The following is a 57,671-nucleotide window of genomic DNA, read 5'->3' as shown; positions in this document are numbered from 1 at the left end:
GTACTTTTGCATGGGGAAGCGATGTTTTTCGGGCACAGAATAACGAAAGACATCAGAGTAGGCAATTTTTAGCATAAAAATTCTAGCTTCATATTGAGGGTTGTTGTAGATAGGGTGGTTATTTTAGATAGATAAGCACAAAGACAGAGGCGAGCTATCGCTAATTATCGCTTGATAAACAACCAGTTTGCTGAAAAAACTGGCTTACTGAATAAACCGAGTTATTGAACAAACTGGGTCGGCAAGAAGAATGTACGCGCATCTGACTGCTGACGTAGCTCGATAAGCAACGTTTGCATATCTTCAGCAGGATCTTGATTGTTGATTAGATTATCAAACAGCTCATTGGCAACGGTAGTCATCGCGACCACGCTTTGCAGCAAGTGCTCAATGATATCATTATCAATACCGACGGCTTCAACGTCGATAGCGTTTTTGTAGCGTATCTCTCCATCATTGATATCCATCTCTAAATTACCGATCAGCATGTCATAATTGATCTGGGTAATGAGTAGTAGTGCCGCATTTTGGTGACTCTCTGGTATCAAAAATGGCAAGATACCATAAACAGCCAGCAGCTTATTTTTTTCTTGTACACGAAACAGATAACCACAGTTGACCTGTTTGTGGCGCATTCTCAAGGATAAGTGATGTGATTGCTGGCTATCATTCGTCTTGGGTCGATAATGCGTATAGTGCCATTGCTTATCGCTGAAATATTGTTTTAAGCAGTCGACAATGGGCGTGTCACTGGGGCGCTGTGTTTCTGCTACTGAATGATCAGGCTTTAGACGAGAGGAGTTTATTTGCTCACGGACTTGGCTGGCATCTGGTTCAGAGGTAGCGGCAGAGGAGTTATTATCAGTAGTCTCAGAACTACGGTCAATGACATTAGTGGATATACCAGTTTTATCGTTAGCAGTGTTAGCATGGTGGTCAGCGTTACTATCAGCGAGTGATAAATCTGCTTGCTCACCTGTACCATCGATGACCGACTGCGGCGCGGATGCAGTCAGTAACCGTTTGATTTTTTGCCACAGGCTGAGTTTGTTGCGTTGACTCATAATAGTATGCTGACAAGTAAGTGAAGTTAAAATAGCAAACAAGCAAAAGGACAGCTTAATCTTGGTTCAGCGCGAGTCCTTCTTTAATAGTAGGCTGCGCATAAAATGCTTCTAGCATGTCACGTAGATGAGCGGTAAACCAAGGCGCATCAATAGCATCGTTGACGATAGGCAGTAGCGAAGCACTACATTGACGCATCGCATCGTCATCAATGTGCAGACCCGCAGCGATAGTTGCCATCGTGTCAGACTGATGATTGGCATACCATGTGTCGATACTTGCTGACACCAAGCTGTGCAAATACGGTGATACTCTGAGACGGTTGTAGCTTTGCTGAATACTGGCTTCGATATGATCAATACTACTATCGCCAGGCTCATCGCTTAGATAGGTTTGCAGCTCGCTGATCGGTTGATCTTTGATACGATCCCAGCCCATGACCATCAGACGCGCCACTTCTTTATTTGATAAGTGTTCTTGTGCATTAACTTCGGCTTTTCGTGTCAAATCTTTAATATTACGATGCAAGTACGTTTGCAGTTTTTCATCGAGGTTTCTATTGGTTGCCTTCTCAAAAGAGCTGCGTCCAAGCTTCATTAATTTACCGACGCCGCCTGCTTTATCAAGTGTGGTATCCATAAAGTCATTGATAGCATGATAGAGCGTTTGGGTCAGTAGGTCTGCAAAGGTTTCGTTGCCGACTAGCGTATGAATCAATACGTTACGCTGCTGTTCATGGCTACCGATGTAATTAGCAAGGGTTTCAACCTGTACATCATCGACCAATTCAGACAAAGGCACATTGTCATTGACTGGGTGATAAATGAAGGTGTGCAAAATATCACGTATATCTTTGCGCATTACCTCAGTCATCGGCTGATTTAATAAACAGTCCTTCATCACATGCTGTAAATGCTCGCATTTAATATATTTGCTCAAGGGCTGCGCCCCAAACCATTGCCACGCCTCCATCGCTAGAGGTTCAGCCTGCTGATGCAGCCATTGCTGTATAAAATCAATCTGAGCATCAATCAAGCTATCTACTGTTAAACGGCTGGTTGATGAGGCAGTAGTCGTTTCGTTTTGGCTATCTGGTAAAGTCTGCATAGGTTTCAAGGTCATATTTTGAGATCGTATTTTTTGAGGTTGTACTTTTTAAAGTCAGAGTAATCGACAATTTGTTATACTGTGTGTTTGTGGTGGTCATAGGGTATTATGCCACGAACATTACCTTTGTTTGTGAGGAATGTTGCCTGCTACTTGATAAATAACCAGAGGTTTTGATGACGGTTTTGGATACGCCTTTACTTACACTTGACGAGCTGACGGTTCAGCGCGGTGAGATACCGCTGTGTGAAGGGGTCTCATTGTATCTATCTACCGGTAGTATCTGTCATCTTATTGGGGCAAATGGTACGGGAAAAACAACGTTGCTCATGCAGTTAGCAGGATTGTTGCCAGTTCTGGTAGGTGGAGTTGCTTATCAGAATCAATCGAGCTTGCCTATCCAGCCTCTTTATGTCTCGCATCAGTTGGGTATTCATCCTAATCTAACCGTCGCGCAAAATCTGACGTTCTTACTGAACTTGTATGGTATCAGCCCAAGCGCATCCGATATTGATGATGCGCTCACTTGGGTAGGTCTACAAGGGTTTGAGACGATCAGCTCAAGTCATCTGTCTGCGGGACAAACGCGGCGTATCACGCTGGCACGCTTATATTTATTAACCCCTGATGTGACGCCATTATGGCTGCTTGATGAGCCTTTTACAGCGCTGGATGTGGATATGGTGGCGGGAATGGAGGCGCGGCTATGTGACTTTGCACAGGCTGGCGGGTCGATACTCATGACCAGTCATCAGACGGTCGGTGTGGCCAATCAGGTACTCGATTTGTCAGATTATATGGTCTAAATGGGACTGCTAGCAGTACTATCAGTATAGGTAAAAGGACGAATAATGACAGACAGTCCAACGCAAGCAAACTCAGCTGCAGTGGCAAGCAAAAAACCAGTGAGTATCGCCACCACACCGCGTGGGATTGGGTTTGGTCAGCTGTGGCGCCGTGAATGGCAAGTCAAGCAGCAAGGGGCGGTGCAATGGTTGTATCCGCTAGTTCTGTTTTTAGTGATTATAACTTTATTTCCGTTAGCGGTGGGTAGTGAGCCTGCGCTGTTACAGCGCCTTGGTGTATCGGCAGTCTGGATCGCAGCGTTATTGTCATTGGTCATGGGTGTTGATGGCTTGTTTAAGCCTGCGCTTGATAATGGTACGCTTGCGCAATTGGTCGTCGCCAAAGCGTCACTACCGTTATGGGTGCTGATACGTCTGGTTATTCACTGGATATTTAGTAGTGGTATTGTGGCGGTGCTGAGTTTGCTTGCGGTGCCTTTGTTTCAGCTGAGCTGGTTTGAGGCATGGGTGTTGATGGCTTCCATCGTGACAGGCAGTCCGATGCTGTTGATGCTATCAGCGGTCGCCAGTAGCCTGACACTATCACTAAAGAATGGCGCAGTGTTGGTGCCTTTGATTGCGTTGCCTATGCAGTTACCCGTATTAATTTTTGCGACAGGCGCGGTCGACTTATTTGCCACGGGACTTAACGGTTTGCCCATATTAGCACTACTATTGGCAGGGAGTATTGTCTCAGTTTTGGTTATGCCTTGGGTGATTGCAACAACCCTCAAAATGTCATGGCTCAATTAACTAGAATGTCCAAAACCCCGCAGTCCAAATCCAGCATATTAACATCGTGTTGAAAACGGGCAGTTTTGCTATAATAGTCTATTGAATACGTACACAGATCTTTGTAGATTCTATCCAGTGTTTAACGCCAGCAGGTGAGCCAATAGGAGTGCTTTTTTGCACTATATCGGTCAAAACCAGTAAGCTGTGTAATAGGTTTATTCTCATGCCCAACCTGAATAACGTTTCATCCCCTAGCTTGTGGCAGCGCATTTGGCAGGGTTTCTTGACCACTGTAGGCACCAAGCAGTTTTTTCGTATTTTTGGCCCTTGGGTCAAATGGCTTGCGATATTAGCCAGTATCTGTTTGCTCATTGGTAGTGTATGGGGCCTTGCTTTTGCGCCGCCTGATTATCTTCAGGGTAATAGCTACCGCATTATCTTTATCCATGTACCAGCGGCCAGTCTTGCTATCTCTATTTATTTTTCTCTTGCAGTTCTAGGAGTGATTTATTTGGTATGGAAGATTAAGACTGCCAGCTTAGTCGCGCAGGCGCTTGCTCCAATGGGGTTTTTGCTATGCGTTATTAGCTTACTCACAGGTTCCATTTGGGCAAAGCCGACATGGGGCACCTATTGGGTATGGGATGCGCGCCTCACGTCAATGCTCATATTAGCGTTTCTATACGCGGGCGTCATGGCGCTGTTTGCTGCTTTTGAACATACCGCCAATCGTGGTAAAGCAGCCGCAATACTATCCATCGTAGGCGCAGTGAATCTGCCTATTATCAAGTACTCAGTAGAGTGGTGGAACACCTTACATCAAGGAGCGACCTTTAGTTTGACGGCAGCACCTAAAATGTCGGCAGATATGTGGATGCCGCTACTACTAATGATTATAGGCAGCTATTTGCTGGTCGCGACATTAGCGATTTATCGTACCAATACGCTGATTTTAAACCGTGATCAAGGCAAGGCATGGGTCAAAGAATACATTCGTAGTCAACACAAGTAACGGTTAGGAATATACTATGCAGCCCTACTTTTATAGCATATCTGAGTTCATTGCCATGGGTAAGCATGGGGTTTTTGTATGGACATGCTGGGCGATTACCGTCGGTGTAATATTGGCTTTTATCATCTACAGTCGTAGACAACGCCAAGCGCTCATCAAACAGCTCACTATCCAACAAGCACGCCAGGCACAACGTACTACCAAAACACAAACACCTGCTACCAAAAATTTTGAATAAAAGAGTTCTGAATAAAAAGGACTCTGAATAAAAAATTATTTTAATATCATGGTTTTATCGTAAGATGCCGTATCCTTACACTGACAAAAATATGACTTTATAGGCAATGATGAGGCTTATTGATTTGTCTGAAAAATGCTACCATATAGCGATTAGAAGAGTACGATTAGAAAGACATTTTCAGAACGTTTTTCTAATGGTAGTTTCTTCAAATTTTTCTGTTTGATAGACGGATTATGGTTTATAAAACAGTGACTCGTTAATGGGGTAGTGGTATGAATGCAGTTCGTCGGAAAAAACTGACATGGGTTATGTTTACGCTGGCAGGTGCGGCCGTAGCAGTTATGTTGGTTATCTATGCTATCGGGCAGCAAACTGACTACTACTTTGATGCGACCGCTATTGCTCAAGGTGAAGCGCCTCAAGACAAACGTATTCGTGCTGGTGGTATGGTGGTTGCAGGTAGTGTGCAGCGCGCAGCGGATAATCCTCTAAATGTCGAGTTTGCGATCACTGATTTTCAATCGACAGTACCCGTGACTTATCAAGGTATTTTGCCAGATTTGTTTGCTGAAAACTCAGGCGTGGTCGCCACTGGCAAAATGCAAGGCGAAACCTTTGTGGCAGGGGAAGTATTGGCTAAGCATGACGAAAACTACATGCCACCAGAAGTTGCCAAGTCTATGAAAGAAAACAATCGTAGCGGGGCAGTGCCTTCTTCTGAGCAATACAATCCTGCTGTAAAAATTCACGAGACTGACACGCTACAACAGTAGTGGCTGTATGCATTCAAGCTATAGAGTATTTAAAATATAAAAAAAGCCACCGATGATCGGTGGCTTTTTTGTTCTACATTTAACCAATTAACGTATTACTCGCTGTATTAGTCATCCCATACAGGAGTATAATCAGGATGCTCAATTTTGCGACCGTCAGAGCTTGCAAGCTTACCAATTTTTTCTAGCTCGTCTGCACTCAGCTCTACCTTGGTAGCATCTAAATTACCTTGTAAGTGATCAGGATTCGAGGTTTTTGGGATAGCAACGCGGTGCTTGTCTGATAGTATCCATGCCAACGATATTTGCGCTGGTGTTACATCGTGGTTGTCAGCAATCTCTTTGATAATATCGTTGTCAAACACATCGCCACGCGCTAATGGTGAGTAGGCTTCTAGCAAGATATGGTGATTATTCAAAAAGGTTTGTAGTGTGTTTTGCTTAATGAACGGATGAAACTCTACTTGGTTCACTACGATAGGCACATCAGCATGTTTTTTGGCTTCAATAATATTGGCAATATTAAAGTTCGAGACACCGATGTGACGTGTCAAACCCTGCTTTTGTAACTCGCACAACGCAGGAATAGTTTCAGACAATGGTACGCGGTCGTCAGGCCAGTGTAGTAGCAATAGATCGACATAGTCTACGCCCAGATTTTCTAATGATTTTTGCGCAGCAGCCTTTAGCTTCTCTGGCTCAAACTTCATATCGTCAGGAAAAATCTTGGTAGTCAAAAAGAATTTATCGCGAGCCACCCCTGATTGTTTGATACCTTCACCTACTTCTTTTTCATTGTTGTAAGCTTGGGCGGTATCGATATGCTCGTAACCCATCTGTAGGCCTTTTTTGACCACATCGATACAGTCTTGTCCTGTTGACTGCCACGTGCCCAATCCTAGAACGGGAATGTTTGCTTGTCCAGCGGTACGAATATTATAGCTTTTAGCACTCATATTATTATCCTTGTTCTATTTGTAGTTTCTATTGTTATTGATTAATTTCGATATAATGACTGATAGTAAGGCAATCGGTATTATTTGATAGGCTTAGTTAAAGCGATAAAAAGTTTGTTCGATCATCATTTCTAAAAGGTCGATATTTACTTGTCGATGCCTCACTAATCAGTCTCGTCTACTATAAGAAAAACGCGCACAAAGTGGAAGGTCGAGTGACGCAACCCTACAAAGGGCAAACAGGCTGTAACGTGACTTTTAACAATCAGATGTGTCCATACAAGTTATACAATAGTAAAAAAGCTTAATAGTTATTGTCATAAAAAAACGTCCATCACTATCAAGTGACGGACGTTCATAATCATAAATATACTTAAGCACTTAAAGCTCAGGTACTCAAAGCCTAAATACTTACGATTTGGATATGCAGTCTAAGTCTTACTGAGCAGCAGCTTCTGGAGCATCAGCGCTTTCAGTTTCGGCAGTGCCCATATGCGCGCTGTGGTCAGTACCCCAGATTTTTGGGTACTTGTAGCCAGGGAACGTTTCGTGAGCGTACTTTTTGAAAGCTTCTGAGTTATAAGCATTGGTAACATCCTCAACCCATTTCTTGCCAGTATCAGCAGATTTGATTGCTGACCAGTTGACATAAGCAAAGCTTGGCTCTTGGAATAGTGCTTCAGTCAACTCGATACCAGAGTCAGTAGCATAGTTGCCGTTGATTACTGCAAAGTCTACTTCGTCACGTGCACGTGGCAGCTGGGCTGCTTCTAGCTCAACGATTTCGATATCGTATTTGCTGTTGTCAGCGATATCTGCTTTTGATGCAGTCAGCGGATCGATATCATCTTTGAGTGTAATCCAGCCAAGATCATCCATCATGACCAACGCACGAGCAAAGTTACTTGGATCGTTAGGCGCAGAAACACTCATGCCTTTGAATGCAGCATCAAGGCTATCTTTTTTACCAGAGTAGATGCCAAGTGGTGCAGTTGGAACTTGGAACACTTCGACAAGATCAAGATTGTTCTCTGTCTTGAAAGTATCAAGGTATGGCTTGTGCTGGAAGATGTTGATATCCAAATCGCCTTCAGCCAATGCAAGGTTAGGACGCACATAGTCAGTAAATGCAATTAGCTCAACTTCATAACCTTGTGCTTCAAGTGTACCTTTCACTTGGTTACGAACCATATCAGCAAAATCGCCTTCAGTGGTACCGATAACGATTTTGGTATGTTCAGGATCAATATCGCTAGCGGCAGTTTCAGCAGTTGACCCTTCGGTAACTGGTTCTTTGGTCGCTTCTGGCGCTGATGAATTGCTGCAACCAACCAAGACCAAACCTGATACACCAACAGCGGCAAATGCGCTGGCCAACTGACGGCTGATATCTGTTAATTTCATAATACGTCCTTAATAATGAATGGGATTAAATAAAATGTTTATTGTCTAAACATTAAAAAAGCAACATTATAAATAGTAATGCTGCTTTTTATGAGCGCTGAGATAGGATTGAGTGTTGCCAAAAATAAACCTAGTCGCTCGTAATGTCAAGTATTCTCTAAAGCGGTTTAACGTTTGTCCAAACGATTGGCAAGCCAGTTACCAGAGGCTTGAATTGATATGACCATGATCGATAGTACAATCACAATAAAAATCATGACTTCGGTTTGATAGCGATAATAGCCATAACGAATGGCCAAGTCACCCAAACCACCGCCGCCGATCATACCTGCCGCCGCCGAATAAGACAGCAAGCTGATACAAAGAATAGTCACTGACAGTACCAAGCCTGAGCGTGCTTCATTGAGCAATACTTTGATAATAGTAAAAGGCCTGGCGCCCATCGACTCAGTGGCTTCAATGATACCGCGCGGCACTTCACGTAGGTTTTGCTCGACCAAGCGCGCAAAATAAAACGATCCTGCAATTGCCAGTACCAATGATGCCGCAATAGGACCAATACCTGTGCCAACGATAGCCTTGGTAAACGGACTCATCGCAATCATCAAAATTACAAATGGGAAGGCACGCATAAAGTTGGTGATACCACCAAGTACACCGTACAGTGTCTTGTTTTGCAAAAACTGTCGATCACTAGACAAAAACAAGAATACGCCAAACAGTCCACCGATGATAATGGCTACCGTGGTCGAGATACCAAGCATGATAAAGGTATCAACGAACGCGCTCATAATCTCTTTGCGTAGAACAAGCAACTTGTCTATAGAGGCGGATAATTCAGTATCAGTTAACATATCTATTTCTCCTGCCTCATTAGTCCTCAACGACTAAACCTTTGCCAATTGGGGTGGTTGCCTGAATCAGACCATCTTGTACATCGGCTACTTCTAACAACTGACCTTGATGCAATAATGCGGCACGATCGCAAAGTCGGCGTATCACACTCATCTCATGAGTTACGATAACGATAGTCACACCAAGTTGCTCATTGATATCGCGCAAACAGGTGAGTAGACTGCGAGTCGTTGCAGGATCTAGTGCACTGGTTGGCTCATCGGCCAATAGTACTTTTGGGCTTGGGGCAATTGCACGGGCAATACCGACACGTTGTTTTTGTCCACCTGATAGTTGAGCGGGGTAATGACCTGCTCGATCAGTCAAATCTACGATTTCAAGACAGTCCATAACGCGCTTGTGAATATCACGGCTAGGATAGCCTGACACTCTCAAATTAAATGCGACATTGTCAAAGACAGTATGATTAGACATCAAATTGAACTGCTGAAAAATCATACCAATATTATGACGGGCGATACGCAGTTCACTAGCAGATAGCGTGGTTAGGTCAGTACCGTCTATCACGACTTGACCTGAGTCTGGACGTTCAAGCATATTGATGAGACGCAATAAGGTCGATTTGCCTGCACCTGAATAACCCATTAGACCAAAGATTTCGCCTTGCTTGATCGTTAGAGACGTCGGCTCAACAGCAGTAAACCAATGTGGTTTGCCGTCTTTGTCTTTGATTGATCGGTCGCTTAAAAAACTTTTGGTCACATCGTTTAAGACAATCATGTCGTTCATGGAGGGCTCAAAATTTAATAAATTTTTTGTGATTATTATGCGTCGTTATGGCTCTATCGATATGCGAGGAGCCTAACTAAAACAACGACAGTCAATAACCGTATAATAAGGGGCGGTAATATAGCATATTATCTGGCACTTTGGATATGCACATCCGCGTCCAGCTTATGATGAATAGCTATTAAGGATAGGGCGTTTGGAAGGTAGAAGGGGCGGTAATACAACGAAAGTCGTTATACTCTTAATATAAGTGATCAATCATGCTGATGATAATGAGGATCGTGTTTGACAGGTATAGCAACCAAGAACCGAGTATGACCATTTAGCGTATCGGTAGTGATGCGACCTTGATGTGCGGTGACAATTTGTGAAACCAGCGATAAACCTAAGCCAGAACCTTTGTTCTTCTGCTGTAAGCGTACGAATGGGCTAAACACTTCTTCGCGTTTCTCTTCAGGGATACCTGTCCCTTCATCAATCACTGCCAGTACTGCATATTTAGGTTTCGGGCGTACAGGTTCAGCCTTTGCCTTTTTCATATGCTTGGCAAAAAGTCCTTCTTTGCGCGGCGGCGCTGATATGTCATTGCTGTTTTTAGTATTAGTTTTAGCGCTGTCTTTACTGGCGTTTTTAGTGTTAGCTGTTTCATTGAGCATATTTTCAGTGTTCTGCTGACGGTGACTCTCGAGAGTGTCTTTGCTAATGAATGTTTTGTTATCTGTAGACTGGACTGTACCATTAGGAATAGGGTGGTCAGTATTTTTAGTAGTTGCTTCGGAGTCAGAGTCAGGAACAGCTTTCCACATTACTTTTTTGACTCTATCAGTCAACTCATTGGTGAAGCTATGGTAGTTCGCAAGTAATGACGAGTCATTAGCCGATTTTGGCATACCTAAATGGTTTACTGAGCCTCTACTAGTATCAGTATTATCTTCTGTCAGAGTAGTATCTGTACTATCGCTAGTCGTTGTATTGGTGTCTATATGAGTATCTATGTCTTCACTAACGGGCACATTTTCACCGTTCATATATATCGGCGGTGCTGGTAACTTATCTATGAGGTCGACTGATTCAGGTTTATCAGTATCGTTTCGCTCATAATTATCATAGCCATCATGTTCACTTGGATTATTTTGATGGTTCGCAGTGACATCAGTCTGATTGTCATAAGAATCAAATTCCAAGCTATTATAATCAGTGAAACTGTTGGCGAGTACCGTTTGCAACAGATAATCAGGGACTACTCCAGCGTCTTCGATAGTTTGAACCCCATAAAGAAGCACAGTGACAGGCGGCTTGCCATGCAGCATAGCATTGGTCAATAGATTACGGATGAGGTGAGTCAACATTGATGATTGACCATCAATCATAATGTGCTCACCAATCAAGGTCGCTTCAGGATAGTGTTGACGCTCTTGATTGACAAGGTCATATAAGTCTAAATCTTCAATCTGTTGCAAGGCATGGCCCGCATCTAGACGACTGACCAATAAGATACTCTCTACCAAGTCATTGAGCCCCGATAAGTCTCGAGTGATGGCATGAGCGCGCTTATCAAATTTGGCTTTGGTATCAGTTGGCAACGCACCAGCTAACATGTCCATCATTTCGATCTGTAAGCGAATACGCGTGATGGGTGTACGTAACTCATGGGAGGCATGTGCCAGTAACAAGTTATTGGCATCGACAAGATGCTCAATTTTTTGCGCTGCTTGGTTGAAGCCTCGTGCGAGTGAAGCGATTTCATCATTACCCCGAGCATTCACGCGAACCGTAAAATCGCCATCACCCAGTTGAGTCATCTGCTGGCTCAACTGATCGATGCGCCAGGTCATGGTACGGGCTATGAGCCAGAGAACACCTGCCATAATGATGAGCAGCAATAGAGTACCAGTAAACAGATTTAGTGCAGCAGACAACACAGGTTTTTTGGGTGGCAAACGTGATTCATACAGTAGCGTATAGCCCGTACTACTATATACTTGCGCCTGTTTGGTAGGCGGAGTATCTGCGAACGAAGGGAAAACACGTGAAAACAAAGAAGGCGTAGGCGGTAATTCTAGTGGTAAGTCACTGTTGTCAGTCTGCATGAGCATCCGACCTTCACTGTCGTACAAGCCCATTTTTGCTTGAAGAGACTCATCAAAAATATCAAAGCTTTTTTTGACAACAGCGAGCATGAACCGCGACTGTAGACGGTTGTCTTTACTAATAGAGATATTTAATTCATGTAAAAATGGATCGATTTGTCCTAAGATCTGCGTCGCTAATATCTCCGACCGTATACCTGCATCTTTGTCATGGACCAATTGGGTCAACAACACCATCGCTACGGCAAACAAAGTAAGTGCCAGCATGACGCTGGCAAATAACTTGGCAAATACGGAACGAAAACCCAATTGCTGCATTAAACAATCTCTACTATCGGACGCTGATGTGGACTGGTACGTCTGAGCTTAACAAGTTGCTGATTGATCCACTGTATTAGATTAAACTTGATCAGTAGCAAATTGATAGCCAACGCCGCGTACCGTGATGATGCGTTTTGGTTGACGCGGATTGTCTTCAATCAGAGCGCGCAGACGCGAGATATGAACGTCAATAGCACGGTCGATATTGTCTGAGCTGTCATCATTTGGCATTGCCTGCCATAGCTGCTCGCGATTTAATACCTTGCCAGAGTGAGTGGAAAAATAATGCAGCAGTTGGAACTGATGCGTTGTCAGACGTACAGGCTCATCATCGATAGTCACTTCATGGCTATCAGGGAACACACTTAAACGACCAAAAGTTAGGCTATCTGACTGGCTGTCTGCCTGATTTGGCTGTTCGTGACGACGAATGACAGCACGAATACGAGCGAGAAGCTCGCGTGGCTCAAAAGGCTTGGCGATATAATCATCAGCACCCATCTCCAGACCTAGTACACGGTCAGTGGTATCACCTTTCGCAGTTAGCATGATGATAGGTACTTTGTTGGTCATATTGTTTTTGTTGCCACGGATTTTTTGGCACACTTGCATACCATCCATATCAGGCAGCATCAAGTCCAGTACGACCAAATCAATATCACGCTCTTTGGTATCTAATAGATCGAGACCTTCTTGACCAAGACCAGCATGATGTACGTCATAGTAGTTCATGGTCAAATAGTCACTGATCAGCTCTGCTAAATCTGGATCGTCTTCAATCAATAAAATCTGCTTGCTCATGGGATATCCTCTAGTTGTTGTTATGATCTGCTAAAACTCTAATATGCGCTAATTGCTTAATTATAGTAATTGCTCTAATGACTTTTGCTTTAAAGTAGTTAAATCATCAATACAATTAAACAGACAAAATAATTAAACAGGCGAGCCTCTAAGTTTTCAAATGTCTAAAAGACTGAGCCATCATGTAAAGGCTATCTAAAATTAAAGGCTATCTAAAATACTCGGTTAACGCTATATAAGGTACGTCATAGTGCCTAATTATGCTGTTACAAAACAAGAGAGGCTTTGTTAATGTTTCTACATAATGTAACTGACGCGATAAGCTGCTACGACACGATAACTCTTTTCCCTTCAGAATCAACAGGTAAATCAGCCAAACAAATTAAACTATCGTTACTCACCCCAGCGATCAAATACTGCTGAGTGGTCGGATCGTACTCAACAACTTCGATAGGCTGACGTGTCAAGCGCTGATCTTGCCCAATAACCCAAACATTAGCAGCCAATGGTCTAAGTGGCATATATGGCGGTTTCTGTAACTCTGTTAAGTCAACATCATGCAACGCGCGCTTGGGTACGATTGTACCGACATCTATTTGTCCGTAGTTGACTCGCCCAGTGACTTTCATCTCTGGCAGTAGCTTGTCACGGCTGGCTTCATTGTCAATGACATTGACATAAACCAAGAGTTTTTTTGGTTGGCTGGTTGGAACCAGTTTACTGACTTGTCCTGTAAATTTATCAGTCATACTCTCGACCGTAAAATTAACGGTTTGACCCACTGAAAGCTGTGGCTCTGCTTGGATAGGTAGGGTCGCTACAAAATACAGTTTGGTTTCATCACTAAGTTGCAATAACGAGGCGCGCGCTATCATTTTTTGACCAGCTTTAGCATTTAGGTTTTCTACGCGACCTGAAAAACTAGCATGTATGGTAATCAGGTTGTATTGTCCACTTGGTGTTGCGGCGCTATCGTCTACGCTGTTGCTATCGGATACATTGTTGGTAGATCCGCTGTTGTTAGCATTATTGCTGTCAGCGTCATTGCTATTAGCGATATCGTCAGCCTTTGCTGTTATTGAGTCTGTCGCTGGTGACTTTACGTTATTGGTGGTTTCTTTTGCGACCGCAATATCTTTGTCTTTAGTTGGCTGTACAGCTTTGGTATTTGAGTTAGTATTTACCTGCTGTTTGTCTGCTAGCGTTGGGTCTTTGATTGCATTGGCTGCCGTATCGTTGTCTGTAGATGCTACATCGTTAGCAGTACCTACACGTCTAAAAACAAGCAGCGGTGCCCCTTTCTCTACCCATTGTCCTTCACTGACCAAGGTCTTTTCGATGGTTATAGGATGTACTGCTACAAACGAGGTCTGTTTAATAGGCTCGATATTGCCTTGCAGACCAAGACTTGGCTGATATCGTGAAGGTTTTACACTGAGTATATGATCTGGTGTCATGGTGACGCTATCACTGGTAATGACAAGCGGCGTATCTATATCGGCTTCGTTTTCAGCAACGGCTGACTCACTATTGGATGGTGACGGCTGGCAGGCAGCGAGCAATAAAGCACCAAGCAAGTACAGGCTTTTTTTCGAATGTTTATAGGCTGTCATAGCAGTTACCATTATAGTCGTTACCTTAATTATATAGTGAATTGTCACGCGGTGGAATGAGTACAACCTATTTGCCAAACTTAAGTAGGTTAGGCCCTGTCGCCAGATTAGCAACAGAAGTCATTGATTTGTCAGATAAGAACAGTCGTTTTTGATACTCAACAGTTTGAATATTAATTCGTGAATAACTGGAAAAGGGTCAATAACTGTGCTAAAACAAACATAATAAAATATACTGATACATTTTTATCACAAACGCAAATTATTCAGCAATGTGGCTATTGATTCTATATAATGCAAAAGTATCGTAAATTTGTTTACCACATTGATTTGATTACTTTGCTTTGGCGATGATTGATTTTAAAATATGCCTAAAAACATGCCCAAGTGTCTTCAGCGCTCACATGAGTTTGATTGATATCCACAAACAAGAGTAGGGTGACAAGCCCAATATACTAAGAATAACGCTCGATTTTGTGAGCTTATTAATTGCAAAGTGCGTATAGTAACCAATGTTGACGCTGTGTTTGATGGGCAGACACTGATAAAAGATAGTCACTGTCAAAATAAGTTTTGATAAATGCTTAATCTTCTATATCGTTTTAATGCTGACTGTCGTTACGGTTTGAGATTAATAGTTAAGACTTTATATAGACAGAAGGGCGTTACGTACAAATAGTCGTTCATAGGATAATGATAATGGAAAATAATTTTGATGGTCTAAAAGTAATGGTAATTGATGACTCAAAAACCATTCGCCGTACCGCAGAAACCTTGCTACAAAAGGCAGGCTGTGAAGTAGTAACCGCTATAGATGGTTTCGATGCTTTAGCAAAAATTGTTGATAACAATCCAGACATTATTTTCGTTGATATTATGATGCCTCGTTTGGATGGTTATCAGACTTGCGCATTGATAAAAAACAACCCAGATTACGCCAATAAGCCTGTAATTATGTTGTCGTCTAAAGATGGTTTGTTTGATAAAGCACGTGGTCGTATTGTCGGGTCTGACGAGTATTTGACCAAGCCATTTAGTAAAGATGAGCTTTTTGATGCTATCAATCAGTACCGCTAGTCAGGTATAGCTAGACTTAACCGTAATGATTGTTAAGATTGGAAGTGATTGCTCAATTTTTGAGTAATTATGATAAAAAATATACTACCAATAAATTTTGGGTATTGTTTTCAATCGTTTACTTCAACAATATATCCTCATGGATATCTTAGAAATAAAGGAAATCCCTATGGCTACAGTTTTAGTCATTGACGACTCGCCATCAGAAATGGCGAAATTTCGCGACATGCTTGCCAAAAATAATTTTCAAGTACTAGAAGCTTCAAACGGCGAGCAAGGCTGTCAAATGGCCGCTGATCATTTGCCAGATGTTATTTTGATGGATGTGGTTATGCCTGAGATGAACGGCTTTCAAGCCACGCGAAAGATTACTCGTGGCAAAACAACTGCGCATATTCCTGTCATTATGATCAGTACCAAAAATCAGGAAACCGATAGGGTTTGGGGCAAACGCCAAGGCGCTAAAGAGTATATGAGTAAACCAGTTGACGAAAATGGATTGGTCAATATGATTCGCAAAGTGATGGAGTAACTTGTGGCTTCTAGAGGATTTATTGAGCTTCTGCGTCTAGCAGATTTGGCACGTGCGCGTAAAAGTGGTCGCCGCGGTGGTCAAGCGTTTGATTGGCAGGGTGTGGTATTTGAAATTGGTGGGCAACGCTTGGTTGCCCCTATGGGTCAGGTATCAGAGGTGTTGTCCATGCCAGAATACACAAGCTTACCTCTAGTAAAGCCTTGGATGCTAGGTATTGCCAATATCCGTGGACGCTTGTTACCGCTCACGGATTTGTCACATTTTTTGCAAGTTCCGAGTCGACTGTCTCAGTTAAGCCAGCGAAAAGTTATGGTTATTGACCATGATAATAGTTTTTCAGGACTACTGGTCGATCAAGTGCTCGGTATTGAGCAGTTTACTCAGGATCAGTACCGCCCAGAAGCGATTGATCCTAATTCACCATTTGCACCTTATAACCATGGTAAGTTTTTGAAAGAAGAGCAAGAGTGGTATGTCTTCATGCCAAGCTTGCTTGCACAGGATCTACAATATTCAGATGCTGCAATATAGTAATCGACAATAGAATACCTGTCTGTGAAGTAATGGCAGATTAATAGCGACTGACACGATTTAGTGAAATGTCAGCATTTATACAGGCTTTGCTAATCATTGTTTTGATAACAATAAGATTGTCAAAGTCAGTCACGATAAGACTTTGACGATTGTTTGAAAGGAATATGCAAGATGAGTGATGTTATAAGAAAACCTGTAGCTGGTATGAGTAATACAACAGCGGACGGTAAAGATGCTAATAATACATGGAAGCTGTTATTAGGGTTTTTCGTTTTATTGAGCATAGCCTGTCTGATCTGGCTGATCAATTCGCTATCATCAGTGAGTCAGTATTTTGGCAGTTTTAATCAGTCTGTTATCTTACCAGCCGTGATATTTGCGGTTGGTGCCCTAGGTATTATGTTTGCCTCGTATCAGTTGCTTAAGCAGCGCGGTGGTTCAGAGCGTTTGCTTATTGAAAAAGAGACGTTACGTCGTCGTCAAGAAGCAGAAGCAGAGTCTGAACGCGCTCGTCAGATTCAAGAAGAAAACGAACGTAACCAGATCGCTATTCTACGTCTACTCGATGAATTGGGTGACTTAGCAGAGGGTGATTTGACTGTTAATGCTACGGTATCAGAGGATTTCACTGGCGCCATTGCTGATTCGGTAAACTTTGCAATTGACCAACTACGCCAATTGGTCTTGGTTATTAACAGTACCGCTGATCGTGTATCACAATCCTCAGATCAAACCCAGATGAATGCGGTTGAGTTGGCCGAAGCCTCTGAGCATCAAGCGCAAGAGATTGCAGGTGTATCAGCTGCGATTAACGAGATGACCGTATCAATTGACCAAGTTTCGAACAACGCTGCAGAGTCTGCAACCGTTGCTCAGCGTTCAGTTGCTATCTCGCATAATGGAGCTGCGGTTGTACAGCGTTCGATTGAAGGTATGAACGTTATTCGTGATCAGATTCAAGAAACATCAAAACGTATCAAACGTTTGGGTGAGTCTTCGCAAGAGATTGGTGATATCGTTGGTCTAATCAACGATATTGCAGATCAGACCAACGTTTTGGCATTGAATGCTGCCATTCAGGCATCGATGGCAGGGGAAGCGGGTCGAGGTTTCGCTGTTGTTGCTGATGAGGTTCAGCGTTTGGCTGAGCGTTCAGCAAACGCGACCAAACAGATCGAAACATTGGTAAAAACCATTCAGGCAGATACTAACGAAGCTGTTATGTCGATGGAATCAACAACTTCTGAAGTAGTACGCGGTGCACGTCTTGCAAAAGATGCAGGTGAGGCACTAGAAGAAGTACAGAGCGTTTCTAATACGTTGGCTGACTTGATTCAAAGTATCTCAAACGCTGCATTACAGCAGGCTGAGTCTGCTGGACACATCTCTCACACCATGAATATTATTCAGGACATCACCTCACAAACATCGTCTGGTACGATGGCAACCGCACGTTCTATTGGTGAGTTGAGTGAAATGGCTGCAGCCCTACAGGAATCGGTTACTGGTTTTAAAGTATCAGATGATGATGCATTGTTAGACGATGACATGATGAATTCTGAAGAAGTATTATCAGAAACTGTTTAATCATTTGTTGTTAGTATTAGAGCGTCGCTGCTTCATATAGCGCTCCCTCGATGAAACTATTAACTAAAATGCTGTACAGGCTATGATGATGTACAGCAGCAATCATAGCAGGTGACGTGAACAATCGTACTCAACCAGACAGAGCTCCAGTCAATAACGCTGAATTTGCATTGAGCGATGCTCTGAGGCAATCAGGTCGTTTTGATGCGGGTCAATGGCAAAAGTACATAGAACACGAGATTGGCTTTGTACTCCCAGACATGCAGCTGCAGTGGTTGATCAATGCAATTGAATGTACGGCAATATCAAATGGACTAACCCTCGAGCAGCTATGGATTCAGCTGCCAAAAAATAGTGAACTGCGTCAGCAATTTTTAGACAAAGTTTTGATTCACGAAAGTCGATTTTTTCGGCACAAGCCTTCCATAGATTTTGTCACAAAATATGCATTACAGCATCAAAACGCAAATGAAGCAGACAGCCCATTTCGTATTTGGAGCGTTGGCTGTGCAAGTGGACAAGAAGCATGGTCTTTAGCCATGAGTCTGTCAGCAGAACAGTTGTCAAACTACTGTATATTGGGAACCGACGTGAGTGAACAGGCGATTATAGACGCACGTTTAGCGCAATATGACAAACGGCAGCAGTCTTTAATACCTGAGCGGTGTCAGCAGTTCGTTCAGCCTATAACCACTAAGAGTATAAGTCGTAGGCTAAACACAGGTGGCATAGCTGATCAGTCAAACATGTCAAATAGTACCCAGTCCAGCTGGCAGATAGCATCAGTTTTAAAACCGTATGTTAATTTTGCTGTGCATAACATCATTGAACAACAATCTCCCACTTCGCATCTTCAAAATGTGATCATCTGTCAAAATATGCTGCTATATTTTCGTAAGTTTGATCAGCGTGATATTTTGGCACGGCTCTCAGAGCAGTGTGCGTTAGCGGGTTATATTATATTGGCTCCAGGTGAGGCGTTGTTTTGGCGTCCTTCAAATATGCGCCGTATTGCGCACCCACAGGTTAATGTGTGGCAAAAAATCAGTGCCTAAATTAGTGCCTAGACGAATTAGGATAAACCTATGAAAAACCAGCCCAATGACATAGTGACGCTTGAGTGGTTGTTGCCACTGTTTGATCAGCAGTTATCACAGATATCTGATGGCTGGCAATTAGAGGCTGATATCGCTAGCTATGAGCAGATGATATCGTACTATCATCAGATAAGTGGTGCATTGATTATGGTTCGTCTTCCTCTATTAGCAGGTCTTGCTAATAAGCTGGGTTTGCTTGCGAGCTTAGGAGACGATGACAGCTTCTCTAGTAAAGACTGCCGGATAGGACAATTTTCTCATAAGCTGCTGCAGCGTGAGTTGAATTACTATACGCGTACAGGCAATTATCACGTTGCTGTAATAGACAAAGCTGCTTATGAGCTGACGCAGGTACTGTCTCAAAGAGGTATAGCAACAGAGCTCATTGTCGATGATACTGATACTCAGCATGAATATTTAGGTAATGGTAATATTGACGACAGTATTATCAAAAGTATTGAAGTGACAGTACCCATTACTGAAGTTACAACCCGTTTAGTTGATCAGCAATATCAGCAACTGTTGTTAGTATGGCGACAGCAAGTACAGAAGTTATTGACTGCTAATGCGAATCAGCCATCAGTACTGAGCGTTCTAGAAAAAGTAGTTCAATATCTCTGGCAGACGACTCAAGATAGAGAGCTACAACGTCTTTGGTACTTGACTCAATTGTGGCTAAATGATCTTGCGCACAACGACACGCCATTACCCGAAAGTTATGCACAACTTCTCAGTCAGTTGGATCATGTTATAGAGTCTTATGGTCAATCAGTGACTTTATCCTCAAGCTTTGTCAAAAGCTTAATTACGACTGTCTACATTGAGCTCAGCTACTTAGTAACGAGTAGCGATCGCACTCAGTCTGTTCTTGATAATGTATCACAGAGCATACCGCCGATATCACGTTTCTTACCGCAGTTGCTCAGTGAGCTTGAGACGCTCATTTTTGATTTGGACCAGCCAGTTACTCTAATAAACCCTCTAAAATATATGAAGAACCAGCTTGAGAGTCGAGGTTGGACACAGTATGTCTCGCAAGCTGAATCAATCATTGCCGATTTAGAACAAGTTATCTTTTCAGAGATAGATGCTGCGCAAGAACAATTACAAATTGAGCGTAAGCTACAAGAGTTATATAACGATATCTATGATATTGAACAGACCATATCGCTCAAAATCGGTGACGCTGCTTCTTTTGCTACAATGCCTGAAGCTTCTTATAGTACCGAAAAGCAGTTAGAGGGCGAACCTAAATCGGTCTCTACTGATAGTGAATTACGAGAGCTACGTATCGCCGTTGAAAATATCAAACAAAAATTCAATGAGTACCTACAACGTCAAATGGTGCAGTTATTGCCAGAGGTTGCTGAATTTGACAGTATCGCTCAAGCTTTCGACAATATGGGGTTGTCAGACGTTAGACAGACTATTAATGATATAGGTCGTATATTTGCGCAATTACGCACCGGCGATGTCACAGTACTTAGCTGGGACTTGACTCAAGCATTGGCTGAGGGTTTGACTTCTATTGAGCTCTTGCTAGATTACCTAGCGCAGCAAGTCTTTGATCAAAAGCTGCTGACACAAGCTAATGAGTATACGATGAGAGCCACTCAGCTTTTGAATGCTCACATAGAAGCGCCAGACACAGTCAGTGAGACGTGGCCAATGCAAGCATCAGTAGCAATGGATGTTGTTCGTTATGATGATAGTGGTGAGATTGCGCCTGCTGATGAAAATGATGAGCCAGTGTTAGCACAGGCTATAGTGGATACCAGTGCAAATGCCACTGCTGATACAGAGAGTAGTGATGCATTGCTACATGCTCGTGAGCAGGTCAAGCCTGATAACTTTGATATCGATGCAGATATTCGTGATATTTTTATTGAAGAAGTCACAGAGGTAATTGCCGATCTAGAAGACTTCCTTCCTATCTGGCAGCAAGACTCACAAGACTTAACACCATTAACTGAAGTGCGTCGCGGTTTCCATACTCTAAAAGGGTCTGGTCGTATGGTTGGCGCCTTTAGTATTAGTGAGATGGCATGGTCAATCGAAAATCTACTCAATCGTCTGTTAGATAAGACCTTGCCTGTAACAGATGAGGTCGTCAATTTAGTCATTGATACTGCAAAACGTCTACCAGCTTTGGTAACCGATTTTGAAGATCAACAACCGCCCAGTTACGATCCTGCGATTACGATTCTACAAAGTAGTAATTTGATGACGCAGCAGCCTATCAATGCAGGTCTTACTGTGTTTGAGGCAGAAGTTAAAACAGAAGCTACTGAGATAGAGAGTGCCAAGATAGAAAGCACTGAAACAGAAGCTGAATCTGATATAAACAACTCTGCTATGATGGATGACATAGAGCTGGATACGTTACTCTCAATAGGCGGTAATGACGAACTATCGAGCTCTGAAAATAATAATATGCTGACATCATTATCTGATTTAGAGATTCCGCCCGTACTTATCCCATTCATGCAAGAGACGACGCAGCTACCAGCTGATGCAAATGATGCAGATCCTGACATCAAAGAAATATTCTTAGAAGAAGCCAATGAAGTATTAGAGGAAATTGTCCCACTATACGAACAGTGGCAGCTATCGTTATCTGATTTAGATGGCTTAAAAGATATCCGTCGCGGCTTCCATACCCTAAAAGGGTCTGGCCGCATGGTAGGGGCGAACTATACTGCTGAGCTGGCGTGGGCAATAGAAAATATGCTCAATCGCGTACTGGATCATAGTATTGTCGCCTCAGGTGAGATGCGTCAGCTGATTTCAGATGTGTTGAGTACGTATCCTGTGATGCTAACCGCCTTTGAAGATAATAGCCAAAGTTATCCAGCCGTAACACCGTTGTGGATTGCTTGTGCTAACGCCTATAGTAAACAGCATGGCGATGAATTCAGCTATTCTAATTTGTATGAGCAAATAACTACGAGCCCTGAACAAGCAGGTGAGAGTCTGAAAACTGAAGCCATTCAAGAGCCGATACTGGTATCGGACTCAGATGAAACCACTGTTCACTATAATGTTGATGATAATGATGGCGCGATGGATACCACGCTACAGACGATCAATTCTGTCAACGAAAAAATGGCAGAAGCCGCTGTCGTTCTGACGCCTCAAAGTGAAGAGGAAAGAGCATTTTGTAAGATATTTATCGATGAAGCAGAAGAGCTACTTCATCATATCGATCAGTTTGTCAGCGACAATCAAGATCAGCACCGCATTGAGATAACAGACGATATCGTACGTGCATTCCATACCCTACGCGGTGCTTCTGGCTCAAGTGCTTTAGCGGCCATCAGTGAAGTGGGTGCAACGATAGAGCATAGTCTAGAGCTGTTACAACAGCAAGATATTCCTATGAATGCTCAGCATCTAGAAGCGTTGGCACAATCTTCTACATTGATAGATGGGTACTTAAATAGTTACAAACAGAACCTAGAACAGCATAGCGTGGCCGTAGAAGACTCGCAAAGTCAGCAAGACATAGCATCATTGCAAGCCATGCTTGGTGAGCAATACATTATCAGTGATACGGCAGTGATCTCTGATGATAAACCAACGATAGAAGAGTTGCTGGATAGTAATATTGACACGCTATTGGATGCTGAATGGGAATTAGATGATGCCTTGAATCATACAGAAGTCGCGCATACTCAAGACTACGTAGCTCAGCAAATTTTACAGATAGCCGCTCTCTCTAATAAGGCGCAGGCATTTCCGAAGTTTGTGACGGTTCTAAATGAGCTAGGTAATGTGTATAGCTATCTAAATGACAATATCGATAGAGCAGGTGACAAAGATATTCAGGCGACGCTGCATGCTGGTCATGCTCAGCTAGTAGGGTTATTCGATGCCTTGGCCGGTAGTACTTCATTAAAGATCGACCAGCAGGTCATCGACGAGCTACAGAGTATCTATCAAAGTGATAATAGTCTCGAAGATGCAGATAGTAGCTTTACAGTCCGTACTACTCCAGCGCCTGAGCTACAGTTTGAGACCATTGATACCGATATTGAGCTATTAGAGATATTCTTGGAAGAGGCGCAAGAGCTTGATAATGCGCTAGATGAAAGCTTTAATAAGTGGCGTGACGATATCACCAATATCAATGCACTCAAAGTCTTGCAGCGTCACTTGCACACCATCAAAGGTGGGGCACGTATGGCGGGTATCCGCAGTATTGGCGATCTTACCCACGAAGCAGAAAGTGTGTATGAGTCTTTTGTAGAAAACAGACGAGCGCCGACTGCACAGTGGCTTGAGATTATGCAAATGGTGCAAGACACGATGTCATTGCAGGTCATGCATATCGTCAGTCACAAAAAATCTTTCTTTACCTCAGAGCTCATTGAGCAATTAAGAGCATTTGAAAAAGCACCAAGCTTACCAGAAACAGTGGAGCTAATCATACCAGTTCCAAATAATCATTTTGAGCCAGCTGTTGCCGCTCCAGTGGCTGATGTTGATACTGGTACCGAAGTGTTAGAGACCGTAAGTCTAGAGACGATGATTAAGCAGTCATGGGCTAATGGGCTACCTGATCCAGATATACTAGCAGTATTCTTGGAAGAAGCTGAAGAGCTAACCAATCGAAATAAGTATCTGCATTTGTTCTTAAAAGATACAGGCAATACTATAGCGTTACAAGCACTCCAGCGTGATTTGCATACCATCAAGGGCGGTGCGCGAATGGTGACAGCCTCTGGTATCGCAGATTTAGCTCACGAGATGGAGTCGGTTTATACAGACTTTGTCAGTAATCGCCGTCCAGCGACCAAAAAAGTCCTAGAGCTCTTAGTAGCCAGTCATGACTGGCTCGCTGATGCCGTATTTATTCTTCAACAACAGGTCAATCCACCAACGCCTACATTACTGATTGGGGCATTAGAGCAGTTCGGTAAAAACCCTGATAGTCTCAAACAAATACCTAAAGAGTCGCTACAGTCTCAGCGCGAAGCAATTTTGATTGCTAAAGAAAACCAAGACTCTCAGTATCTTGCCAAAGATATCGGCGAAATGCCTTCTATGCTTAGAAGTACTAACGACGAAGATGAAAACGCCAATAACAATGAGATGATTCGTATCTCAGGCGGGCTGATCGAGCACATGATTAACTTATCTGGCGAGTCAGCGATTAACCGTGCGCGTATCGATATGGGCATCAGTAGTTTAACCAACAGTATCGAAGAGATGGGTACCACAGTACAGCGACTGGCAGATCAGTTACGCCGTATGGAGATCGAGCTTGAAGCGCAAATATTGTCGCAGATAGATGAGGAGTTGATTAACAATGAAGACTTTGATCCACTAGAAATGGATCAGTACTCATCATTGAACCAGTTGTCTAAATCTTTGACAGAGTCGGCTTCGGATTTGGTGGACATTAACCATACGCTATTAGAAAAGACCCGTGATAGTGAAGGTCTGTTGCTACAGCTTTCACGAACACAAACCGAATTACAAGATGGATTGATGAATTCGCGTATGGTGCCATTTACGCGTTTGACGCCTCGTCTTGAGCGTATCGTCCGTCAGACAGCCAATGAGTTGAACAAATCCGTCGATCTAACAATCATCAATGCTGATGACGAGATGGACAGAACCATTCTAGAGCGTATTACCTCGCCACTTGAGCACATGCTACGAAATGCGGTCGATCATGGTATTGAAACGACATCAACGCGATTAAAAGCAGGCAAGGAGCGTAGTGGACGTATTACTCTCGAAGTACATCGAGAAGGTGGCGAGATCGTTATTCAGCTATCGGATGATGGTCGAGGCATCGATGTAGAGGCAGTCCGCAATAAAGCAATCTCTCAAGGTCTTATCGATGCAGACGATGACAGTCTCTCTGATCTAGATATCATGCAATATATCTTTAATGCAGGCTTAAGTACCAGTAAGCAAGTGACACAGATCTCTGGTCGCGGTGTTGGTATGGATGTTGTAATCAGTGAAATTCGCCAACTGGGCGGTTCGGTCTCAGTAGTATCGGAGCTTGGTAAAGGTTCTAGCTTTACAATGCGCTTACCATTGACGGTGGCAGTATCTGATGCATTGGTGGTACGTGCAGCAGATCGTTACTATGCCATACCATTGGTACAGATCGAGCGTGTGGTACGTGTCAACCCAGAAAAGCTCTATGATTACTATCAATCAAATGATGCGACGCTAAACTTTGAAGATACTGATTACCGAGTACGTTATTTAAATGAGATTCTATCAGGCAATAAGCTAAATGAGCTGGTGGTGAATACCAATACCAGCCTACCGCTGATCATCATCAAAAACCGTACAGGACAAAATATTGCTCTACAGGTTGATCAGATTGCAGGGTCACGTATAGAAGTGGTTGTGAAACCTTTAGGACAGCAATTATCGAATATACCAGGTATCTCGGCCGCTACAATTATGGGCGATGGCTCAGTGATGCTTATCTTAGATTTGATTGCTTTAATGCGTAATGCACAATTGGGCAAAAACACCTTAAAGTCCGCCAATGCTAAACGAGGACGCATAGAGTCCAAATCGACTGTTCTAGTAGTCGATGACTCTGTTACCGTACGCAAAGTGACCTCACGCTTCTTAGAGCGTCAAGGCTTCAATGTGGCAGTCGCAAAAGATGGTATTGATGCGCTTGAGATACTACAAGACACGACGCCAGATATGATCTTGCTAGATATTGAAATGCCGCGTATGGATGGTTTTGAGGTTGCAACCCAAGTCAGACATAATGGTCGATTGCAGCATATTCCAATTATCATGATCACATCACGTACGGGTGAGAAGCATCGTGAGCGTGCATTAGAGATTGGTGTGAATGACTATATGGGTAAGCCATTCCAAGAAAAAGAGCTGCTTGAAAAAATACAGAAATTGCTAGGTAAAGAGGCAAGCCTGACTAATGAAGGATAATGCACGTGTTTTAGCACTGCGAGAGAAAAACAAAAGTGATATCAAAGTGCTGGTGGTGGCAGAAGATCATCGCCAGCGTGTGGCTTTTTCGGATACCGTGCGTAGTTGCGGTTTCACGCTTATAGGATGTGTGTCACGAATGCAGTGGCAAGAAAAAAGCGAGCTGTCTAATATACCTGTTGATATTTGGCTGATAGATAGTGACTACGATGATAGTGTCGCAACAGCAACGTTAGTATCTAAACCAGCAGCTGTGCTGGTGGGCTTTAGTCAAGCGCCTTATCTCAATGAGGCACAGCAATATGCCAAATGGCAACGAAAACTAAAACGTAAGTTTGCACAACTACTGGCATTACCGGCACTATTAGATAAGCCAGTCCGTAAAAGTGACGTCACCGAAATAGACTGGCAGTACGTCGTGTTTTTGGGAGCCTCTATGGGTGGACCTAGCGCGGTAAAAGAGTTTTTGGATAATGTACCAGCCACGCTACCAGTTTGTATATTATTGGCGCATCACTTTAATCAGACGATGATTGGTACATTACCCCGCATACTCAATCGCCATAATGATTGGGGCTGTGAGGTAATTGCTTCCTCACAACGTTTGAGAGCAGGGCAGTGCCTCATAGCCCCTATTGATAAGCAGATTGTCTGTGACTCGACAGGTCGGGTGATATTACTAGAGCAGGGGTGGAGCGGTGAATATAAACCTGCTATTGGTCAGCTTATCAAAAATGCCAGCGATGCTTATGGTAATGAGCTGATAAATATTGTCTTTTCAGGTATGGGGAACGATGGTTCTCAGTATCTCGACCTGATTCAAGATAATAATAGCCAATTATGGGCACAAAATCCTGCTCTAAGTGCGTGTCCAAGCCAACCTCAAGCCATTATTGACTCAGGATACTGTAGCTTTATCGGCAGCCCCAAAGAGTTGGCACAAAAACTGTCTGATTATATTGGTGAAAGGCAGCAAGCCATTCACGCTAACTGATTGTGAGCGACGTATGAAACAAATTTTAAAACATTCGTTCGAAGCGGTAAGTCTACTGACCACGAATAATGGTATGCTTGAAGTCACTATCGTGCCAGCATCTAACCAGCCTGACTGGATTATTCCAAGCGCTCTGATTTTGAGCGTAGAGGATTATCAAGAACGCACCACTATGTATGACTGGCAACAGCAGGCGCTGCCTGTGTTTCATTTGTTGTCGAAAGATGAGGTGCCGGAGCGAATTGTTGTGTTAGAAGGCAATACAGCTGAACATCGATTTGCTCTACAAACAGCAGGTGAGCTGCAGCAGTTACAAGCTCGTATCTCTGATGTTAAAGATGTTGATATTCCTAAGCAGATGTTGAATAGTAGTACTGACGTCTTGGAGGGGCAGTCTGATGAAGACATCGTGCTCTCTTATTTATATCAAACGGTCATGATTGGTGATAAGACGTACCTAGTACCAGATTTAGATAAAATCGCGCATAACTTGGCTAATTTAGACAGTTAAATGCTCGTTTAGCGTTAAGGTGTTTATCATTTTAGCGCTACAGCTTGGCATATCGGTTGTTTTTTGTCTTGTGAGGGGTAGCGATCCTATTTATAATGTTGAGTAGTGATAACTTATAATAAAGATAAAGACAATAGAGCTGCTCATGAATAATTCTAACGTATCAAAATGGTCTCTTAGCAGTCGCATATTTCATTGGATCAGTGCGCTTTTGCTGTTGGTCACGTGGATTATGATGTTGCTATACGAGAATCTCGATGGCAGCTTATACATCGGACTTCACAAATCGTTCGGGATAAGTTTATTATTTTGGATGATTGCACGAGTCATCAATCGCCTGTTTGTTAAAGCACCACCATCAGTACCAATGCCAAAGTGGCAGTCACTGGCCTCTAAGTTTTCCCACTTTGCCCTCTATGCTATTCTGATCGCTATGCCGCTTGCTGGTCTACTCATGTCTTTATACGGTGGACGCCCTGTCGACATCTTTGGGCTATTTCAGATACCTGTTTTTGTGACTCCTGATAGAAGTTTGGCACGTTTTTATAATGATATACATACTGAGATCATCTGGCCTATGATTATTGGTTTTACGGCACTTCATATTGGTGCAGCCCTATATCATCAATTTATCAAAAAAGACAATCTAATAGCGCGTATGAAATAAGCCATTATCGTTACTCATTTTTCTAATATGCACATAGATATGTAAAAATATATTGATAAACTTATACAAAGACGCTCATATAAAGCAATCTATATAAAGAAAATACAGCCAAAAAAAAGCCCTAAGTATATGACTTAGGGCTTTTCTATATCAGACATAAATTGAGACGTTAATGGTCTGAATACATAAACTTACTTTTTGTGTTCAGGTAAATTAATATTCATTTCTAATACATCTAGGCTGTCTTCTGAACGATGGTTAATGTTCACATCATCAATCTGTACACCGTTGACGTACTTATTAACCACTTCTAGTATTTCACGTTTCATTTTTTCGATACGATCAACTGTCAGTCGGTTATTCAGACGATTTTCGCTAGCTACGATAACCTTGAGGCGCTCAGTTGCTAAATTAGCACTACCAGCGTTACTGCTGTCGTCAGTACCAAATAGGCTACTCCAAAATCCTTTTTTCTTAGTCATCATTAACCCCCAAACCAGCGCTGCAGTAAACTTTTCTTTTTCACATCGATATGACGTAACGGACGCTCTTCACCCAAAAATCGAGCGACGATATCATCATAACACTGACCGGCCACAGAGTCGCTATAATGAATGACAGGCTCGCCATGGTTAGACGCTTCGAGCACTGAATGGCTCTCAGGCACAACGCCGAGCAGTGGTACTTTTAAGATATCATTCGAGATGGTATCGATGTCCATCATCTCGTTTGCAGCGGCGCGCTCTGCATTGTAACGAGTGATCACCAGATGCTCACGTACAGAGCCTTGGTTCTCTTCAACTTTTTTAGTTTGGCTCTGCAAGATACCAATGATGCGATCTGAGTCACGTACTGAAGAGATTTCAGGGTTAGTGACGATAATGGCTTCATCAGCGTGATACATAGCCAGCTGCGCACCGCGCTCGATACCAGCAGGTGAGTCGCAGATGATATAGTCAAACTGTTTAGACAGCTCAGCCATAACCTCTGATACGCCTTCGTCTGTTAGTGCGTCTTTATCACGCGTTTGGCTAGCAGGAAGGATATACAAGTTCTCAAGCTGCTTGTCTTTGACAAGTGCTTGTGACAAGCGTGCGCTACCAGTAATGACATCGACAAAATCATAAACAATTCGGTTTTCACAACCCATGATCAAGTCTAGATTACGTAGACCTACATCAAAATCGATCACTACCGTCTTATAGCCACGCAATGCTAAACCAGCGGCAAAAGAGGCACTTGTCGTGGTTTTTCCCACACCGCCTTTACCTGAAGTGATTACAACTATCTTCGCCACAATGGCACACTCCTATGAATCAATGGGATATCTGTTATATAAATAGCACAATTGCATGGTATTTATCTAATATATATGTACTATCTGCGAAGCTAGCCTAGCATAAATAAACAAACATTTATAGCAAGTCTGTACTAAAGCAGGAAAACAACTGAGATATAAGCTATAAAGGGTTTCTGCTTAAAAAATACACCGCTAATAGTGTTAATTTCTATTCGCTTCATAAATCTATAATGGCACTAAAAATAATAGCAAAAATAGTAGCTGATAATAGACCAACTATAATAATTGATTCTATGTACCTCGCGCGTCTTATACTATAGCTTAATCAAGCACACCTACCTTACTCAGTTTACTTTTCTAAACCATCACTTAATCGTGTATTGTTTTTAACAGTATTAAATTCTAAGCCTCATCCATTACAGTAAATACCAAGCCTTCACCTTCTATAAACTTTACTTGTACAGGCTTGTCAATCACGTGCTCAGGTAGGTTGTCCCGCAAGCAATAAGTGCCTGCTACAGAAACCAGCGAAGGATTAAAAACCTGACAAAAAATACGCGCGTCTTTGTCACCTGTTGCGCCTGCCACCAAGCGACCTTGAGCGCGGCCATATACGTGCAAGCTGTTATCAGTAATTGCTTCAGCACCGCTATTGACACTGTTTGTCAAAATCAAGTCACCACCGACGTGGTTTAAGCTCTGCCCTGAGCGTAGCATCTGGTCATAGATCAAACTGGTAATATGCTGAGCGCTAGTAAGGGTATCAGCTGGCATCTCAGATACAGTCGTTTTGGTCTCTCGTTCATTGGTCGCTGTAACGTCTTTTACATTATCGTCGCTAGCTGAGTCTTTGTTGCTGTCTTCTGCTGGCTTATTGGGCGTTGTAGGTGCTTTCTTACTAGGTATGATACGCTCAATGCGTTTGCCATCTGCTGGAAATATAGCCAAGCGCTGTTCGCGAGCTTGGTCATCGAGTACACCCGTGACCACACCGATAGGTTGTAGTCCCCATGACCATAGCAACTCTACCAATGCAGATAAATCTTGCTCAACGTCACTATCAATAAGGATGGGGATATTACTCGACTTGTTGCTTAGTGTTTCAGCCAGCTGGGCTTCAATAGCACTTAGGTCATCTGTACTGAACTGTAAACGTGAAAAAGTCAGCATTTTGCCGTATAAGGCTAAGGCAGGGGCTGTGTTTGTTGTTTGGTTATTATTATCTGAAACTGTCATATATAAACCCTTAAGAATAATTCTATCGCTGTATCCACAGCGTCATTTTTATAATTGCGTCATGCGAGTCGATAGATATACTACAGATTTAGCATATCTTGATGCTTCCATTGCTGTACTTTTACTTGCGCTTCAAATTCAGTCAAACTGTCATCAATGATACTCGAAATCAGAGTATCGAGCGCAGTATTATTGGTATCTATTTGCGCAATACCGCTAGCAATAGCAACCATCAATGAGTCGAGGCGCTCAGGGTCAAGCAGACGCTGATTTAACGCGTAAACGACATTGGTGCCGACGTTGTGCCCGATAGTCTGTAATTGCGATTCAATTAAGCTGCCAGCGATAGGGATCATACGCAAATAGCGTCGTAGCTCAGGGGTATTGGCCAACCCTTCTTCAATAGCATTGCCCATCTCATCGGCTAATATACTACCACCACCTGATGAAGCGGTGAGCTCTTGTAATTTTGGGGCAAGCTCCGAGCGTAGCATAAACAGCACGGCAGCTTCGATTTCAGCACGGTTGCGCGTGATGGCCGATTCGATAAATGATTTATGTGCTTTGGGATCGGTCAGTTGCTGTCTAAAGTTTTGGATGGTTGTTAAGATGACACGATCAGACAGCTCCTCTAGCAGTAAGTCGATATAGAACTTAATACGATTGATCCAGAGCTGTGGTAGTACTTGGTAGCCAAGCTGATAGAGTCGGCGTCCGATAATGACTGCTCGGAACAACCGTAATGCACGTAATTGCGGAAAACAACCTAAGACTTCATACCAGTGGACAAAAGGAAAAAAGAACCAGCGGTAGTAGACTTTGTTTTTGATGGCGATAGCCCAGCGTAATAACAGCTCAGCAATCAAAAAGATAGTAAAAAACCCACCAGCAGTACGCAGCGGCTCATGCAAAGTGGTTTGATACCAGTTCAGTCCATCACTCACAGACAGCCACTGTGCAGCGTTGTTACTAAAATCGCTCATCAATACCGCATCAATACTGATTAGTAATAGATCAATACTGATTACGATGAGCATCACGATGTCGTAGGTAAGCTTCAAGCGGCTTGGCTTTGGACGATTTGGTCTTGGTGGCTCGCTATGTGTTAGATGAGGCGAAACCGGTGCTGCAAGAGGCGGGCTAGTAGGAGAGGCGGGCACAGTCATACCTTATAAGTGATAAATGACACAAAGAGTGAGCAAATTTTCGATAATGACTAAAAACAATTATCGAAAATTTATCAGTTCACGAATAGTCACATTATCAATGAATAAGACCAAAAAACAACCCATCTATGATTAAAATTTACGTATCCTAGTTAAAGATATTTTATACAATTATAGGAAATAAATATGCCTCATCAATAAAAAACGTACGTCATCACATTGGAATGGTCTGCAACCACTGTGGATAGCGTATTACTAGATGGCTGATTTTAATTATCTATATCACTCTAAGTTACAGTATTTTTATAGAGGTAATACCCTTATAGGAACCAACACCCCCATAGAAAATGCCCATCACGTTGCCAAGTGATGGTTTATTTAGCGTTTTGAGGCTCAGGATTGGTTTCAAAATCAGCCAACATGTCGGTGATACGCTGATCTTTTTGGCGCCAGATTTTTTCAACCCAATCAAACATCTGCGCTTTTATATCATCATCATTTTCGTAACCACCTTTTTTGATACCATCGAACAAGGAATCCGGTATATCGATATATCTTAGATCTACCCCCAAACGCTTGATGTTACCTTTCCATAGATCGCCATAGCTTGGTACACCGTCTGGATAGACAATGGTCACATCCAATATGCCGTCAATGTCTTCTCCTAACGCACTGATTGCCAATGATAAGCCACCTGCACGTGGTTTTAGCAAATGAGTATATGGAGAGTGCTGCTTTGCGTGTTTGGCTTTGGTAAAGCGTGTTCCTTCCAAGTAGTTGAGCAAAGTAAAAGGCTTGTCCTTTAATAGCGCACAGGCACGTTTGGCCTCCTCAATATCTTTACCTTTTAGTGCAGGGTTTTTGGCGATGGCTTCTTTAGAGTGCCGACGCATCATAGGGAAGTCTAAAAAGTAGAAAGCCTGTCCAACGATAGGAATATAAATCAGCTCAAACTTGGTAAAGAAACGCGTGAGTGGCAGGCGCTTTTCGCCTATATATTGCACGATGCTGGTGTCGACCCATGATTGATGATTGCTAACCAAGAGGTATTTGCCCTCAGTATGGATATCATCAGGTAGGCTAATGCGCCAGTCCTTACGAGGTAACATGTCATCAATCAGAGCGCTATTGCTGCTGATCCAGTAGGTAGCAATCTTGATGACGGCTTTATCCGCGATAGGTGCACCAGTAATGACCTTGCCAACACCCATCAACCATAAGGGAATACTGCCACCAAAGCTATTAGCAGCAATGACACCCGTAGCCGTGGCTAATGAGACAGCCTTACCCAGCTTAGGAGTACGTTTGTGCATTTTCCGAATGGTAGATGTCAGGCGCATGCTTGATCCTCTTTTTCAATCTAATTAATAAATGAGTCATACATTGTGAGTGTCAATGTATTTGGGTTCTATCGAATCTATCTTCATGATTGACGACTGATAGCAGTCAACTAAATAGCAGTCAGACAAAAGCTAACGTTATGTAAACGGTCATTCGATGTCTACAATTTGAGGTCTACAATTCGATGATTATTGTTAGAGGCATACAGTCAGTCGACACCTGATGTATGAGCCGTTTAGCCATGATAAATTCGCCTAGATAATTTTAGCAGAAACAATTGGTAGTGTACGACTGTAAACGTGACTAGCGATAGCAAGTAGTTGACATATAGCAAGCGATTGCTATGAGACAGCTAAAGCTCCTACAGCTGGTCGGAAGATAACCTGCACTTCTCATACATAGGTGTGACAAAATATTACACACAGTTAGATTGGAATTGCCATAATAATGACGAAAGTAAATAAGTACTTATAGAAGATTAATGGACAATCTTTATAAAAAGCACGATTTATAACATTTTTGAATTTAAGAGGAAATATTATGCGTAATACATTAATGATTGCAGCAGTAGCATCAGGTCTAGCATTGAGCGGTTGTACTACTGATCCAAACACTGGACAGCAACGTTTGAACAAAGCCGCTTTAGGTGGTTTGGTTGGTGCAGCAGGCGGCGCAACTATCTCAAAAGCAACTGGTGGCGACAAAACTGGTCGTGATGCAGCAATTGGCGCAGCACTAGGTGCAGGCGTTGGTTACTACATGGAGCGTCAAGCTCGTCAGCTTGAACAGCAAATGGCTGGTACAGGCGTAACAGTTGAGCAAAATCCAACAACTGGTAACATTGATCTTGTAATGCCAGGTAGCATCACTTTCTCGTTTGATGATGCAACACTTAGCTCTTCATTCAAGCCAACACTAGACAAGCTTGCTTCAACGATGAACCAGTACAATCAAAACACGATCACTATCGCTGGTCATACTGATAGCAAAGGTACAGCCTCTTATAACATGGGTCTGTCACGTGACCGTGCTTACTCAGTTGCTAACTACTTGACCGCTCGCGGTGTTGCGTCTAACCGTATCAATGTTGTTGCTTATGGCGAGTCACGCCCAGTTGCAGATAACAATACTGATTATGGTCGTCAGCAAAACCGCCGTGTTGAACTAACGGTTAATGCACCGCAAAGCGTAAACTAATCAGTAATTTGATTTAGTTATCGCATACACATTCTCAAATGTGTTTCCAAAAAGAGCCAGCAATATGCTGGCTCTTTTTTTGTGTTGTATTTGATAGGGAAAAGTTAAAGATGGGAATTCACGAGGGTCATTGCAGCACAGCGATTTATGGCAAAAGTCTTATGACACCATAAATATCTACCACAGATTAATTATTATTAATATAAAATTAAGCATTGATAATGATTATCAATAACACTATAATTTATCAATATTTTTATCGCCATAAAATCGTATGCATCATTGTGTGTGATAAATGATAAAAGCGTACGACCATACCAGCTTGCTATATATGGCTTGCTTATCGAGGCAACAACGCCCCCTAACCAAACAAACTTTTTGCTATATTTTTGAGGATATGTATGACGATTACCACAGTAACAAACCGTAAGATTCTACCAACTACGTTAGCTGTTGCCCTTGCAGGATTGTTAATGGTGTCGGGCTGTACCAAAAAAACCGATGAAGATACGGCTACTGCTGAAGCGCAGACAGAGGCTGTCAGTACAGAAGCGGGCGACAGTACTGAGATGTTAGCTGCCGAAAAAGCACATATTGACAGACTGGCTATCAGCTATGCCAATATGGCTCACGCCGCTTACAAAGACTCGCTGGATACCGCCAAAGAGCTACAGACAGCGGTGGATACATACGTTGCGACGCCAACACAAGCCAACCTTGACGCAGCAAAAGCGGCCTACAAAGCAGCGCGCCAGCCGTATTCACAAACCGAGATTTTCCGTTTTGATGAAGGGTTTGTGACAGCAAATGACAAGCGCGCGATCAATAGCATAGATAGCTGGGAAGGTCAGATCAATGCTTGGCCACTAGATGAAGCGCTCATTGACTATGTCAGTGATGATTATGAAGGCGAGTACAACAGCCAAGAAAACATCATCAACAGTGACAGCGTGACAGTCGGTAGTATTAATCAAGACACCAGTACGATTACGTCTGAGCTACTTGCAGAAATGAACGAGATCGGTGGTAGCGAAGCCAACGTAACGACTGGTTATCATGCGATTGAGTTTATGCTATGGGGTCAAGATACCAACGGGGTAAAAGAAGGCGCGGGCAATCGCCCAGTGACAGATTACATCACGGAAGCTGGTGAATGTACTAGTGGTGATACGGTCAATGAAGATGCTAGCATTTGTGAGCGCCGCGGTGAATTCTTAAAAGCTGCGACCCAACTATTGGTTGATGACCTGACAGCGATGGAAGCCCAGTGGCAACCTGAAACAGATAATACTTTACGTAGTGATTTGCTAGCGCGCAAATACGATAATGGTCTACGTCAGATTATGTACCAAATGGGCAGCTTAGCGTTAGGCGAGTTGGCTTCTGAGCGTATGCAGGTCGCTTTTGTCACAGGGTCGACTGAAGATGAGCACGAATGCTTTAGTGATTTGACGCATTTGAGCTATGCCAATAATGCACGCGGTATCCAAAATGTCTTTAATGGTAGCTATCAGACCGTCGCTGGCAAGACGGTCGGTGGATATGGTATCAAAGAATATCTTGTCGATAATGGTCATGTAGAAGAAGCCGAGAAACTGGCCGCTGAATTCAGCAAAGTCGAAGGGGCATTCAATGTTATCGTTAACAAAGGCGAGAAAGAAGGGATTAAGATTGACCAAATGATTGCCACTGTTGGTCAAGCCAGTCAAGAAGGTATCTCTGCTGAAGAGCAAAATATTCGTCGCGGTTGGGTTGAGGCTGGTATCAACAGCTTGCAAGAATTGACGGCTGGTATCGAAAATGCGGCAAAAGCAGTCGGTATCGATAACTTAGATGCGGATGCAGGATCGCAGTTTTAATTTCAGTTTTAGCGATTAAGGTCTTTTTATTCTATTGATGGTATCCATATCATAGTGGTAAGTGAGTAAACCTACTGCTATAAAAATGCAGATTGGATTTCATACGTACGTTGTCGATCACAGTCGGCAACGTATTTTTGTAAGCACTAAGTTTGTAATCACTCAGTTTGTAATCACTAAGCCTGTAAATATCAAGTTTGTAAGTACTAAAATAGACCAGATACATCGGTCTTCTGAATCCGTATATGGATACCTGTCATATTACAGGTATCGATCGTAGTGGTTCTACTCCAAAACCAAGGCATGCAATTTTTATGAAAGCCATTGATATCCCATCTTTTCGTTTGTCTTCTATATCCATGCGCAGTTTGTCGCTCATTATAATGAGTACGGTCGCACTAAGTGCTTGTCAACCAACTGATAGTGCGCCGAGTGATACTTCGGACAGTCAAAGCGCGACCGCTACTAGTGACAGCCCCCAACTAATAACCTCTGAACGTGCTCAAAATATTGAGACACTTGCTGGCATGCCCATGCAACAGCTTGTCAGCTTTGATCCACAAGAGATTAAACAGGGCGGTGACACGGGGATTAGTATTACGAGTGCTGAGAGCTACTCAAAGCCGTCATCAAACTTAGCAGCCTCACGCAAAGGCATGTTTTTTATTGGTAATGCGTTCTTCCGTCAGCCTTGGGTTGTAGCTCCCGCTAGTACGGATAGCCGTGATGGGCTGGGTGCGCTGTTTAACGTTGCGGCTTGTCAGTCTTGCCACATCAAAGATGGACGTGGACATGCACCGATGGACGCTGATGATGATGCGGACAGCTTGCTGGTACGCCTGTCTATGCCAGCGACGACAGAGGGGCAGCGTAAACAGTTGCAGGACTCGCTCATTGAAAAAGTCGTTCACCCGATGTATGGTGGGCAACTGCAAGATCGAGGTATTCAGGGCGTCCCTGCTGAAGCGAGAATAGCAGTACAGTGGACTGATAAACCAGTGACTTTTGCTGACGGACATGTTGAGACGCTGCGCGCACCCACATTTAACTTGACCACCCCTGGATACGGTGCTCTTGATGAGGCGATGATGGTATCGCCGCGAGTGGCACCGCCGATGATCGGACTTGGATTGCTAGAACAAATCCCTGACGATGATATTAAAAGACAAGCCAAGAACAATAGTGATATCAGCGGTAAGTTCAATTGGGTCATGGATCCACAAACCGGTAAGCGTGCGCTTGGACGTTTTGGGTGGAAAGCAGGTCAAACGAGGCTGCTGACTCAGAACCAAAGTGCGTTTAATGAAGACATGGGTTTGACGTCAAATATTCGTCCACATGAGTCTTGCATGCCCACGCAGACTGCCTGCCTAAACGCGACTACTGGCGCTGATGAGCAAGGGAATGGCAAGCCTCCTGTCGAAGTGAACGATGACGTGGCAAAATTCGTAGAGTTTTATACTCGTAATTTGGCGGTGCCACATCGCCGTGACGCGGATAGTGAGCTTGTACTGGCTGGCAAAAAGCATTTCTATGACATGGGGTGTCAAAGCTGTCATACCCCAAGATATCAGTTGCCAAAAACCGACGATGATCGTCTTGAGCAGCACGGTCAAGTGATTTACCCTTACACAGATTTGCTGCTACATGATATGGGTGATGAGCTTGCTGATCGTACAGTTGCCGGTAAGCTACCATCAAAAGATGCTCAAGTTGAATTTTTAGCCAACTCTTATGAATGGCGCACACCGCCCTTATGGGGTGTCGGGCTTGCTCAAACGGTTGATCCGCAAGCGACGTTCTTGCATGATGGTCGCGCGCGCACGTTGATGGAAGCCGTATTATGGCATGGTGGAGAAGCCAAAAAGCAGCAACAACAGGTATTGAAACTAGACAAGCAAGGTCGTACAGAGCTCAATGCATTCTTAAAGTCACTATAGTGTGATTCTGCTGCGTACTATCGTGCGCCACCTGTTTCGAGCAATCATGCAACAACGATATAAATTACTACCTATAAAATTACCGAGAACCCTATGAAAATGAACCACGCTTTGGCAATGGCACTATCTGCATTAAGTGCTGGACTGCTAATCAGCTGTGTCAAACCTGCCGACGAAAATCAAGCGGCAGAAGTGGACAGCCAAGAAGTTGTGCAAGAGAATAGCGCTGCTAATAACTCAGCAAAAAGCAGTAATGAAGCTGCTGAGCAGATCGTTGCTGTAGATATCAGTCCTGAGACCCAAAAGACATATTTGACGCATGTGGCAGAGGATATCGTGATTCCAGCATATGCCGATGCAGCAAAACAAAGCGATCTGTTAAATGAATTGGCGCAGAAATACTGTCAACAATCACCAGTAAGTGGCGATGAGTTGCAAGCATTGCGCGAGCAGTGGCTGGTACTAGCACAAGCATGGTCAAGCGCTGAAATGGTCAACTTTGGTCCCGCTACTGCCAGTATGAGTAACTTATATATCAATTACTATCCCGACGAGCGCGGTCTGGTGCATAGCGGTGTCGCCGACCTAATCGCTGCTAATCCAAAGCTAACGCCAGAGCAGCTCACCGGTGAGAGTGCGATTGTGCAGGGTGTACCAGGATTAGAAGAAGCTTTGTTTGCCAATGAGAGTTTGGATGCTGGTCAATGTGCTTATGTGATCAGTGCCAGTAGTGCTCTGAGCACACGTCTAAAAGCCATCGAGGACAATTGGCAGCAGAACGCGACTAACTTATTGGCAATAGATAAGACAGGGGAGAGCGACCAAGGTTTAAACCAATGGTTTAACTCTTTACTGTCATTGATTGAAACGATGAAGTCCAATGCGATCGATCAGCCACTGGGTCTGACGGGCAAAGCAAAAGGTCACCTGCCAGCTGCTACCGCGGGTCAAAGCCGCGCTATTATCAATGCAAAACTAGATGCGATTAATAAAGCCATGACTGACCCCGTATTGACAGCGATTCTTGGTAGTAATGATGGAAATACAGTTGCTGATAACCTATCGACTGCGCTTGCCGAAGCGACGACACTACTAGCACAGATGCCAGAAGACATATCAGCGGCAGATAAAGATGACCAGCAGGCGCTCTATGATCATCTGACCACCATCACTCGCCTAATCAAACGCGAGTTAATCCCAGCACTTGGTATCCGTGTGGGATTCAATAGCACTGATGGCGATTAGACAATGTCTACTATTAATAGGAACACAATAGCGTTAATGCCCAAAGTGCGCGATCAAGCATATAAGTCAGGAGCAAGATCAGCAAGCCATGAGTTACTGACGACGTCCGTGCTGTCTATAGTTGGCACGACAGCACTTGTTGGGCTACACCATCGATACCGCAAGCAGCAAGACCCCAATGCTAGCCTGCAAGATTATATGACAGGTCTCCGCACGCAGTTACGGGTATCGCAATCGGCTGATGAGACAACACCAATGCTCACGCGCTTGCGCTATGCTTGTCAGCAAGGGGCGGCGACATGGCGGCAGGCTTATCATCATACTATAGATAATGCTGATCAGTATGATGCCTCCAGTTTTGCTGATATGCATACGACGACGTTGCTAGCACGACCAGTTAGCTGGGTTAGCGGTGTTGCATCCATGCCAAAAAACCACACATCACTGAACCAAAACGAGCATGATTTTGGTGTGGTGGGTATTGATGCTGATAGGCAAATGGTGTGGCAGACCACTATGCCTGAACGTGTTCATGACATCGTCGTTCAACCTGTATCCGTCAATGTACCTGAAGATCAAGCCCAACATAGCAATGACCACCAAGGTCGGCACGTTGTCGTAATGGGTCGTCGCCCTAGCGAAAAATTCTGGGTGCTGAGTACAGCAAATGGACAGGTACAGCAGGCGATCAAAGCTGACGTAAACCGCCATTTTTATGGTCATGCTTGCTATAGTTTAGATGGTAATTTGCTCTATGTGACTGAAAATGACACTGTCAGCTTGGTAGGCAAAATCGGTATCTACGATGCCAATAATGCTTATAAAAAAATAGCAGAGTTTGACTCGCATGGTATCGGCCCGCACGAGCTGATTATGCACCCAGATGGTGATACATTAGTGATCGCAAATGGTGGTATCAAGACCGAGCAAGCCTCACGTGAAGAGTTAAATCTAGATAGCATGCGACCCTCGCTAACTTATCTAAACCGTCATGACGGGTCATTAATTGAGCAAGTGACTCCTGAACATAACCAGATGAGTGTGCGTCATTTAGCGATGCACAAGGATGGCTCAGTGATGATCGGTATTCAGTTCCAAGGTGAAAAGCATATCAATGTACCATTGGTATTGACCCACAAGCGCGGTGATAGCCATTTCACACCATTGACCATGCCAAACAATCAATGGCAACGTTTTCATCAATATATAGCGAGCGTAGCCGTCGATAGCGAGCGTAATTTGCTTTGTGTGACCACACCAATTGGTGGCTGTGCAGCGATTTATGACTTGCATACTCGAGAGTTGATTGATGATGTAAACCTACCAGATTGCGCAGGGGCGTCAGTGCTAGCTGACTCCAATATATCAACTCACAGAGCCAGTGATCCTATGGATTCAGGATTTATCGTCAGTGACGGTCAAGGACAATTAACGGCATTGAGAGTCACGACTGTGTCAGAAACAAAGTCAGAGACGAAAGTTACTGAGCACCGTGAGCGTATTATAAAGGACAGTAAATTGCATATGATGTCTTTTGACAACCATTTGCAAGCGTTGTAGATTTCGTAAATGTTATAAGCGCACCAGTAGTCAGGAGCAATGATTCACACGGTTATGTCCATAGCTTTTACATCTATAACTTTTGCGTCCGTGACGTCAGCGATGCAGCTTATAGCTGCTATGACCATATAAAAAGGAGACAGCGCATCAGCTCAAATATCAGTTTAGATACTGTGAGACAGCAGCTCGCACGGGCAGGTATCGAGCTGCGCATCAGTAAAAAACGTGTCAAAAATATCAACTTTCGCTTAAAGCCTTATTTATTAATGGTCTCTGTACCACTGCGTATCACTGCCTCGCAAACACTGTATGCTGTAGCCAGACGAGTGTCTTGGGCGATTGCTCATCACCCGCAAGTACTGGCGCAACACCATCGCAAACCCAGCGCTTCGGTAGATTCCTCAGATGCTGATCAGCCCATCTATCTATGGGGCAAAGTACAAGCATTGACGTTGAGCCATGATGAAACAATGGCTTACTATCGACAGCAGCTCTCCAATATCATGCCTTCGCTATTTGAGAAGTGGCAGCCCATCGTCGGCGCTTATGCCAATGAGGTACGATTAAAGAAAATGCACACGCGCTGGGGTAGCTGTAATACTCGCGCCCGCCGCATCTGGCTCTCGGTCTATCTTCCTGCTTATCCTATCGAATGCACCGAGTATGTTATCGTTCATGAGCTCTGTCATTTGCATCATGCCAATCATAGTCGCGCGTTTTGGCAAACCGTTGAGGCGGCAATGCCGGATTATCAGCAGTGGCACAGTCTGCTGGCAGGCAAGACGGGTCAGTTGGATTGAGTTCAATAGCCTGCGATTTTCGCTATCTAAATCAGTGCCTTCATAGCAGTTTTTGCCTACGCATCTTTCTTTTGTATCAAAGATAGATAACTCGGACTGAGTTTTACTGGCATGATTGACATAAGGACACGCCTTCATAAGCCTGTTATGATAAGACATAACGGTATAAATCGTGTCGTTTAAATAGAACTATACAGGGATGTCACATGGAAAATGTCAATCAGGCAGAATTTTGGCAGCAGCGCTATGAAAAAAATAGCATCGGCTGGGATATGGGACAGGTATCGCCACCACTCAAAGCTTATATTGACCAGCTACCTGACAGCGCCAAAAACCAAGCAGTGTTGGTAGCAGGTGCAGGTAATGCCTATGAAGTAGGCTATCTATATGAGCAAGGATTTACCAATGTCACGCTGGTTGATTTTGCGCCAGCACCGATTGAAGCGTTTGCAGCGCGTTATCCTGATTTTCCCTCTGAGCATTTGATCTGTGCAGATTTCTTTAGTTTGTCAGAGCAGCAATATCAATTTGATTGGATATTGGAACAGACGTTTTTTTGTGCGATTAATCCCGCGCGCCGTGATGAGTACGTGCAGCAGATGGCAAGACTACTAAAGCCTCAAGGCAAACTGGTGGGTTTGTTATTTGATACAGACTTTGGACGAGAAGAGCCACCATTTGGTGGTACTAAGGAAGAATATCAGCAGCGTTTCCAAACTGATTTTGACATTGATATTATGGAGACGAGCTATAACTCTCATCCTGCACGGCAGGGTAGCGAGCTGTTTATAAAGCTGCGAGCAAAATAATCTCACGTTCGATGTTGTGCCGAGCTTGTGCTTCTAGTCGCTCGTAATAGTAGTCAGTCAAATACAGTCTTGGATGGGCTAGTAATCCTTGTAATATTGCAGTGCGACCATGACGATAATCCACATCTGTCACATGAGCATACTCTTGACGTACTGCTTGTGTATACTGCTCGTATAGGGGCCAAGATATACCCAAAATACTCAAATCCATGTCTAACAGATAGGCTGCGTCGTTGTATTTAACACTGTTTATAGATTCATCTATTTGATGATCAGCAGTTATCATAATAAGTGCGTAGATATCTTGGCATTGCGTTGAACTCAAGTAGGGGCTCAACGCATCTACCGCATATTCAGCACTTTTTTGTTCATTGTCGGAGTGTTTTGGATCATACACAATGTCATGATAGTACAATGCCAGCACTATCGTATTTGGCTCAGATAGAGAGGGTTTGATATTTTTAAGCTGCATTATTAATTGCTCGATATGATCAAGCGTATGATAAGCGCGCTGTGGCTCAGTATAGCGTACAGCGATATCTTGCCACAGCAACTCTATCTGCTGCGGCAAGATATTGTTACCGATGGATGATAAGTGCTGTGCAAAGCATTTACCAAGATCATCATGCCTATATAAAAAGTCAGCCATCTATCACTGTTCACTATTGCTATGCTAAATGTGGTGCAACTAGTCTTCGTCGTTAGCCACGGCATCTTTAAATGCTTTGTTAAAGACGTCCCCAAGCAAGCTCACATCATCGACACGCGCATAATTCAAGCGAGTGACAAAAGCAATACGGCGGTGTGGTCCATCTTCAGCCAATGGTACTGCAACCGCGTTTTGATTTTGCAGGTGCAGCTGATCCAATGCCATTTCAGGTACTAGCGTTGTGCCCATATTGGCAAGCGCCATTTGAATTAGGGTGTTTAAGCTGGCATCCGAAAAGCTCGATTTCATTTGCGAGCGGTCGAAATGACAGACCGATAGTGTCTGATCGGTCAAACAGTGCCCTTCACCAAGTAGCATAAGGTTGGCAGTGGCCAGCTCATCAGCGTTGATGGTTTCGAGTTTGGCATGTATGTCATCTTTTGGGAATACAGCAAAGAAATCTTCACTCCAGAACTCAAAACTGTGCAGACCATCGACCGCATAAGGTAGTGCAATAATAGCGGTATCAATATGACCATAACGGACTTGTTCAAGCAAGCGCTCGGTCTGTTGCTCAACGATCGTCATACGAAACTCTGGATATTGAGCACGTAGCGCAGGCAATACCTTTGGTAGCAAATAAGGCGCAATCGTTGGGATGATACCGACCGTCATAGGATAGGCAAGTGGCGTCTGGTGACTTTGCGCACGCGTGGTCAAGTCACTCACTTCAGAAAACACGCGTTGTGCGCGCGTAAGGATATCTTGCCCGATAGGCGTGATCAGCACTTGTTTATTATTACGCTCAAAAATCTGAGTATCCAGCTGTTTCTCTAATTCTGCAATACCTAAGCTCAGCGCAGACTGTGAAATATTGCAGTCTTCAGCAGCACGTTTGAAGTGGCGATGTTTGGCTACAGCCAAAGCAAACTCAAGTTGTCGTAAAGTAATCATAAAACCTCTCTTTTAGTGGGTTTTTCATGCAATTTATTATGTGTCGTCAACCTTTATGGGGTAGCAAATTACCAATTTCGAACCAATGATAAGCTCTAGAGATAATAGTTTAACAAGTTTAATAAAACAAAACATCACATTAAAAACTTTTAACTAGATTAACCATAGAATTCGCGTATAGTTTGTCGGGTAGCCCAGAAAGATAAAGGGTTAGTCGAAAAACCATACAAACAACTTTTAATTTAATTAATTATAGAGGAGCCAACCATGGCGTCTATCATCAATCAAGAAATCCCAGAATTTTCAGCAGATGCATACGTAAACGGTGAGTTCAAAACTGTTACTTCAGAAGATGTAAAAGGCAACTGGGCAATTTTCTTATTCTACCCAGCTGATTTCACGTTTGTTTGCCCAACTGAACTTGAAGACATGGCAGGTCATTACGAAGAGCTAAAAGGTCTTGGTGTTGAAGTATATTCAGTATCAACTGACACGCATTTCACGCACAAAGCATGGCATGATTCTTCAGATGCTATCGGCAAAGTACAATACCCAATGATCGGCGATCCTACTGGTAAGATCACTCGCGGCTTTAATGTTATGATTGAAGAAGCTGGTCTTGCTGAACGTGGTACGTTCTTAGTAGATCCTGATGGCTTGATTCAAGTTGCTGAAATCCATGCAGGTGGCATCGGCCGTAGTGCAAAAGATATGCTACGCAAAGTAAAAGCAGCACAGTACGTTCGTGAAAACGACGGTGAAGTATGCCCAGCAGCTTGGGAACAAGGTGGCGATACATTGAAGCCAAGTCTTGACCTAGTTGGTAAAATCTAAGTAATTATTTCATCACTTAGATAACAGTAGCACTGAATCTTACGCTGTTAGTTTGAATCAGTGCTATATATAAAGACCCCATTAACGTATGTTGATGGGGTCTTTTTTTATATGAGTTAAAGCTTAATTTATTGATGACATTTCCACTAGTCTACAGAATCTGTATAGATTGACAGTAAACATACTACTAAATAGGAGAGTCTTCTTTATTCTTATCGATAATCTTATAGATCTCATCTTTAAGGTGTAGTTTATGGCGCTTCATTTGTTCTATTTCTTCTTCGCGGCTAGCATGCTTTACTAGGTCTTTTTCAAGGTAGTTAATTTTTTGATCAAGCTGAGTATGCTCCTCAAAAATACTCGCAAAATGACTGTCTTTGAGTTTGAGCTCGGCGATGATCTCTCTGTTGTCGTGGAGCGTGTCTGTTTTTCTCATGTGTTCATCCTTGTCATTAAACGCAACCTTGCTACACATAGTCGCGAATTGTTTTAAAAAACGGCTTAACTTAAGAACTATTCTCGATTGTAGCGAAAAAACCAGACAGACACCATGACTATTATCTACCAGTGTATTTATATTTAATACAATAAAACTATTTATGATTGGTTTTATAAAACTTGATATTTGAGTTTCTCAGCTTGCTGAATTTACTCAAACGCATGATAATAGGGACATTCAAGGGCAATAACCCGATAGATACAACATTTTATATAGAATTATTAATTTTAGAATTTTATGTATAGACGTGCAGCATGACAGTTGCCGTTACATATTCAGTCATAATGAGGAACAAACATGATAGACCAAAATTTATTAGATGCCGTTAAGAGCTATAGTGAAAACATGACACGTCCGATTACCTTTGTACTGGGTAATGGTGAGCATAGTAAGCGCGCAGAACTGATCGATTTTTTGACTAAAATTGCTGGTACCACTGACAAAATCAATTTCAGTGCAGAATCAACTGATGATAGCTTACCAAGCGCAATCAGCTTTAAGGTAGTCAGTCATGTAGATGGTGCGTCAGAAGATACTGGTATCGTATTTAGCGGTATTCCAGGTGGTCATGAGTTTACCTCACTGATTCTTGCAATATTGCAAGCGGGTGGTCACACTCTAAAACTGGATGAAGGTATTCAAAAGCTGGTTAAGCGCTTCAACAAGCCATTACAGTTCCAGACCTATGTGTCGTTGTCATGCCATAGCTGTCCAGAAGTCGTTCAGGCATTGAACCAGTTTGCGCTATTGAATGACGGCATCAGCAATGAGATGATCGATGGCGCACTGTTCCAAGAACAAGTAGACGCAAACAAGATCCAAGGCGTACCAGCGGTATTCTTGAATGGCAAGCCATTTGCTAATGGTCTAATAGATACTGCAAAACTAATCGGTAAGTTACAAGAGCAGTTCCCTGACTTGTTGTCAGAGGTAGAAGATGATGCTGAGCAATTAGAGCAGCAAGACGTCACTATCATCGGTGCGGGTCCTGCAGGTGTAGCGGCTGCCATTTATACTGCTCGTAAAGGTCTAAAAGTGACGATGGTTGCTGACCGTATCGGCGGTCAGGTTAAAGACACGCAAGATATCGAAAACCTAATCTCTGTACCCTTGACCAACGGTACCGACCTGTCCGGTAATTTCGTCAAACACTTGGCCGAGTACAATATCACGCTAAAAGAGCATGTTAGTGTAAAAGACATCGGCGAGACCGAAGAAGAGAACTATAGTATCAATCTAAACACTGGTGAGACCTTTGAGACGCGTAGTATTATCTTGGCAACAGGTGCCCAGTGGCGCAAACTTGGCGTACCAGGTGAGGAAGAAAACATCGGTAAGGGCGTGGCGTTCTGTGCTCACTGTGATGGCCCATTCTTCAAGGGTAAGGACATCTCAGTTATCGGTGGTGGTAACTCAGGCGTTGAAGCAGCACTAGATCTGGCAGGTATCGTCAAACACGTCACTGTACTGGAGTTTGCTGATGAATTAAAAGCTGATCAAGTATTGATTAATAAAGCTAAAGAAAAAGCCAATATTGAATTCATTACAGGCGCCGCGACTCAAGAAATCAAAGCAACTGATGGTAAAGTATCCTCTATTGTGTATCAAGACCGTAGCACAGGTGAGACCCATGAGCGTGACTTATCAGGGGTATTTGTACAGATCGGTCTAGTACCAAATACCGGGTTCATCAAAGGTTTTGTTGATTTAAACCGTTTTGGCGAGATTGAAATTGATGAGCGCTGCCATACAGATCGTAAAGGTATCTTTGCTTGTGGTGACGTCACGACCGTACCGTTCAAGCAGATCAATATCGCGATGGGCGAAGGTAGTAAAGCTGCGTTGTCAGCGTTTGAATACTTAGTCATGCAATAAGCGGGTTATGCAGTAAGCGGATCATGTAGTAGATTATTAAATTGTTAATTAAAAATAAAAAGCCACCTTGTTTGAGGTGGCTTTTTTTATGGCGTTGTATAAACCGTTCTCTACAAAGGAGAGTTTAATAAGTAGAAAATAGCCGTTTGAATGCGCTAATAAAGTAGTTATTCCTAGAAATATCAACATTTACGTTACAAATTTGTCATTCGCATTACAAATTCGCGTTGTTGATGCAATAATGAGCTCAATAGAATCTTTCAAAGCATCATGAACTATAAGGAAAGTAGGCATGGAATATATTGAAGCTTTTTTTGCCCTAATCGGGGATCTAACATGGGGCTGGGCACTTGTGCCTATGTTGGTTATTTTTGGTTTATTATTCACTATCGTGGGCAGGTTCGCCCAGTTTAGATATTTCAAACGTATGTTCCGTGTGTTTAAAACGGATGAAGTAGGAGAAGATGGGATTTCTGCCCGTCAGGCGTTGCTCGTTTCTATCGGTGGACGTGTGGGCGGTGGTAACATTGCTGGTGTTGCGGTTGCAATCTCGTTAGGTGGCCCCGGTGCGGTTTTCTGGATGTGGGTTGTCGCACTCATTGGAATGATGACCAGTATTGTTGAGTGTAGTTTGGCTCAGCTTTACAAGCGTAGAGACAATGATGGTAACTTTCGTGGCGGCCCTGCAACCTATATCCTACATGGTTTAGGTAAAGACTACCGCTGGCTTGCTGTTATTTATGCTGTTTCTCTACTACTGTCTTTCTCTATCGGTTTTGTGGCATTCCAAGGCAACACGGTGGCAGGTTCTGCGCTTGAGAGTTTTGGAATTGAACGCTGGATGTCAGGGGTAGTACTGGTCATTGCAGGTGGGTTCATTGTCTTTGGCGGTATCCAGCGCATTGCAAAAGTAGCCGACGTCGTCATTCCAGTAATGGCACTGATCTATCTTGGGATGGCGCTTATTATTATTGCGCTCAACTTCACAGAGATACCTGCATTGATGGTAATGATTGTCAAAAATGCGTTTGGTATTGAATCTGTCGTGGGCGGTGGTATCGGTGTAGCTATTGAACAGGGTATGAAGCGCGGGTTGTTCTCTAATGAAGCCGGTTTGGGTTCTGCTCCTAATATTGCAGCTACTGCTTATGCTACGCACCCTGTAAGTCAAGGTATCTCACAGTCATTATCTGTGTTCATTGATACGTTAGTTGTGTGTAGTGCCACAGCATTTATGATTTTGTTAAGTGGCGTCTATCAACCAGGAGCCGAGGTCGATGGTATCGTACTTGCTCAGCAGGCGCTAACGACTCAGCTTGGGGATTGGGCACAGTATATTTTGACCATATCGCTACTGCTATTTGCACTTAGTTCTATTATGTATAACTACTATATGGGCGAAAACGCGATTAACTTTTTGGTTAAGAAAAACATCAAAAAAGCGACTTTGGTTTTACGAATTGTCGTGATTGCGATATTGTTCTTGGGTGCAGTAGCCCCTACGGCAACCGCGGTATTCTTCTTCGCTGATCCGTTAATGGGTGTGCTAGCACTAGCCAACTTATTGGCCTTGATCATGCTATTTCCGCGAGCCAAGCGTCTACTTGATGATTTTGCAAGTCAATTGAAATCAGGGGTCAAAGAGCCGTTATTCGATGCACAAGAGTACGAAAAGTTAGATCTCGATATGAGTGCATGGGGTAAAAAAGCGGTAAAAGAAGCGTTAGATCAAAAACAGTAGTACGTATACGCTTAATGTCTTATGAAAGTAAAAACCACTTTGGCTGAGCTAAAGTGGTTTTTTTGTGCAGGATACTATTTATGCTCAAATTATGCCCGAAATGACGGTTATTCGCTCATATGCTCGCTATTCGCCAAAATACCTGATAACGAGACAATCTCACCCGCTTCATCTTCTTCAATGATTCGCGTCTCTTGTAGGGCCGCCTGAACCCAAGTCACTATATTTGGGTGATTCATCATCGTGTGACAGTACTGCTTAGTAAGCGGCTGCAAGACAATGTTAGACGCATCAGCATAGGTTTGTAGTCGCAGCACTACCGGGGCAAAAAACACATCAGCTGCTGTAAAGCGTCCGAACAAATAGCTGTCCTCTGAACGTCCCTGTAGACAATCTGCAAAAATACCCTCAATACGAGCAATATCGGCTAGGCAATCAGCACTCGGTTGTATCTTAGCAGTTGCTCTGATATTCATCGGCATCTCATTACGTATACCTGACAACCCTGAATGCATCTCAGCAATGATGCTCTGGCAATAAGCACTGTTTATTCTATTTTGAGTATCGTATGTGTTAGCGCTAGATTTATTGACACCCGTCCAAATATCAATATCCGTAAAATACTCATTAACCTGTATTGCAATGGCCAGCGTATCCCAGACAGTTACTTGTTTGTCCCCCTCACCATAGACCAATATAGGAACTTTTCCCGTTGGTGAGTGCGCCTCCAATACTGGACGTGCTGATGAATCAAACAGCTCGATCAGCTGCTCCTCAAAATCGATGTTAAATGCTTTTAAGAGTAGCCAAGCCCGTAGCGACCAAGACGAGTAGTTTTTATTACCGATGATCAGTAGTGGTTTTTGCATGCTTAAATCCTATTCAGCTATCACAGTGACTTCTGATTATGTGCTCAATATCAAAAATTAACCAGTCTTGAGTTGAGTGATATCTTCATCATTAAATGATATCTCAAAAAAAGCCCATCCAATACTAAGATAAGCGCTCTGTGTTTTCTATGTACGTTATCATCAGTTTTTATTTTTAATCAAAGCAATGATAGGAAGTGCAACCACATACATCAGTACACCATATAAGGCAGCGGGCAGGGCAATCACTGGCAGGGTGCTTACACCCATAATAATAGGCGCTAAAGTAATGGCGGTTGTACTGTTCTGAATACTGGTCTCTATCGAGATGGTTTTTGCATCAAACCAGCTGAGCTTTAGGACTCTAGAGATTAGGATACTAATAGCAAATAAAATAGCAATCATAGAGACCAGCTCTAACCCAATTTGGGTGAACTGTGTCTGTAGTAATTGCCAGTTAGAGGCAATAGCAGCAAAGACAATCAATACAAAAAATACACTAGCTAGACCATTAAGAAGGCTGCTGCGCCGTACCATAAAATCAGTAAATTTATAGCGAGCGAGCATACCAAGCGTCACCGGTAATGTAGTCAGTAAGAACATGACTAGACCAATCTTGATGGCGCTAATAGAGTTCGCTTGATCTTGCATAAAATGATCGAAAGCCAACGTGATTAAAATAGGGAGCGTAATCACAGACAATATGCTGACCACTCCTGTCAATGCGATAGAGAGTGCGACATTGCCTTTGGCATAATAGGTCAGCATATTGCTGGTGACGCCGCCTGGACAAAAACTAATAAGCATAATCCCAAAAGCAATGGCGGGCTGCGGCGTCATCACTAATACGACTGCTAATGCAACCAAAGGTACCAGCACAACTTGATTGATCAAGCCGACAAAGAACGCTTTTGGATATTTAGCAATGATTTTAAAATCACTAAGTTTTAACCCTGCTCCTAGGGTAAACATAATATAGGCAAGTGCTAGTGGGAGTAATGCTAGCGCAGTATTATTCATTAAACATTCCTTGTAAAACTAAAGTGCCATATAAAGATGGCTCTTTGAGAATCAATAGTAGCGGGAGGGCACTGTCCCCCTATGCAGCTACTCACATTCCATGTTTTTAAACAACTGATTGTCCAGATATTGAGTGACATAGATATTTAAGTATAAAAGAGCTGATTCTAATGCTAATGACATACTTAGTTGTCTTAATCACTCAAAGAGATTAAGTGCTCTGAATGATAATAGCTCTATTACACTTACTTAGTAACCCACTTGTAGTGACTATGATGGTTCTTAAATAGTATCAAGGGTCTCTTACGCTGCCTGCGTGTAGTGCGTTTTTAAGCATAATAAAAAGCCCACAAGGTTTTGCGGGCTAAATATTTTAATCACCTAAGCATTCTTATGGCTCTAGTCATCTAGCAAATCCATACGTTTCGCAGCTTCATAGATACCCGTTGAGCGATTGCCCGTACGGCAAAAGATGAGCATTGGCTGTTCAGCTTGGTTAAAGAAATCAGCGAATTCTTCGACATGGTTTTGATTGAGCTCGCTACCAGCGAATGATACTTCTTTATACGCGAGCCCCGCTTCTTTAGCCGCGGCTTCAATCTCTGCACTGGTAGGCTGACCCGGCTCTTCACCATCTGGACGATTATTGATAATGGTTTTAAAACCGTTCTCGGCAATCATAGGCACTTGATCAGGGGTGATCTGTCCGGCAAAGCTAACTTCATGGCTCATAGGAGCTCCTTTTTTATGGGTTTGGTTGATCTTATAAATATATTAATGATTCAGTTGGGTGATAAAGTTGGTTATAGCAGACCTTGCATCAATGCGCTTTGATACAGTAGTTTGGCACGCGCCCCAGTACCGCAAAACATCAATATAGGCTTCGGCATTGCGTGATAAAAGTCAGCAAACTGTTCTACAGTCAGCATACTTAGGCGTTCATCATCAAAGGGGAGATGATGATAAGTTAGGTTTGCTTCCTTGGTCGCAGTTGCCAAATCACAGCTATCAGGCTGTGTCTCAATCTCAGCATCTGGACGTATATTGAGCACTGAGCGGTAGCCAAGCTCGGCAATTTTGATACATTGGCTTGGATATATCTGCTTGTAAATCGTTAAGTCGTCGGTCATAAGTCGCGTCAATTATTGTTGTGAATAGTTATAGTATTAAAGGATGGTTCATGACAATCAAAAGACAAGTCAGTCTCGTTGAGACTAAAGCTGTGAGCCAGCAGCTGTCTGTGTATGGTCAGCTGTGTACTGTGAGCTCTGTATAGTCGGTATAGCATAACACAGGCTCTATCGTAGCGATATTGTGCGATGGCCACCCAGTCTCTAAAAGACACACATATAATATTACTATTAGATGTTTTTCAAAGCATCGACGGCATCTAAGGTACTCAGATAGACCTGCCCTGATAATTCACTAATCAGCGGCGTTTGGCCAATAACATCCATGACAGGCCCTTTGATAAAGCTAAAATGTAAGCGCTTATTTTGTAGCGCAAGCTCTTGGTTTAGAGTACTGAGCATTTCTTGCGCGGTCAGGTCGATATGGTTGACCGCCGCCATAATCAACACCACCTCGTGTGCTGCTGGATACTGCTGCATAGCATTTAGAATACGACGATGTACGGACTCACTATTACCAAAGAACAGACTCTCATCGATACGTAGCATCAGTAAATTATCAAAAGTCACCACATCATGACGATTGATATTACGAAAGTGTCCGCTACCACCCAACTGTCCAACGATAGCCACATGCGGCTTACTTGATTGCCATATAAGGCTCGCAAACGACACCATCAGCCCAATGACCAGACCTGTATTGAGTCCAAATATCAGTACACCAATGAACGCTGCCAAAAAACTGGTGCCATCTAAGCGATCACGCTGCCAAGCAGATTTCAGAGTCGTGATATCTATCAGCCCAATGATGGATGCCATAATAGTGGCACCCAGTAGCGCGTAGGGCAGCGGAGCAAGTGCATTGCTAAAGGCTATCAGGGCAGCAATCATCACCAGTACCGTCACTAGGCTGGCAAGCGGCGTTTTCGCTCCTGAATCTGCATTGATAGCCGTACGTGAGAAACCGCCTGCAATAGCAAAACTCTGAAACAGTCCGCCAGATAGATTGGCCAGACCAAGACCAGTCAGCTCCCGATTGGCATCAAACCGCTCGCCCCGTAAGCGTGCATAGGTACTGGCTACTGAGCTGCTAGACACAAATATAATAAGTGCCATCAAGCCTGCTGTTGGCAAGAGTTTGAGCGCTTCTTGTAAGTCTGTCACATGGGGCAACGTAAGGCTCGGTAGTCCTTGCGGGATACGTCCAATAGTGGCAACACCCAGTGCGCTCCAATGCATTATCATACTCAGAACGATAGCAATGCCAAGTAAGACGAGTGGAAATAGACGCTCTGCCCACTTAGCATATGATGCCGATAGCCACGTTCGCCATACCCACTCACTGGCGTAGCGATTAGCCACCAAGAGCGCAAAAGCAATAACACCAATAACCAAAGTCAAAGGATGCAATTGACTGGCATAGCGCTGCACGGTAGATAAATAACCAACCAAGCTATTACCAGTGATGGGAATTGCCATCAGGTACTTGAGTTGACTGACAAAGATCAGTACTGCAGCACCGCTCACAAACCCTGCTGAAACGCCACGACTAATAAACTGCATGATCCAGCCAAGCTTTAACCGTCCAGCAATCCACAGTAGTGCGCCTACCATCAATGCCAGCAGACTTGCCATCAGCGCATACTGTTCTGAGCCTTGCTCAGCGTAAGGTAGCAGACCGCTCGCCGTCATAATAGCGGTAATAGCGACAGGTCCGACAGCCTGTACGTTGCTAGAGCCAAGCCACGCGTAGACGACTACAGGTACGATCGCTGCATACAGACCATACACAGGCGGCAGCCCTGCAAGTACCGCGTAGCCTAAGCTCTGCGGTATCACCAATACGCCTACCACGAGTCCTGCGACAAGGTCAGTCGGCAATGCGGTTAGCTGGTATTGGCGCAGCCAAGTAGGAATAAGACGGCCAGTGATAGAAGACATATCAATACATCACCAAAATAAAAATCATCATAAGACAGCTAGGCGAGTACGGCATTATTCCGCTTTGGCACAAAATCTTTGATAAAGCAGCTCTAATACAGCCAAGGCATCATCACTTGCAATGCTATAGTAAATCTGCTTGCCCTCGCGCCGTGTCGCTACCAGCTGGTCTTTACGCAAGATGCCTAGCTGCTGCGACAAGCTTGGCTGGCCAACACCGACCAAACCTTCAAGCTCACCGACACAGTACTCGCCTTGAGTCAACTGACAAAGTAGTAACAGTCGATCAGGGTGTGAGAGTGATTTTAACAACTGACTTGCTTGCATCGATGCTTGTTGCATTTGTTTGGCAAGATCAATAGAGGCAAAATCTGCGTTATCAGATGACATATCATCATTAGCGCTATGAGCAGACATATCCGCTGTTGCAGGTGAAGTAGCCAGAGTGAGCTCCTTATATAATAGGGTAGTGACTACCGTATTATTTTCAATAATATATGTTTGATTATCAATGATATCACGCCGCATATCAAGATATAATTATTTACATTATATAAATTGATAAAGTGTATTGCAGTTGTTATATTGGTGATAACAGATAAGTTGTAAATTCAAACAAGCATTATATACGACTCAATATCATACTTAAGGGTTAATTAAAGATAATAAACGCCCTATAACGAAAACACTCCATAGATAAGTAAAGAGGTAATCATGCAAGTGCATTCTTTCTTAGACAGTGATACAGAAACCTATACTCATGTGCTTGCTGATGTCGAGCAGCAACTGTGCGCCATTGTCGACCCAGTCCTAAACTTTGATGCAAAGTCGGGTAGGACCAATACCAGCAGTGCTGATGAAGTCATTGAATTCGTCCGCGAGCATGGCTGGACACTCAAGTACATCATTGAGACGCATGCCCATGCTGATCATCTATCCGCTGCAATTCATGTCAAAGAAAGTCTTGGCGGAGAGCTGGTCATCGGTCAGCATATTACCGAAGTACAAAAAATATTTAAGCAAATATTTAATTTTGATAACAGCTTCCGTACTGATGCTGGTCAATTTGATATTTTGACAGATGATGGTCAGACATTAGCGCTGGGTAGTATTACTATTACTGCACTGTACGTACCCGGTCATACTCGTGCCGATATGGCGTACATGGCTGCTGATAAAGAAAAAACAGTGGTCTTTGTTGGCGATACCTTGTTCGCGCCTGATGTGGGTACTGCTCGCTGTGACTTCCCAGGCGGTGATGCCAAAACGCTTTATCACTCTATCCAAAAGCTCTTGGCACTTCCCGAAGATACGGTGATGTATCTGTGTCATGATTATCCAAGTAAGGGGCGTCAGCATTGTCCAACGACTACTGTTGCGGCCCAGAAACTAGAAAATATCCATGTCAAAGACAGCATCAACGAAGCAGAGTTTGTAGATATGCGTGAGCGCCGTGATGCGACTTTGGATATGCCGCGCATGATCATTCCTGCAGTACAAGTAAATATAGATGCAGGGCATTTTCCAGAGCCAGAAGACAACGGTACGCGTTATTTGAAAGTACCGATTAATGTGCTTGGTGAGTAAGCCAGACAGGGTCATGAGTAACCGTTAGCAACAAGACGAATCCGCTTTTGTCCACGGTATATTATGTTTGGTATAGATGATTATAAGCGCTAAAGGCGTTGGTAAAGGGAGAGAGTAATGAACCTATATGAGCGCTATATACTACCAAAAATGATAGATGTCGCTTGTAGTACAGGCAATGTGATGAAAGCGCGTTCCAAAATTGTTCCGCAAGCGTTCGGCGAGGTGTTGGAGATTGGCATTGGTAGCGGTCTGAATCTACAATTTTACGATGCCAAAAAAGTCTTTGCTATTGTCGGTGTCGATCCAGCGGCTCAAATGCAGTCGCTTGCCCGTGAGCGAGCGGCTAACATTGACATTCCAGTTGAGATAATAGCCATCGATGTACAAGGTATCCATGCCAAAACTGATCAATTCGATACTATTGTGATGACTTTTACTCTGTGCAGTATTGATGACCCAGTAGCAGCACTCCGAGAAATGGCACGCGTGCTAAAACCTAATGGACGCTTGTTATTCTGTGAGCATGGGCTAGCTCCAGACCTGACTGTTGAGCGTTGGCAGCATCGATTAACGCCTTTTTGGAAACCAATAGCAGGCGGTTGTCACTTAGACCGTGATATCCCAGCATTGATCAGAGCAGGTGGGTTTACTATTGATGAATTGAGCGAAGCGTATTTGCCTGGTCCACGACCGATGAGCTATGTCTATAGCGGCGTGGCACAGCAAATAGCATAGAGAAGGAAAATAGTGAACTGTGCTAAAATTATTTGTCTGCGTAGATTATGCGTTGAGCTTGGGTTATAAATGCCAATATCGAACTTATAAAAAGCAAAGTGATTGGAATAATTAAAATAGGAATCAGACGATGAGCGAACAAAGTTTCCATTTAGTATGCTCGCAGTGTCAAGCAACCAACCGTGTACCTGCCGCACGGCTAAGTGCTGCACCAAAATGTGGTAAATGTAGCCAGCTATTATTGACCGCCAGTCCACATGAGCTGAACGCGCAAACGACCAGTAAAGTCATTCAAAAAAATGATGTATTAACCATCGTAGACTTTTGGGCGAGCTGGTGCCAGCCATGTATTATGATGGCACCAGAATTCAAAGCGGCTGCTGGTCAATTGCCGCAAGTGGTCTTTGCCAAAGTGCAAACGGATAAATACGAGCAAGCTGCTGCTCCTTATAATATTCGCAGCCTGCCAACGATGGTGGCCTTTAGGCATGGCAAGGAGATTGCGCGTCAATCAGGCGCACTGCCAAGCTATCAAATAGTGCAGTGGGTGCAAAGCTTGCAGGCGTAGCGCTTAGTAAAGCAGTATGCGTCAAATTAGGACAGTGCTCATAAAAGCGATAACAAGAAAAAAGCCAATATGCGGATCGCGTATTGGCTTTTTTCTTGTGTCACGTACTATCTCAATCATGTAGACAGCTTTTGCTCAAGTGGTAATCATCCCAACCATAAGACACTTATCAAATAGAATTAAGCTGCGTGGTTTAGTTTCTGTATTGGCGTAAAGCCGCCATTGCCCATATTCGGGCGCTCGTGATTGTAGTGATATAACCAGTCCT

General features: G+C 43.4%; 50 protein-coding genes and 1 pseudogene (1 of these 51 running past the window's edge). 27 read left to right on the top strand and 24 right to left on the bottom strand.

Annotated elements, in window-relative coordinates; all coding sequences use genetic code 11:
* The 3 genes from NJD71_RS05420 to NJD71_RS05410 all read right to left on the bottom strand — a co-directional run.
* Window positions 1–75 carry the 5' end (the start) of a histone deacetylase family protein gene (locus tag NJD71_RS05420; protein ID WP_319050927.1) on the bottom strand. Its footprint begins 855 nt before the window's first position, so only the first 75 of its 930 coding nucleotides appear in the window; it begins with the start codon at window positions 73–75; its stop codon lies beyond the left edge, outside the window.
* 146 nt (window positions 76–221) lie between these two features.
* A complete protein-coding gene (locus NJD71_RS05415; protein ID WP_319050926.1) occupies window positions 222–1,064 on the bottom strand; it encodes a YbjN domain-containing protein in 843 nt (280 codons plus the stop codon).
* 55 nt (window positions 1,065–1,119) lie between these two features.
* A complete protein-coding gene (locus NJD71_RS05410) occupies window positions 1,120–2,187 on the bottom strand; it encodes a hypothetical protein (RefSeq protein ID WP_319050925.1) in 1,068 nt (355 codons plus the stop codon).
* Window positions 2,188–2,348: 161 nt separating this feature from the next.
* On the opposite strand from NJD71_RS05410, the gene ccmA reads away from it, so the two are divergent.
* From ccmA to ccmE, 5 genes are all read left to right on the top strand, one after another.
* Window positions 2,349–2,978, top strand: coding sequence for a heme ABC exporter ATP-binding protein CcmA (gene ccmA / locus NJD71_RS05405; protein ID WP_319050924.1), 630 nt, complete (start codon window positions 2,349–2,351; stop codon window positions 2,976–2,978).
* A 45-nt stretch (window positions 2,979–3,023) separates the two neighbouring features.
* Window positions 3,024–3,770: a heme exporter protein CcmB gene (locus NJD71_RS05400; protein ID WP_319050923.1), complete on the top strand. Its 747-nt coding sequence runs from the start codon at window positions 3,024–3,026 to the stop codon at window positions 3,768–3,770.
* Window positions 3,771–3,975: 205 nt separating this feature from the next.
* On the top strand, window positions 3,976–4,764 hold the full coding sequence (ccmC, locus tag NJD71_RS05395) for a heme ABC transporter permease CcmC (RefSeq protein WP_319050922.1): 789 nt from the start codon (window positions 3,976–3,978) through the stop codon (window positions 4,762–4,764).
* A 16-nt stretch (window positions 4,765–4,780) separates the two neighbouring features.
* Window positions 4,781–5,002: a heme exporter protein CcmD gene (gene ccmD / locus NJD71_RS05390; protein ID WP_319050921.1), complete on the top strand. Its 222-nt coding sequence runs from the start codon at window positions 4,781–4,783 to the stop codon at window positions 5,000–5,002.
* A gap of 275 nt (window positions 5,003–5,277) precedes the next feature.
* Entirely contained in the window at window positions 5,278–5,778 is a 501-nt protein-coding gene (ccmE, locus tag NJD71_RS05385) for a cytochrome c maturation protein CcmE (RefSeq protein ID WP_319050920.1), read from the top strand.
* A 107-nt stretch (window positions 5,779–5,885) separates the two neighbouring features.
* Here the strand turns inward: ccmE and NJD71_RS05380 are convergent, their stop codons facing one another.
* From NJD71_RS05380 to NJD71_RS05350, 7 genes are all read right to left on the bottom strand, one after another.
* Window positions 5,886–6,734 (bottom strand): aldo/keto reductase, encoded by an 849-nt coding sequence (locus NJD71_RS05380; RefSeq protein WP_319050919.1) that lies wholly within the window; start codon window positions 6,732–6,734, stop codon window positions 5,886–5,888.
* A gap of 438 nt (window positions 6,735–7,172) precedes the next feature.
* Entirely contained in the window at window positions 7,173–8,138 is a 966-nt protein-coding gene (locus NJD71_RS05375) for a MetQ/NlpA family ABC transporter substrate-binding protein (RefSeq protein ID WP_319050918.1), read from the bottom strand.
* 167 nt (window positions 8,139–8,305) lie between these two features.
* Entirely contained in the window at window positions 8,306–8,992 is a 687-nt protein-coding gene (locus tag NJD71_RS05370) for a methionine ABC transporter permease (RefSeq protein ID WP_319050917.1), read from the bottom strand.
* Window positions 8,993–9,011: 19 nt separating this feature from the next.
* Window positions 9,012–9,782 carry a methionine ABC transporter ATP-binding protein gene (locus NJD71_RS05365; protein WP_319050916.1) on the bottom strand — a complete coding sequence of 257 codons (771 nt, stop codon included), beginning with the start codon at window positions 9,780–9,782 and terminating at the stop codon, window positions 9,012–9,014.
* Window positions 9,783–10,036: 254 nt separating this feature from the next.
* The gene (locus NJD71_RS05360) at window positions 10,037–12,190 is read right to left on the bottom strand and encodes a sensor histidine kinase (protein WP_319050915.1); all 2,154 of its coding nucleotides are present in this window, start codon (window positions 12,188–12,190) and stop codon (window positions 10,037–10,039) included.
* Between the two features lie 81 nt (window positions 12,191–12,271).
* Window positions 12,272–12,994: a response regulator transcription factor gene (locus tag NJD71_RS05355; protein WP_319050914.1), complete on the bottom strand. Its 723-nt coding sequence runs from the start codon at window positions 12,992–12,994 to the stop codon at window positions 12,272–12,274.
* Between the two features lie 326 nt (window positions 12,995–13,320).
* The gene (locus NJD71_RS05350; protein ID WP_319050913.1) at window positions 13,321–14,607 is read right to left on the bottom strand and encodes an HlyD family efflux transporter periplasmic adaptor subunit; all 1,287 of its coding nucleotides are present in this window, start codon (window positions 14,605–14,607) and stop codon (window positions 13,321–13,323) included.
* Window positions 14,608–15,306: 699 nt separating this feature from the next.
* On the opposite strand from NJD71_RS05350, the gene pilG reads away from it, so the two are divergent.
* The 9 genes and pseudogenes from pilG (at window position 15,307) to NJD71_RS05305 (ending at window position 28,545) form a co-directional block, all read left to right on the top strand.
* Complete coding sequence (gene pilG / locus NJD71_RS05345) at window positions 15,307–15,684, top strand: twitching motility response regulator PilG (protein WP_114701589.1); 378 nt, start codon at window positions 15,307–15,309, stop codon at window positions 15,682–15,684.
* A 169-nt stretch (window positions 15,685–15,853) separates the two neighbouring features.
* Window positions 15,854–16,216, top strand: a complete 363-nt coding sequence (locus NJD71_RS05340; RefSeq protein ID WP_319050912.1) for a response regulator — start codon at window positions 15,854–15,856, stop codon at window positions 16,214–16,216.
* 3 nt (window positions 16,217–16,219) lie between these two features.
* Window positions 16,220–16,750, top strand: coding sequence for a chemotaxis protein CheW (locus tag NJD71_RS05335; protein ID WP_319050911.1), 531 nt, complete (start codon window positions 16,220–16,222; stop codon window positions 16,748–16,750).
* Between the two features lie 528 nt (window positions 16,751–17,278).
* Window positions 17,279–18,340, top strand: a pseudogene (locus tag NJD71_RS05330) (methyl-accepting chemotaxis protein); the annotation flags it as partial.
* Between the two features lie 116 nt (window positions 18,341–18,456).
* Window positions 18,457–19,395: a CheR family methyltransferase gene (locus tag NJD71_RS05325; protein WP_319050910.1), complete on the top strand. Its 939-nt coding sequence runs from the start codon at window positions 18,457–18,459 to the stop codon at window positions 19,393–19,395.
* A gap of 30 nt (window positions 19,396–19,425) precedes the next feature.
* On the top strand, window positions 19,426–26,373 hold the full coding sequence (locus NJD71_RS05320; RefSeq protein WP_319050909.1) for an Hpt domain-containing protein: 6,948 nt from the start codon (window positions 19,426–19,428) through the stop codon (window positions 26,371–26,373).
* On the top strand, window positions 26,363–27,367 hold the full coding sequence (locus NJD71_RS05315) for a chemotaxis protein CheB (RefSeq protein ID WP_319050908.1): 1,005 nt from the start codon (window positions 26,363–26,365) through the stop codon (window positions 27,365–27,367). Before NJD71_RS05320 ends, NJD71_RS05315 begins: the two co-directional genes overlap by 11 nt.
* 13 nt (window positions 27,368–27,380) lie before the next feature.
* Window positions 27,381–27,878, top strand: a complete 498-nt coding sequence (locus NJD71_RS05310; protein WP_319050907.1) for a hypothetical protein — start codon at window positions 27,381–27,383, stop codon at window positions 27,876–27,878.
* Between the two features lie 145 nt (window positions 27,879–28,023).
* Window positions 28,024–28,545, top strand: coding sequence for a cytochrome b (locus NJD71_RS05305; RefSeq protein WP_319050906.1), 522 nt, complete (start codon window positions 28,024–28,026; stop codon window positions 28,543–28,545).
* Window positions 28,546–28,736: 191 nt separating this feature from the next.
* On the opposite strand, the gene minE is transcribed toward NJD71_RS05305, so the two are convergent.
* The 5 genes from minE to NJD71_RS05280 form a co-directional block, all read right to left on the bottom strand.
* Window positions 28,737–29,027 (bottom strand): cell division topological specificity factor MinE, encoded by a 291-nt coding sequence (minE, locus tag NJD71_RS05300; RefSeq protein WP_319050905.1) that lies wholly within the window; start codon window positions 29,025–29,027, stop codon window positions 28,737–28,739.
* Between the two features lie 2 nt (window positions 29,028–29,029).
* Window positions 29,030–29,842 (bottom strand): septum site-determining protein MinD, encoded by an 813-nt coding sequence (minD, locus tag NJD71_RS05295; RefSeq protein WP_319050904.1) that lies wholly within the window; start codon window positions 29,840–29,842, stop codon window positions 29,030–29,032.
* A gap of 405 nt (window positions 29,843–30,247) precedes the next feature.
* Entirely contained in the window at window positions 30,248–31,081 is an 834-nt protein-coding gene (minC, locus tag NJD71_RS05290) for a septum site-determining protein MinC (protein WP_319050903.1), read from the bottom strand.
* A gap of 80 nt (window positions 31,082–31,161) precedes the next feature.
* Complete coding sequence (locus NJD71_RS05285) at window positions 31,162–32,247, bottom strand: hypothetical protein (protein WP_319050901.1); 1,086 nt, start codon at window positions 32,245–32,247, stop codon at window positions 31,162–31,164.
* 374 nt (window positions 32,248–32,621) lie between these two features.
* On the bottom strand, window positions 32,622–33,587 hold the full coding sequence (locus NJD71_RS05280; RefSeq protein WP_319050900.1) for an acyltransferase: 966 nt from the start codon (window positions 33,585–33,587) through the stop codon (window positions 32,622–32,624).
* A gap of 541 nt (window positions 33,588–34,128) precedes the next feature.
* On the opposite strand from NJD71_RS05280, the gene NJD71_RS05275 reads away from it, so the two are divergent.
* From NJD71_RS05275 to NJD71_RS05245, 7 genes are all read left to right on the top strand, one after another.
* Window positions 34,129–34,785 (top strand): OmpA family protein, encoded by a 657-nt coding sequence (locus tag NJD71_RS05275; RefSeq protein WP_319050898.1) that lies wholly within the window; start codon window positions 34,129–34,131, stop codon window positions 34,783–34,785.
* A 401-nt stretch (window positions 34,786–35,186) separates the two neighbouring features.
* Complete coding sequence (locus tag NJD71_RS05270; RefSeq protein WP_319050897.1) at window positions 35,187–36,644, top strand: imelysin family protein; 1,458 nt, start codon at window positions 35,187–35,189, stop codon at window positions 36,642–36,644.
* A 245-nt stretch (window positions 36,645–36,889) separates the two neighbouring features.
* Window positions 36,890–38,584, top strand: coding sequence for a di-heme oxidoreductase family protein (locus tag NJD71_RS05265; protein ID WP_442967652.1), 1,695 nt, complete (start codon window positions 36,890–36,892; stop codon window positions 38,582–38,584).
* 93 nt (window positions 38,585–38,677) lie between these two features.
* The gene (locus NJD71_RS05260) at window positions 38,678–39,829 is read left to right on the top strand and encodes an imelysin family protein (RefSeq protein ID WP_319050896.1); all 1,152 of its coding nucleotides are present in this window, start codon (window positions 38,678–38,680) and stop codon (window positions 39,827–39,829) included.
* A 3-nt stretch (window positions 39,830–39,832) separates the two neighbouring features.
* Window positions 39,833–41,389 carry a DUF1513 domain-containing protein gene (locus NJD71_RS05255; RefSeq protein ID WP_319050895.1) on the top strand — a complete coding sequence of 519 codons (1,557 nt, stop codon included), beginning with the start codon at window positions 39,833–39,835 and terminating at the stop codon, window positions 41,387–41,389.
* A 173-nt stretch (window positions 41,390–41,562) separates the two neighbouring features.
* Complete coding sequence (locus tag NJD71_RS05250) at window positions 41,563–42,189, top strand: M48 family metallopeptidase (protein WP_319050894.1); 627 nt, start codon at window positions 41,563–41,565, stop codon at window positions 42,187–42,189.
* 206 nt (window positions 42,190–42,395) lie between these two features.
* Complete coding sequence (locus NJD71_RS05245) at window positions 42,396–42,998, top strand: methyltransferase domain-containing protein (RefSeq protein WP_319050893.1); 603 nt, start codon at window positions 42,396–42,398, stop codon at window positions 42,996–42,998.
* Here NJD71_RS05245 and NJD71_RS05240 read toward each other — a convergent pair.
* Together NJD71_RS05240 and NJD71_RS05235 are read right to left on the bottom strand one after the other, a co-directional pair.
* Window positions 42,976–43,647, bottom strand: a complete 672-nt coding sequence (locus NJD71_RS05240; protein WP_319050892.1) for an HD domain-containing protein — start codon at window positions 43,645–43,647, stop codon at window positions 42,976–42,978. The two genes, NJD71_RS05245 and NJD71_RS05240, sit on opposite strands and share 23 nt — an antisense overlap.
* A gap of 39 nt (window positions 43,648–43,686) precedes the next feature.
* A complete protein-coding gene (locus tag NJD71_RS05235) occupies window positions 43,687–44,601 on the bottom strand; it encodes a hydrogen peroxide-inducible genes activator (protein ID WP_319050891.1) in 915 nt (304 codons plus the stop codon).
* A gap of 267 nt (window positions 44,602–44,868) precedes the next feature.
* On the opposite strand from NJD71_RS05235, the gene ahpC reads away from it, so the two are divergent.
* On the top strand, window positions 44,869–45,435 hold the full coding sequence (ahpC, locus tag NJD71_RS05230) for an alkyl hydroperoxide reductase subunit C (protein WP_319050890.1): 567 nt from the start codon (window positions 44,869–44,871) through the stop codon (window positions 45,433–45,435).
* Window positions 45,436–45,622: 187 nt separating this feature from the next.
* Here the strand turns inward: ahpC and NJD71_RS05225 are convergent, their stop codons facing one another.
* Entirely contained in the window at window positions 45,623–45,871 is a 249-nt protein-coding gene (locus NJD71_RS05225; protein ID WP_319050889.1) for a YdcH family protein, read from the bottom strand.
* 360 nt (window positions 45,872–46,231) lie between these two features.
* Here NJD71_RS05225 and ahpF point away from each other — a divergent pair, with 360 nt between their 5' ends.
* Together ahpF and NJD71_RS05215 are read left to right on the top strand one after the other, a co-directional pair.
* Complete coding sequence (gene ahpF / locus NJD71_RS05220; protein WP_319050888.1) at window positions 46,232–47,809, top strand: alkyl hydroperoxide reductase subunit F; 1,578 nt, start codon at window positions 46,232–46,234, stop codon at window positions 47,807–47,809.
* A 292-nt stretch (window positions 47,810–48,101) separates the two neighbouring features.
* Complete coding sequence (locus NJD71_RS05215; RefSeq protein ID WP_319050887.1) at window positions 48,102–49,550, top strand: alanine/glycine:cation symporter family protein; 1,449 nt, start codon at window positions 48,102–48,104, stop codon at window positions 49,548–49,550.
* A 107-nt stretch (window positions 49,551–49,657) separates the two neighbouring features.
* Here the strand turns inward: NJD71_RS05215 and NJD71_RS05210 are convergent, their stop codons facing one another.
* The 6 genes from NJD71_RS05210 to NJD71_RS05185 form a co-directional block, all read right to left on the bottom strand.
* Window positions 49,658–50,419, bottom strand: coding sequence for a glutathione S-transferase family protein (locus tag NJD71_RS05210; protein WP_319050886.1), 762 nt, complete (start codon window positions 50,417–50,419; stop codon window positions 49,658–49,660).
* A 162-nt stretch (window positions 50,420–50,581) separates the two neighbouring features.
* Window positions 50,582–51,439, bottom strand: coding sequence for a bile acid:sodium symporter family protein (locus NJD71_RS05205; RefSeq protein ID WP_319050885.1), 858 nt, complete (start codon window positions 51,437–51,439; stop codon window positions 50,582–50,584).
* A gap of 399 nt (window positions 51,440–51,838) precedes the next feature.
* The gene (locus tag NJD71_RS05200) at window positions 51,839–52,171 is read right to left on the bottom strand and encodes a TIGR01244 family sulfur transferase (RefSeq protein ID WP_319050884.1); all 333 of its coding nucleotides are present in this window, start codon (window positions 52,169–52,171) and stop codon (window positions 51,839–51,841) included.
* Between the two features lie 71 nt (window positions 52,172–52,242).
* Window positions 52,243–52,569, bottom strand: coding sequence for a beta-lactamase hydrolase domain-containing protein (locus tag NJD71_RS05195; RefSeq protein WP_319050883.1), 327 nt, complete (start codon window positions 52,567–52,569; stop codon window positions 52,243–52,245).
* A gap of 231 nt (window positions 52,570–52,800) precedes the next feature.
* Window positions 52,801–54,510, bottom strand: coding sequence for a SulP family inorganic anion transporter (locus NJD71_RS05190; RefSeq protein WP_319050882.1), 1,710 nt, complete (start codon window positions 54,508–54,510; stop codon window positions 52,801–52,803).
* A 54-nt stretch (window positions 54,511–54,564) separates the two neighbouring features.
* Window positions 54,565–54,927 carry a metalloregulator ArsR/SmtB family transcription factor gene (locus NJD71_RS05185; RefSeq protein ID WP_319050881.1) on the bottom strand — a complete coding sequence of 121 codons (363 nt, stop codon included), beginning with the start codon at window positions 54,925–54,927 and terminating at the stop codon, window positions 54,565–54,567.
* 297 nt (window positions 54,928–55,224) lie between these two features.
* On the opposite strand from NJD71_RS05185, the gene NJD71_RS05180 reads away from it, so the two are divergent.
* The 3 genes from NJD71_RS05180 (at window position 55,225) to NJD71_RS05170 (ending at window position 57,403) form a co-directional block, all read left to right on the top strand.
* Window positions 55,225–56,097 (top strand): MBL fold metallo-hydrolase, encoded by an 873-nt coding sequence (locus tag NJD71_RS05180; protein WP_319050880.1) that lies wholly within the window; start codon window positions 55,225–55,227, stop codon window positions 56,095–56,097.
* A 117-nt stretch (window positions 56,098–56,214) separates the two neighbouring features.
* A complete protein-coding gene (locus NJD71_RS05175; protein WP_319050878.1) occupies window positions 56,215–56,835 on the top strand; it encodes a class I SAM-dependent methyltransferase in 621 nt (206 codons plus the stop codon).
* Window positions 56,836–56,965: 130 nt separating this feature from the next.
* Window positions 56,966–57,403 (top strand): thioredoxin domain-containing protein, encoded by a 438-nt coding sequence (locus tag NJD71_RS05170; RefSeq protein WP_319050877.1) that lies wholly within the window; start codon window positions 56,966–56,968, stop codon window positions 57,401–57,403.
* Window positions 57,404–57,671 lie beyond the last annotated feature (268 nt).

Origin of the sequence: Psychrobacter sp. PP-21 (assembly GCF_033790785.1) — a bacterium.
Lineage (GTDB): Bacteria > Pseudomonadota > Gammaproteobacteria > Pseudomonadales > Moraxellaceae > Psychrobacter.
The sequence above is the reverse complement of the archived record's forward strand: the minus strand, read 5'-3'. Positions and strand labels throughout refer to the sequence as shown.

What these genes read in the sequence shown, in the direction of transcription:
- NJD71_RS05200 (WP_319050884.1), bottom strand. Translation starts at nt 52,171, where the DNA reads ATGAGCCATGAAGTTAGCTTTGCCGGACAGATCACCCCTGATCAAGTG.
- minE (WP_319050905.1), bottom strand. Translation starts at nt 29,027, where the DNA reads ATGACTAAGAAAAAAGGATTTTGGAGTAGCCTATTTGGTACTGACGAC.
- NJD71_RS05175 (WP_319050878.1), top strand. Translation starts at nt 56,215, where the DNA reads ATGAACCTATATGAGCGCTATATACTACCAAAAATGATAGATGTCGCT.
- NJD71_RS05400 (WP_319050923.1), top strand. Translation starts at nt 3,024, where the DNA reads ATGACAGACAGTCCAACGCAAGCAAACTCAGCTGCAGTGGCAAGCAAA.
- NJD71_RS05255 (WP_319050895.1), top strand. Translation starts at nt 39,833, where the DNA reads ATGTCTACTATTAATAGGAACACAATAGCGTTAATGCCCAAAGTGCGC.
- NJD71_RS05415 (WP_319050926.1), bottom strand. Translation starts at nt 1,064, where the DNA reads ATGAGTCAACGCAACAAACTCAGCCTGTGGCAAAAAATCAAACGGTTA.
- ahpC (WP_319050890.1), top strand. Translation starts at nt 44,869, where the DNA reads ATGGCGTCTATCATCAATCAAGAAATCCCAGAATTTTCAGCAGATGCA.
- NJD71_RS05170 (WP_319050877.1), top strand. Translation starts at nt 56,966, where the DNA reads ATGAGCGAACAAAGTTTCCATTTAGTATGCTCGCAGTGTCAAGCAACC.
- NJD71_RS05270 (WP_319050897.1), top strand. Translation starts at nt 35,187, where the DNA reads ATGACGATTACCACAGTAACAAACCGTAAGATTCTACCAACTACGTTA.
- NJD71_RS05380 (WP_319050919.1), bottom strand. Translation starts at nt 6,734, where the DNA reads ATGAGTGCTAAAAGCTATAATATTCGTACCGCTGGACAAGCAAACATT.
- pilG (WP_114701589.1), top strand. Translation starts at nt 15,307, where the DNA reads ATGGAAAATAATTTTGATGGTCTAAAAGTAATGGTAATTGATGACTCA.
- NJD71_RS05235 (WP_319050891.1), bottom strand. Translation starts at nt 44,601, where the DNA reads ATGATTACTTTACGACAACTTGAGTTTGCTTTGGCTGTAGCCAAACAT.
- ccmC (WP_319050922.1), top strand. Translation starts at nt 3,976, where the DNA reads ATGCCCAACCTGAATAACGTTTCATCCCCTAGCTTGTGGCAGCGCATT.
- ccmA (WP_319050924.1), top strand. Translation starts at nt 2,349, where the DNA reads ATGACGGTTTTGGATACGCCTTTACTTACACTTGACGAGCTGACGGTT.
- NJD71_RS05375 (WP_319050918.1), bottom strand. Translation starts at nt 8,138, where the DNA reads ATGAAATTAACAGATATCAGCCGTCAGTTGGCCAGCGCATTTGCCGCT.
- NJD71_RS05310 (WP_319050907.1), top strand. Translation starts at nt 27,381, where the DNA reads ATGAAACAAATTTTAAAACATTCGTTCGAAGCGGTAAGTCTACTGACC.
- NJD71_RS05240 (WP_319050892.1), bottom strand. Translation starts at nt 43,647, where the DNA reads ATGGCTGACTTTTTATATAGGCATGATGATCTTGGTAAATGCTTTGCA.
- NJD71_RS05410 (WP_319050925.1), bottom strand. Translation starts at nt 2,187, where the DNA reads ATGACCTTGAAACCTATGCAGACTTTACCAGATAGCCAAAACGAAACG.
- NJD71_RS05350 (WP_319050913.1), bottom strand. Translation starts at nt 14,607, where the DNA reads ATGACAGCCTATAAACATTCGAAAAAAAGCCTGTACTTGCTTGGTGCT.
- NJD71_RS05360 (WP_319050915.1), bottom strand. Translation starts at nt 12,190, where the DNA reads ATGCAGCAATTGGGTTTTCGTTCCGTATTTGCCAAGTTATTTGCCAGC.
- NJD71_RS05365 (WP_319050916.1), bottom strand. Translation starts at nt 9,782, where the DNA reads ATGAACGACATGATTGTCTTAAACGATGTGACCAAAAGTTTTTTAAGC.
- NJD71_RS05320 (WP_319050909.1), top strand. Translation starts at nt 19,426, where the DNA reads ATGAAAAACCAGCCCAATGACATAGTGACGCTTGAGTGGTTGTTGCCA.
- ahpF (WP_319050888.1), top strand. Translation starts at nt 46,232, where the DNA reads ATGATAGACCAAAATTTATTAGATGCCGTTAAGAGCTATAGTGAAAAC.
- ccmD (WP_319050921.1), top strand. Translation starts at nt 4,781, where the DNA reads ATGCAGCCCTACTTTTATAGCATATCTGAGTTCATTGCCATGGGTAAG.
- NJD71_RS05370 (WP_319050917.1), bottom strand. Translation starts at nt 8,992, where the DNA reads ATGTTAACTGATACTGAATTATCCGCCTCTATAGACAAGTTGCTTGTT.
- NJD71_RS05210 (WP_319050886.1), bottom strand. Translation starts at nt 50,419, where the DNA reads ATGCAAAAACCACTACTGATCATCGGTAATAAAAACTACTCGTCTTGG.
- NJD71_RS05215 (WP_319050887.1), top strand. Translation starts at nt 48,102, where the DNA reads ATGGAATATATTGAAGCTTTTTTTGCCCTAATCGGGGATCTAACATGG.
- NJD71_RS05340 (WP_319050912.1), top strand. Translation starts at nt 15,854, where the DNA reads ATGGCTACAGTTTTAGTCATTGACGACTCGCCATCAGAAATGGCGAAA.
- ccmE (WP_319050920.1), top strand. Translation starts at nt 5,278, where the DNA reads ATGAATGCAGTTCGTCGGAAAAAACTGACATGGGTTATGTTTACGCTG.
- NJD71_RS05355 (WP_319050914.1), bottom strand. Translation starts at nt 12,994, where the DNA reads ATGAGCAAGCAGATTTTATTGATTGAAGACGATCCAGATTTAGCAGAG.
- NJD71_RS05190 (WP_319050882.1), bottom strand. Translation starts at nt 54,510, where the DNA reads ATGTCTTCTATCACTGGCCGTCTTATTCCTACTTGGCTGCGCCAATAC.
- NJD71_RS05315 (WP_319050908.1), top strand. Translation starts at nt 26,363, where the DNA reads ATGAAGGATAATGCACGTGTTTTAGCACTGCGAGAGAAAAACAAAAGT.
- NJD71_RS05225 (WP_319050889.1), bottom strand. Translation starts at nt 45,871, where the DNA reads ATGAGAAAAACAGACACGCTCCACGACAACAGAGAGATCATCGCCGAG.
- NJD71_RS05195 (WP_319050883.1), bottom strand. Translation starts at nt 52,569, where the DNA reads ATGACCGACGACTTAACGATTTACAAGCAGATATATCCAAGCCAATGT.
- NJD71_RS05305 (WP_319050906.1), top strand. Translation starts at nt 28,024, where the DNA reads ATGAATAATTCTAACGTATCAAAATGGTCTCTTAGCAGTCGCATATTT.
- NJD71_RS05280 (WP_319050900.1), bottom strand. Translation starts at nt 33,587, where the DNA reads ATGCGCCTGACATCTACCATTCGGAAAATGCACAAACGTACTCCTAAG.
- minC (WP_319050903.1), bottom strand. Translation starts at nt 31,081, where the DNA reads ATGACAGTTTCAGATAATAATAACCAAACAACAAACACAGCCCCTGCC.
- NJD71_RS05265 (WP_442967652.1), top strand. Translation starts at nt 36,890, where the DNA reads ATGGATACCTGTCATATTACAGGTATCGATCGTAGTGGTTCTACTCCA.
- NJD71_RS05205 (WP_319050885.1), bottom strand. Translation starts at nt 51,439, where the DNA reads ATGAATAATACTGCGCTAGCATTACTCCCACTAGCACTTGCCTATATT.
- NJD71_RS05185 (WP_319050881.1), bottom strand. Translation starts at nt 54,927, where the DNA reads ATGTCTGCTCATAGCGCTAATGATGATATGTCATCTGATAACGCAGAT.
- NJD71_RS05275 (WP_319050898.1), top strand. Translation starts at nt 34,129, where the DNA reads ATGCGTAATACATTAATGATTGCAGCAGTAGCATCAGGTCTAGCATTG.
- NJD71_RS05180 (WP_319050880.1), top strand. Translation starts at nt 55,225, where the DNA reads ATGCAAGTGCATTCTTTCTTAGACAGTGATACAGAAACCTATACTCAT.
- NJD71_RS05260 (WP_319050896.1), top strand. Translation starts at nt 38,678, where the DNA reads ATGAAAATGAACCACGCTTTGGCAATGGCACTATCTGCATTAAGTGCT.
- NJD71_RS05245 (WP_319050893.1), top strand. Translation starts at nt 42,396, where the DNA reads ATGGAAAATGTCAATCAGGCAGAATTTTGGCAGCAGCGCTATGAAAAA.
- NJD71_RS05285 (WP_319050901.1), bottom strand. Translation starts at nt 32,247, where the DNA reads ATGACTGTGCCCGCCTCTCCTACTAGCCCGCCTCTTGCAGCACCGGTT.